General features: G+C 72.5%; 33 protein-coding genes and 1 pseudogene (1 of these 34 only partly in view). 16 read left to right on the plus strand and 18 right to left on the minus strand.

Features of this window, described 5'->3' with window-relative positions; all coding sequences use genetic code 11:
* A protein-coding gene (locus tag AB2U05_RS09070; RefSeq protein WP_369182965.1) for a hypothetical protein crosses the window boundary here: on the plus strand, positions 1-530 show its 3' portion. The gene continues 31 nt to the left of window position 1, outside the view; only the last 530 of its 561 coding nucleotides appear in the window; its start codon lies beyond the left edge, outside the window; its stop codon occupies positions 528-530.
* 754 nt (positions 531-1,284) lie between these two features.
* Here AB2U05_RS09070 and AB2U05_RS09075 read toward each other — a convergent pair.
* The 7 genes from AB2U05_RS09075 to AB2U05_RS09105 all read right to left on the minus strand — a co-directional run bounded on the left by AB2U05_RS09075 (position 1,285) and on the right by AB2U05_RS09105 (position 8,079).
* Positions 1,285-2,451 (minus strand): cytochrome P450, encoded by a 1,167-nt coding sequence (locus AB2U05_RS09075; RefSeq protein WP_045703855.1) that lies wholly within the window; start codon positions 2,449-2,451, stop codon positions 1,285-1,287.
* A 26-nt stretch (positions 2,452-2,477) separates the two neighbouring features.
* Positions 2,478-3,056, minus strand: coding sequence for an ATP/GTP-binding protein (locus AB2U05_RS09080; RefSeq protein ID WP_078860901.1), 579 nt, complete (start codon positions 3,054-3,056; stop codon positions 2,478-2,480).
* 67 nt (positions 3,057-3,123) lie between these two features.
* Positions 3,124-3,477, minus strand: a complete 354-nt coding sequence (locus AB2U05_RS09085) for a DUF742 domain-containing protein (protein ID WP_045703841.1) — start codon at positions 3,475-3,477, stop codon at positions 3,124-3,126.
* Positions 3,474-3,914, minus strand: a complete 441-nt coding sequence (locus AB2U05_RS09090; protein ID WP_045709440.1) for a roadblock/LC7 domain-containing protein — start codon at positions 3,912-3,914, stop codon at positions 3,474-3,476. Before AB2U05_RS09090 ends, AB2U05_RS09085 begins: the two co-directional genes overlap by 4 nt.
* Positions 3,911-5,842 carry an ATP-binding protein gene (locus AB2U05_RS09095; RefSeq protein ID WP_369182966.1) on the minus strand — a complete coding sequence of 644 codons (1,932 nt, stop codon included), beginning with the start codon at positions 5,840-5,842 and terminating at the stop codon, positions 3,911-3,913. Before AB2U05_RS09095 ends, AB2U05_RS09090 begins: the two co-directional genes overlap by 4 nt.
* A 102-nt stretch (positions 5,843-5,944) precedes the next feature.
* Positions 5,945-6,958, minus strand: coding sequence for an MBL fold metallo-hydrolase (locus AB2U05_RS09100; protein WP_369182967.1), 1,014 nt, complete (start codon positions 6,956-6,958; stop codon positions 5,945-5,947).
* Between the two features lie 188 nt (positions 6,959-7,146).
* Positions 7,147-8,079 (minus strand): GNAT family N-acetyltransferase, encoded by a 933-nt coding sequence (locus AB2U05_RS09105; RefSeq protein ID WP_045703835.1) that lies wholly within the window; start codon positions 8,077-8,079, stop codon positions 7,147-7,149.
* A gap of 271 nt (positions 8,080-8,350) precedes the next feature.
* On the opposite strand from AB2U05_RS09105, the gene AB2U05_RS09110 reads away from it, so the two are divergent.
* The 3 genes from AB2U05_RS09110 to AB2U05_RS09120 all read left to right on the plus strand — a co-directional run bounded on the left by AB2U05_RS09110 (position 8,351) and on the right by AB2U05_RS09120 (position 11,716).
* On the plus strand, positions 8,351-9,673 hold the full coding sequence (locus AB2U05_RS09110) for a DUF692 domain-containing protein (RefSeq protein ID WP_369182968.1): 1,323 nt from the start codon (positions 8,351-8,353) through the stop codon (positions 9,671-9,673).
* Positions 9,674-9,716: 43 nt separating this feature from the next.
* The gene (locus AB2U05_RS09115) at positions 9,717-10,850 is read left to right on the plus strand and encodes a TIGR04222 domain-containing membrane protein (protein WP_369182969.1); all 1,134 of its coding nucleotides are present in this window, start codon (positions 9,717-9,719) and stop codon (positions 10,848-10,850) included.
* Positions 10,851-10,933: 83 nt separating this feature from the next.
* Complete coding sequence (locus AB2U05_RS09120) at positions 10,934-11,716, plus strand: TIGR04222 domain-containing membrane protein (RefSeq protein ID WP_045703849.1); 783 nt, start codon at positions 10,934-10,936, stop codon at positions 11,714-11,716.
* A gap of 113 nt (positions 11,717-11,829) precedes the next feature.
* Here AB2U05_RS09120 and hemQ read toward each other — a convergent pair whose 3' ends face one another.
* Together hemQ and hemG are read right to left on the minus strand one after the other, a co-directional pair.
* The gene (gene hemQ, locus AB2U05_RS09125) at positions 11,830-12,555 is read right to left on the minus strand and encodes a hydrogen peroxide-dependent heme synthase (protein ID WP_045703829.1); all 726 of its coding nucleotides are present in this window, start codon (positions 12,553-12,555) and stop codon (positions 11,830-11,832) included.
* The gene (gene hemG / locus AB2U05_RS09130) at positions 12,552-13,991 is read right to left on the minus strand and encodes a protoporphyrinogen oxidase (protein WP_369182970.1); all 1,440 of its coding nucleotides are present in this window, start codon (positions 13,989-13,991) and stop codon (positions 12,552-12,554) included. Before hemG ends, hemQ begins: the two co-directional genes overlap by 4 nt.
* A 111-nt stretch (positions 13,992-14,102) precedes the next feature.
* Here hemG and AB2U05_RS09135 point away from each other — a divergent pair, with 111 nt between their 5' ends.
* Positions 14,103-14,435 (plus strand): hypothetical protein, encoded by a 333-nt coding sequence (locus AB2U05_RS09135; RefSeq protein ID WP_369182971.1) that lies wholly within the window; start codon positions 14,103-14,105, stop codon positions 14,433-14,435.
* A 55-nt stretch (positions 14,436-14,490) separates the two neighbouring features.
* On the opposite strand, the gene hemE is transcribed toward AB2U05_RS09135, so the two are convergent.
* Positions 14,491-15,573 (minus strand): uroporphyrinogen decarboxylase, encoded by a 1,083-nt coding sequence (hemE, locus tag AB2U05_RS09140; RefSeq protein WP_369185928.1) that lies wholly within the window; start codon positions 15,571-15,573, stop codon positions 14,491-14,493.
* A gap of 206 nt (positions 15,574-15,779) precedes the next feature.
* On the opposite strand from hemE, the gene AB2U05_RS09145 reads away from it, so the two are divergent.
* The 5 genes from AB2U05_RS09145 to AB2U05_RS09165 all read left to right on the plus strand — a co-directional run bounded on the left by AB2U05_RS09145 (position 15,780) and on the right by AB2U05_RS09165 (position 22,525).
* Complete coding sequence (locus tag AB2U05_RS09145) at positions 15,780-16,442, plus strand: DUF3000 domain-containing protein (protein WP_369182972.1); 663 nt, start codon at positions 15,780-15,782, stop codon at positions 16,440-16,442.
* A gap of 324 nt (positions 16,443-16,766) precedes the next feature.
* A complete protein-coding gene (locus AB2U05_RS09150) occupies positions 16,767-17,480 on the plus strand; it encodes a response regulator transcription factor (RefSeq protein WP_045709433.1) in 714 nt (237 codons plus the stop codon).
* Positions 17,481-17,673: 193 nt separating this feature from the next.
* Entirely contained in the window at positions 17,674-18,927 is a 1,254-nt protein-coding gene (locus AB2U05_RS09155; RefSeq protein WP_045703816.1) for a ribonuclease D, read from the plus strand.
* A 230-nt stretch (positions 18,928-19,157) separates the two neighbouring features.
* Positions 19,158-20,375, plus strand: a complete 1,218-nt coding sequence (locus AB2U05_RS09160) for an acetyl-CoA C-acyltransferase (protein WP_045703814.1) — start codon at positions 19,158-19,160, stop codon at positions 20,373-20,375.
* Between the two features lie 2 nt (positions 20,376-20,377).
* On the plus strand, positions 20,378-22,525 hold the full coding sequence (locus AB2U05_RS09165) for a 3-hydroxyacyl-CoA dehydrogenase NAD-binding domain-containing protein (RefSeq protein WP_045703812.1): 2,148 nt from the start codon (positions 20,378-20,380) through the stop codon (positions 22,523-22,525).
* Positions 22,526-22,591: 66 nt separating this feature from the next.
* Here the strand turns inward: AB2U05_RS09165 and AB2U05_RS09170 are convergent, their stop codons facing one another.
* The 3 genes from AB2U05_RS09170 to AB2U05_RS09180 form a co-directional block, all read right to left on the minus strand.
* The gene (locus AB2U05_RS09170; protein ID WP_244179032.1) at positions 22,592-24,118 is read right to left on the minus strand and encodes a glycosyltransferase family 39 protein; all 1,527 of its coding nucleotides are present in this window, start codon (positions 24,116-24,118) and stop codon (positions 22,592-22,594) included.
* Positions 24,119-24,249: 131 nt separating this feature from the next.
* On the minus strand, positions 24,250-26,154 hold the full coding sequence (gene dxs, locus AB2U05_RS09175; RefSeq protein ID WP_369182973.1) for a 1-deoxy-D-xylulose-5-phosphate synthase: 1,905 nt from the start codon (positions 26,152-26,154) through the stop codon (positions 24,250-24,252).
* Between the two features lie 375 nt (positions 26,155-26,529).
* Entirely contained in the window at positions 26,530-27,708 is a 1,179-nt protein-coding gene (locus AB2U05_RS09180) for an ROK family transcriptional regulator (RefSeq protein ID WP_045705734.1), read from the minus strand.
* Positions 27,709-28,001: 293 nt separating this feature from the next.
* Between AB2U05_RS09180 and AB2U05_RS09185 the strand changes: the two genes are divergently transcribed.
* Both AB2U05_RS09185 and pepN read left to right on the plus strand, forming a co-directional pair.
* Positions 28,002-29,798, plus strand: a complete 1,797-nt coding sequence (locus tag AB2U05_RS09185) for a PQQ-binding-like beta-propeller repeat protein (RefSeq protein ID WP_045711538.1) — start codon at positions 28,002-28,004, stop codon at positions 29,796-29,798.
* 258 nt (positions 29,799-30,056) lie between these two features.
* A complete protein-coding gene (pepN, locus tag AB2U05_RS09190) occupies positions 30,057-32,645 on the plus strand; it encodes an aminopeptidase N (protein ID WP_369182974.1) in 2,589 nt (862 codons plus the stop codon).
* Positions 32,646-32,723: 78 nt separating this feature from the next.
* Here the strand turns inward: pepN and AB2U05_RS09195 are convergent, their stop codons facing one another.
* The gene (locus tag AB2U05_RS09195) at positions 32,724-32,960 is read right to left on the minus strand and encodes a hypothetical protein (RefSeq protein ID WP_045692835.1); all 237 of its coding nucleotides are present in this window, start codon (positions 32,958-32,960) and stop codon (positions 32,724-32,726) included.
* Between the two features lie 124 nt (positions 32,961-33,084).
* The gene (gene malQ / locus AB2U05_RS09200) at positions 33,085-35,175 is read right to left on the minus strand and encodes a 4-alpha-glucanotransferase (protein ID WP_369185929.1); all 2,091 of its coding nucleotides are present in this window, start codon (positions 35,173-35,175) and stop codon (positions 33,085-33,087) included.
* Positions 35,176-36,227: 1,052 nt separating this feature from the next.
* Here malQ and AB2U05_RS09205 point away from each other — a divergent pair.
* Positions 36,228-37,082, plus strand: a pseudogene (locus AB2U05_RS09205) (tyrosine-type recombinase/integrase); the annotation flags it as partial.
* A 672-nt stretch (positions 37,083-37,754) separates the two neighbouring features.
* On the opposite strand, the gene AB2U05_RS09210 reads toward AB2U05_RS09205, so the two are convergent.
* A complete protein-coding gene (locus AB2U05_RS09210) occupies positions 37,755-45,035 on the minus strand; it encodes a polymorphic toxin-type HINT domain-containing protein (protein ID WP_369182975.1) in 7,281 nt (2,426 codons plus the stop codon).
* Between the two features lie 463 nt (positions 45,036-45,498).
* Here AB2U05_RS09210 and AB2U05_RS09215 point away from each other — a divergent pair, with 463 nt between their 5' ends.
* Positions 45,499-49,716: a LamG-like jellyroll fold domain-containing protein gene (locus tag AB2U05_RS09215; protein WP_369182976.1), complete on the plus strand. Its 4,218-nt coding sequence runs from the start codon at positions 45,499-45,501 to the stop codon at positions 49,714-49,716.
* A gap of 201 nt (positions 49,717-49,917) precedes the next feature.
* Entirely contained in the window at positions 49,918-53,868 is a 3,951-nt protein-coding gene (locus AB2U05_RS09220) for a beta-N-acetylglucosaminidase domain-containing protein (protein WP_369182977.1), read from the plus strand.
* 101 nt (positions 53,869-53,969) lie between these two features.
* Here the strand turns inward: AB2U05_RS09220 and AB2U05_RS09225 are convergent, their stop codons facing one another.
* The gene (locus AB2U05_RS09225; protein WP_045692832.1) at positions 53,970-54,617 is read right to left on the minus strand and encodes an HNH endonuclease; all 648 of its coding nucleotides are present in this window, start codon (positions 54,615-54,617) and stop codon (positions 53,970-53,972) included.
* 446 nt (positions 54,618-55,063) lie between these two features.
* Between AB2U05_RS09225 and AB2U05_RS09230 the strand changes: the two genes are divergently transcribed.
* Positions 55,064-56,254 (plus strand): mechanosensitive ion channel family protein, encoded by a 1,191-nt coding sequence (locus tag AB2U05_RS09230; RefSeq protein ID WP_052706410.1) that lies wholly within the window; start codon positions 55,064-55,066, stop codon positions 56,252-56,254.
* Between the two features lie 97 nt (positions 56,255-56,351).
* Here the strand turns inward: AB2U05_RS09230 and AB2U05_RS09235 are convergent, their stop codons facing one another.
* Positions 56,352-56,573 carry a DUF397 domain-containing protein gene (locus AB2U05_RS09235; protein WP_369182978.1) on the minus strand — a complete coding sequence of 74 codons (222 nt, stop codon included), beginning with the start codon at positions 56,571-56,573 and terminating at the stop codon, positions 56,352-56,354.
* Positions 56,574-57,671 lie beyond the last annotated feature (1,098 nt).

Here is a 57,671-nt window from a genome sequence, read left to right on the forward strand (position 1 = left end):
TCGACACCGGCCACACCCCCGCCCAGGCCTACGCCACCCTCGCCCGCCGCACCCGCGAACCCCTGCGCTCCGCCCGCGCCGTCTGCACCGCCCTCGCGATCCCGGCCGCCGAGGTGAACCGCCGCCTCGACGACTGCTACGACGCCCTCCTCGCCAACCCCCGACCCAACTCCGAGGCCGACACCGGCGAACTCCTCGAAGCCCTCGGCGTCTTCGACATCCCCAAGACCCTCACCCCCCACGAACTCGCCGTCGTCGACCTCTTCCTCACCGCCATCGACGCTCTCGGCGGCATCCGCGCCGGCCACCAGCACGGCCTCGCCCGCTGGTTCACCACCGGCAACCTCACCGCCGCCTACCTCTCCCTCACCGCCACCAAGCCCCTCCCCACCACCGGCGACCCCACCCGCTACTGGACCACCCTCATCCAGGCCGGCGAACTCCTCACCACCACCCCCAACCCCGACATCCGCCTCCGCAACGCCCTCACCCGCTGCCGCACCCACGCCACCCGCGCGGCGCAAGCCTAGAAGTGGGCCCCGCGACTCTGCTGAAAGAGTCGTTATACCGCTGCCCGCCGGAATCCTCCGGCGGGCAGCGGTAATTAACTTCATTAATCCAACATCAATCACCAACGCCACAGCCCATCCTCATTCTGCGCAGGAAGTCGACCAGATCGACTTCCTGCGCAGAAGAGTGCAATGGGGAGGTTTCTCCTCGCTCCCGGCGGCCCCGGCCAGCCATGGCCGGGGCCGCCGGAGCTGTGCGTTTCCGATGAGAGTCGGTGGGCGGGGCACGCAGTGCCTTGGCGGGCCCGAGCGCTTGCACCGGGCCGCCGGATTGCTATTTATTCCCACTGTTTCGGGCGGCCCGGCCGAATCGGCCGGGCCGCCCGACGCGTTCTCAAGGTTCATTTTTCCGCTACCCAATCCCACCGAGCTTGCCACCTATGAATGCTCCCCGGGTGGGTGGGTGGGTGGGTGGGTGGGTGGGTGGGTGGGTGGGTGGGTGGGTGGGTGGGTGGGTGGGTGGGTGGGTGGGTGGGTGGGTGGGTGGGTGGGTGGGTGGGTGGGTGGGTGGGTGGGTGGGTGGGTGGGTGGGTGGGTGGGTGGGTGGGTGGGTGGGTGGGTGGGTGGGTGGGTGGGTGGGTGGGTGGGTGGGTGGGTGGGTGGGTGGGTGGGTGGGTGGGTGGGTGGGTGGGTGGGGTACCAAATGTTTTGGGCGGGCCCGGGTGCGAGCACCCGGGCCCGCCCGAAATCCTGGGTGATCCCGTCGGGCGTCCCGTCAGGGGGCCGCCGGGGCGAAGTGGACGGGGAGGTGGACGAGGGCGCGGTGGAAGGGGCCGGGGCGCCAGAGCAGGTGGTCGGCGGGGGTGGCGAGTTCGAGGTCGCTGAGGCGGCTGGTGAGTTGCTCGATGGCGGTGATCGCGATGAGCAGGGCCGGGTCGCGGGCCGGGCAGGCGTGCGGGCCGGCGGCCCAGGCGAGGTGGGCGCTCTCGCCGCTGCGCAGTTCGGGGCCGTCGGTGGGCGGCGCGGCCTGGGAGTTGGCGGCGGCGTAGGAGACCAGCATCAGTGTGCCGGCCTTGATCTCGCGGCCGTGGAAGGTGATGTCGTAGCGCGGGTAGTGGGCCGAGAGGTTGGCCAACGGCGGTTCGTGCCAGAGGACTTCGTCGATCGCCTGGTGGGCGGTCATCGCGCCGCCGAACAGCGAGCCGGCGTAGCGGGCGTCGGTGAGCAGGCGCAGCAGGGCGTTGCCGATGAGGTTGGTGGTCGGCTCGTGCCCGGCGATCAGGGTGAGGGTGATCTGCCGGATCACCTCGTCGTCGTCCAGCCCGATCGGGTGGGTGACGAACCAGGAGGTGAGGTCGTGCCGGGGCCGCTCGCGGCGCTCGGCGACCATGGCCGTGACGATCTCGACGAGCTTGCCGTAGGCGGCGCGGGCCTGTCCGGTGGACTCGATCAGGCCGGTGATCGCGTCGATCATCGGGGCGCTGTCCTCGTCCGGGACGCCGAACCCGGTGGTGAACACGGAGGCGGTCAGCCGGGTGGCGTACTGGGAGATGAGGTCGGCGGTGCCGACCGCCGCGAAGCCGTCGATCAGCTGGTGGGCGACCTGGGCGACGTCGCGCTGCACGCGGTGCGGTTCGATCAGCGCGAGGCCGTCGGTGATCACCGCGCGGTAGCGGGCGTGCGTCTCGCCGTCGCTGAACAAGGCGGTGGGGCGGTAGGCGAGCACCGGCAGCAGCGGGCAGTCCGGGGGGACGGTGGCCTGCCAGGCGCGGGAGTCCTTGGAGAAGGTGTCGGTGTCGCGCAGCAGGTCCAGGGCGGCCTGGTAGTCGGTGACCAGCAGGGCCTCGATGCCGGGTGCGATCTCCACCGGGGCGACGGCGCCGTGCCGGCGCAGCTGCTCGTAGGCCCGCTGCGGGTCGGCGGCGAAGGCCGGGCCGTACATCTGGGTCAGGGCCGGGGTCGGCGCGGTCACGGGCGCTCCTGGGCGGCGGCGGGGCCCGGCTCGGCGGCGGGGCCGGCGGGCAGGGTGTCGAGCACGTGCTCGGCCAGGGCGATCAGCGCGTCCAGGCTGCTCTCGCGGTCGCGGGCGTCGCAGAGCAGCAGCGGGGTGGCGGGGTGCAGGTCCAGGCGGGCGCGCAGCACCTCGACCTGGTGGAGCGGCGACTCCGGGAAGCAGTTGATCGCGACGGCGTACGGCAGGCCCTGCTCCTCGACCATGTCCATGATCTCGAAGGAGTCGGCGAGCCGGCGGGTGTCGGCGAGCACCAGGGCGCCGAGGGCGCCGCGCGCGATGTCCTGCCAGAGCGGGAAGAAGCGGCGCTGGCCGGGGGTGCCGAACATGTAGAGCACGGTGTTTCCGGGCAGGGTGAGCCGGCCGAAGTCCACGGCGACGGTGGTGGTGGACTTCTCGGGCACGCCCGCGAGGTCGTCCACCGGCCGTCCGGTCTCGGTCATCGCCTCCTCGGTGTGCAGGGTGGCGATCTCGGAGAGGGTCCGGATGAGGGTGGTCTTGCCGACGCCGAAGGGACCGGCGACGACCAGTTTCATCAGGGTCTGGTCCCGGTCGGGCAGGTAGCCCACCCGGTGGGGCCGGTCGGGCGCGGGCCCGGTCGGGTTACCGGAGTGCACGGAGTCCAACGAGGAGCCTCTCGACGATGGTGCGGTCGGTCTGCTGGGCGCGCGGGATCGGGGCACGGGCGCGCAGGCAGCCCGCCTCGACCAGATCGGCGGCGAGGAAGACGGTGGCGCTGACCGGCAGGCGCAGGTGCGCGGCGGCCTCCACCACGGTCAGCGCGCCGGGACGCAGCAGCTCCCAGAGCCGGCGGTGTTCGGGTTCGAGCCCGGTGGGGGGTTCGGTGCGGTCGGCGAAGAGGACGGTGAGCCGCTCGAAGCCTTCGGTGCCGGGGCGGCTGCGGCCGCCGGTGGCCAGGTAGGCGGGCACCATCCGCCTGCGGGGGAACGCGGTCATGACCGGGTGGCGGCCGCGTCCTGCTGCCGGCACGGGCTGGCGAGCGCCCGGGCCAGGGCGGCGACCTGGATCTGCATCTGGTAGGACACGTTGCCGAGTTGGGCCTCGGGGCTGGTGAAGACGGCGAGCGAGGTGTTCTCCCCGGCGGGCACGACGATGGCGTAGCCGAGGTCGGACTCGACCACGGTCTGGGCCAGTGCGGGCCGTTCGACGTCGGTGAAGGCCGTGGTGAAGGCCCGGGCGGCGGCGTGCACGGTCGCGGTCATCGCGGCGACCCGCTCGGCGGAGGCCCGTCCCAGGCCGTCCGAGGCGCCCTCCACCAGGCCGTCGCCGGTGGCGATGACGGCGTGCAGCACCCCCGGGAGCTCCAGCAGCGGGTGCAGGACCCAGGAGATCTCCTCGGTGGCGGTCGGGCTGGGCGGCGTGCTGCTGCTCACTGCTCGGCTCCTTCTAAGGTCTGGCCGGGGGTGTGGTCGCCGGTGGTGCGGTCACCGGGGGTGTGGTCGCCGGTGTCGCGCTCGGCGGTGGTGTCGCCGGTGGTGCGGTCACCGGTGTCGCGCTCGGCGGTGGTGTCGCCGGTGGTGCCGGGGTGCTCGGGTGAAGGCGCGGATGCCGTCCCGTCCCGTACGGCTTCGGCCCGCGCGGCCCCGTCCTGCGCCGCGGCCCGCCCGGCGTCGGTGCCCTGCTGCAGGGCCTGCCAGCGGTCGGCGACGCACTCGGCGCTGCGGGCGGGCGGCCCGGCCGGTGCGGGTGCGGGTGCCGGTCCGCCCGGCTGCCCGGCGGCCAGCGGCCGGCGGCGGCGCCGGCTGGGCAGGCCGCTGCCGTCCTCCCCCGTCTCCACCGGCGGCTCCTCGCCGCCCGGATCGCCGTCGGCCGGCACGTCGGGCACCACCCGGATCGCCGGGGCCGGGTGCGGCCCGGCCTGGTCGTGCCGGTCGGCGAGCCCGGGGAAGTCCCGTTCGTCGGCGTCGCGCATCGGCGGGACGGCCTGGACGGTCGGCGCGGGGGCCGGCCCGGCGCCCGCGCGCAGCGGCAGCGGGGTGAGCACCGACAGCGGCTGCGCCTCGTCGACGACGGTCACCAGCGCGGCCGGGATGCGCAGGATGGTCCGCATGCCGCCGTACGGGGAGGGCTCGATGTGGCAGGCGAAGCCGTACTGCCGGGCGAGCTTGCCGATCACCGCGAAGCCGGTCTTGGGCGGGTTGCCGAGTTCGGTGAGCAGCACGTCCGGCGGGCCGGCCAGCAGGCGGCGGGCCCGGCGCAGCTGGTCCTCCTCCATGCCGATGCCGCTGTCGTCGATGATCACCAGCGCGCCACGGCCGCCCTGCTGGACGGTGACCGGGACGTCGGTCTCCGGGTGGGAGTAGGCGGTGGCGTTGGCGAGGAGTTCGGCGAGGGTGACGGCGATCGGCTCGGCGGCCCGGGCGACGACGGCGAGCCGCTGCTCGCGCAGGTGGTTGGCGACCTTGATGCGGGCGTAGCCGGGGACCCGGGAGAGCGCGCCGACGACGACCTCGGCGAGCGGCGAGTCGGTGCGGGCCAGGCCCGGCCAGGCCTCGCAGAGCACGGCGACGGTCTGGATGCGGCGCAGCGCGACCTCGTTGCGGAAGTCGAGCTCCAGCAGCCGGGGGTCGTCGTTGTCGTTCTGGAGCTGCTGGACCAGGCTCTGGATCTGGTAGAGCAGGGTCTGGATGCGGGAGGTGGCGCCGCGCATGGCGGCGCGGGCGGCCGCGTCGACCCGCTCGCGTTCGTCGGCGATGGCGCCGGTGGCGGCGTCCAGGACGGCCTGCAGGGCGCGGACGGCCTCCGGGCCGACGGCCTGCGCGTCGAGCGGGCCGACCGGTGGGGAGTTGGGGTGGGTGAGCCGGACGGCGGTGGCGGCGACGCGCTCCTGGGCGAGGTGGCCGATCTCGGCGAGCAGCGCGGCGGCGTGCCGCTCGGCCTGCTCGCGGGCGGTCCCGGCGGCGGCGAGCCGCTGTTCGGCCCGCTCGGCGCGGGCGGCCGCGGCGGCGCCCTGCCGCTCGGCCTCGTGGGCGCGCTCCTCGGCGGCCCTGGCCCGTTCCTCGGCGGCCGCGGCCCGTTCCTCGCGGGCCCTGGCGCGCTCCTCGGCCTCGCGGTGGCGGTCCTCGGCCCGCCGGGCCTCCTCGGCGGCGCGCCGGGTGTCCTCCTGCGCCTCGCGCAGCTGCTGTTCGGCGCGGGCGAGCCGGCCCTCGGCGGCGCGGGTGCGCTCCTCGGCCTGCTCGCGGGCGGTCCCGGCGGCGGCCGCCCGGCCGGCGGCCCTCGCCCGGGCCCGGGCGAGGAGGCCGACGGCCACGGCGGCGACCACGGCCAGAACGATCGGCGCGATCAGCGCGCTCTGCGTCATCGTTGTCCTCGGGAGTCCTCGCTCGTGGGCTGCTGCGACCGCCTGGCCCGGCGGCCCGCCGCCGCCCCCTCGGGGGCTGACGGGCCGTCCGGACGGCCGGGTTCAGTCGTGGCGGGCGGTGCGGGGGTGCGGGATGCGGGCGCTGTCCCGGGCCAGTTCGCGCGCCACCAGGGCGACCTCGCCCATGGCGTCGAGGATGCCGGGCGCCGGGGTGCCGTCCAGGTGCCGGTACTCGGCGGCGATGGTGAGCACCAGCCGCTCGGGCAGGCCGAGTTCGGGGTGGCGCTGCTCGGCTATCACCCGGCGGGCGGCGTCCAGCGCGGGTATCCCGGCGGCGTGCAGGGCGTGGGCGCGCTCGCGGACGTAGGCGAGGTAGCCGATGTGTCCGTCCACGCCGTCGCGGTCGAGGACCGGGCCGTGGCCGGGGACGAAGATCTCGGCGCCGGTGGAGAGGGCCTGCTCGCAGGCGCCGATGATGTTCTCCAGCGGTCCGGCCCAGTGCGAGGGGTGGTCGCCGGGCTGCTCGGGGGTGGAGGAGAAGATCACGTCGCCGGTGAACACGGCGCGCTGGTGCGGGAGGTGGACCATCAGGTCGCCGCCGGTGTGGGCCGCGGGCAGGCTGGTGACCTGCACCGGGTAGCGGCCGACGGTGAACTCCAGTTCGCCGGTGAAGACGGTGTCCGGGCGCACCGGTTCGGTGGTGGACCAGTCGAAGACCCCGAAGTGCTCCTTGAGGTAGCCGCCGAGCGGCGAGTCCGGGTCGCCGCCGGTGACGAGCGCGTGCTGCTGCTGCGGGGTGGGCTCCCAGTGGATGTGCTCCAGCGCCTCGCGGGTGGCGATCACCTCGGCGTCGGGCACGACCCCGGCGCCCCACAGGTGGTCGCCGTTGGCGTGGGTGACGACAACCCGGTCGATGTCCACCCCGGTGGGGAGCAGTCTGCGGCTCTGGGCGAGGAACTCGCCGGCGAGCGAGGGGTCGTACGGCGTGTCGATCCAGAGCGCGGTCGCCTCGGAGGCCAGCAGACCGCAGTTGGCCAGGCCCCAGCCGCGCTTCGGCGGGAGCCACACGTACAGGTCCTCGGCAATCGCGCTCACGTTCGCACGCTTGATCGTCATGTGCGCGATTATGCCCATGTTGTGTGAAGGGCGGGGCAAAACCTTCGCGGCCGGCCGGGGCTCCTGCCCCGGTCTCTCCCGAGCTGTCCGGTTTCGCCCTGTGTGGTCTCTACCACTCGTCTCAGTGCCCGGACGGGTCGGTGGACACCCGAACCGTTCCCGGCCGGCCGCCGCGTCCCGCTTCGGGGCTACTCCCCGGACGGCGCCAGGGACTTGATGCCCTTGCGCTCGCCGGCGCAGCGCTCGTAGCCGAGCCAGGTGTTGACCGCGAGCATCGGCGCGTTCGTCACGTCGTTGGACGTGTACGCGTGCCGGTAGCCCGCCGCGGCCGTCAGGCGCAGCGACTCCCGCTTGGCCAGCTTGCTCAGGCCGCGGCCGCGGAACTCGCGGCGGCAGGCGGTGAAGGCGGACCAGTAGCTGTCCACGCCGTCGGTCTGCGCCAGGCTGAACGCGGCCGGCACGCCGTCCACCACGGCGACGACGGTCAGCTCGCGGTCGAGGTCGGGCCGTTCCCAGACGCCGACGCGCCATTCCTCGTACCCGAGGTCGTCCAGGGCGACCTCGCCGGGCTCGTCCCGGGCGGCGTCCGCGTCGACCTCGTACAGCGGGTACGGGTCGTCCGCCCAGTCGGCGGCCGGGCGCAGCTCGACGCCGGCCGGCACCGCGGGGGCCGGTGGCAGCGGCAGCGTCAGGTCCCGTACGGCGAACTGGGCCGCGCTGCCGAGCCGGTAGCCCCGGGCGGCGGCGAAGGCGAGCGAGCCGGGCTCGTCGTCCACCCAGCTGTGCAGCTCGGTCACCCCGTGCGCGGTGAGGTGCCGTTCGGCGGCGGCGAGCAGGCCGGTGTAGGCGCCGCGCCGCCGATGCACCGGCAGCACGCTGCCGTTGGCGTGGCCGATGCCCGTCCGGGTCGTGCCGGTCTCCACGCCGCAGCGGATCGCACCGACCACCCGGCCGTCCAGTTCGGCGACGAAGACGCGGAAGTGCTCACCCGGCAGGCTCCGGGCGTTCATCCAGACCAGCGCCTCGGCGGTGAACACCAGGTGCTCGCGCCCGGTCCGGTGGGCGGCGATCACGGCCGCGGCGTCGTCGGGGCGGAAGTCACGAATCGTCAAAGAAGTCATATGTTCCGCAGGCTAACCGCACGCCCCCGCCCGGCGCCTCCGGTTTTCCGCACCGGCGCGGCCGGGCCGCGGGCGGTGCCGTTAGGATCTCCGCAGGCGGAGGCCCCGGCTCCGCCTCCCGGCAAGCTCAAATAATGCTCTGAGAAGACCGGACGGGGCTTGGCAGTCACCGCACCCGGGGACATCCTCAGCAGCACGGCCGCACGGTTCCTGGCGACGACGCCCGCACCGCCGCAGGCCCCCCACCCGGCCCTCCGAAGGGGGCACACCGATGACTTCCCCTGCACTGGACCAGCCCGTACGGGCGGCGGCCGACCTCGGCGCCCCGCCCCGGCTGGGCGTCGGCCTCGGCTGGCGCAGCGAGATCGACACCGTGGTCGAACGTCAGCCCGGCCTGGACTGGGTCGAGGTGGTGGCGGAGAACGTCTGCGCCGGCCACCTGCCGGCCTCGCTGAGCGTGCTGCGCGCCCGCGGCGTCACCGTCGTCCCGCACGGCGTCGGCCTCGGCCTCGGCGGCGCCGGCCTGCCCGACGCCGGGCGGCTCGCCAAGCTGGCCGAGCTGGCGCTCGCGCTCGACTCGCCGCTGGTCACCGAGCACCTGGCGTTCGTCCGGGCCGGCGGGCTGGAGGCGGGCCACCTGCTGCCCGTCCCCCGCACCCGGGACTCGCTGCGGGTGATCGCGGAGAACGTCCGGATCGCCCAGGAGCAGCTGCCCGTCCCGCTCGCCGTGGAGAACATCGCCGCCCAACTCTCCTGGCCGGACGACGAGTTCACCGAGGGCCAGTTCCTCGCCGAGCTGGTCGAGCGGACCGGCGTCCGGCTCCTGATCGACGTCGCCAACTTGCACACCAACCGGGTCAACCTCGGCCTCGACCCGGCCGCCGAACTGGACCGGCTGCCGCTGGAGGCCATCGCCTACGTCCACGTCGCCGGCGGCACCCTGGTCGACGGCGTGTGGCACGACACCCACGCCCACCCCGTCACCGAACCGGTGCTGGAGGTCCTCGCCGAGCTGTGCTCCCGGATCGACCCGCCCGGCGTCCTGCTCGAACGGGACGCCGCCTTCCCGCCGCCCAGTGAACTGGCCGGCGAACTGGACGCCGTCCGCCGGGTGCTGGAGGGGGGCACCCGGCGGACGGCCTCCACCCCGCCCGCGACCGCACCCGCGCACCGGGGCTGCGAGCCGGCCGGCGCCGACGCCCGCGACCGGCTGGCCCGGCGCCAGGAGGAGCTGCTGGCCGCGCTGGTGGCCGGCGGGCCCGTCCCGCCCGGCTTCGACCCGGCGCAGGTCCGCGCCCAGTCGGCCGGCCTGGCCGCCAAACGGCGCGACACCACCGCGAAGGTCGCCCCGGAGCTGCCCCGGCTGCTCGACGGCCGGTACGGCCCGCTGTTCCTCGCGTACGCCCGCACCCACCCGCAGACCGGCGGCTACCGCGCCGACGCCCGGGCCTTCGGCGCGTGGGCGCTGGCCGCGGACGACCTCACGGACGACCTCACGGACGACCAGCGCCGGGCCCTGGAGCAGTGGCTCCACCCGGCGCCCGAGCGGCCGCCCGGCCCGCTCGCCCGGCTGCGCCGCGCCCTGCGCGGCTGACCCGCCGCCACGCACCACTTCTTCATCTCGGGGGAAACCGCCCATGTGGCACAACACCTACTTCCTGATCCCGGCCGCACTGCTGATCGCGGCCGTCGTCCACCTGAGCCGCGCCGCCCGGCGGGCCACCCGGGTCGACAACCCGCTCGGCCTGCCCGGCCGCGGCCTGCCGCTGCTCAGCGCCGCGTTCCTGTCCGGCGGCCCCGGCCGCGTCTTCGACACCGCCCTGGTCCGGATGCACCTGGGCGAGCGCGTGGTGGTCAGCCGCGAGGGCCGGGTCACGCTGACCCACGACGAGCCGCACGACGCCGTCGAGCAGGCCGTGGTGGACGCGATCGGCCCGAACCGCAGCCGCGGCCTGGCCGGGCTGCGCACCGCCGTCATGCGCTCGACCGCCGTCCAGGCGATCGGCGACGACCTCGCCGCCCGCGGCCTGATGCGCCGCCCCGACCGGCTGCGGACCGTCCACCGGGCGCGGCGGCTGCTCTGGCTCGCGCTCGGGGCCGTCGCGCTCTTCACCGTGCTCGCCCTCGCCCTCGACGACGACAAGGCCGGCTACGACCGCCCGGCGTTCTGGATCCCGGGCGTCCTGGCCGTGGTCGGCGTCTGCGCGGTGCTCGCCACCCGGGTGCCCGCGGTCCGGATCACCCCGGCCGGACGCCGCCAGCTCCAGCTGATGGACACCGGCCGGCCGTGGACGCCCAGCCACGGCCTCTACACCGGGATGGCCGGCGGCGCGGTCCTCGGCGCGATCGCGCTCGGCGGGCTGGCCGTCGCCGGGGCGGACCTGGACAACCTGGAGCTGCAGCAGGCGCTGCTCGGCGCGGCCGACGAGGAGGAGGTGATGAACGGCATGCTCGGGGGCGCCGCCGGCTCCCGCTCCGGCTGGTCGTCCTCGTCCTCGTCGTCCTCGTCGTCCTCGTCGTCCTCGTGCAGCTCCGGCTCGTCCTCCTGCGGCGCCACGACCACCTGGTGCGGCTCCTCCGACAGCGGCTCGTCGTCGAGCTGCGGGTCCTCGTCGAGCAGCTGCGGTTCCTCCTCGTCGTCGAGCTGCGGGTCGTCCTCGCACTCCAGCTGTGGGTCGTCCTCGCACTCCAGCTGCGGATCCTCCAGCAGCTGCGGCTCGTCCTCCTCGTCGAGCTGCGGCTCCAGCTGCGGGTCGAGCTGCGGCAGCTGAACCGTGCGCTCCGACGTCACAGTTCGGTATCGCGGTCCGGGAATCCGTTCCCCGCGCCGACCGCCCAGGCATACAACAAGCCCATGTGGTTGCTGTTCCTGATCCCGGCCTGCGTGGCGGCAGTGCTCTCCTGCCTCCGGTTGGTGCGGATGACCGCGGCCGCGGACGCGCTGGCCGAACGGGACGGGCTACGGCCTCCGGAGGCGGTCGGGATCGGCCTGTACGAGACCGCCTACCTGGCCGGCGGCCCGGACCGGGTGGTCGAACTCGCCCTCGTCCTGATGGCCGGCCGCGGCCGGCTGCACCTCGCGCACACCGGCTGGACCACGGTCGTCGACCCCAGGGGCCGCAGCCGCCTGGAGCGCGCGGTCATCGCCGCGGTCGGCCCGGAGGGCCAGTGCCGGACGGACGAGCTGCGCCGCGCCATGGCCGAGCACCCGACCGTGCTGGAGATCGGCGCCCGGCTCTCCCTGGCCGGCCTGGCCACCCCGGCGGCGGTCCAGCGCGACACCGTGGTGGTGGTCCGGCAGGTCCGGCACGCGCTGCTGATGTCGCTGGTCCTGCTGGCCGCCGCCCTGTCCGTCAGCGGCTTCACCGGCGGCGACACCCTCGCCCCGCTCGCCTGGTTCTCGCTGCCGCTGATCCTCACCTCCGGCACCCTGCTGATGGCCCGGGTCGACGTCTACCCGTACACCCGCTGGGCCTCCCCCACCGGCATGGAGGTGCTGCGCGAGGTCCGGCCGGCCCGCCAGCACGGCCTCAGCGACGACGACGAGCGCGAACTGCTCACCGCCGTCGCCATGAACGGCCCCGCCGTCCTCCCCGACGCCCGCCTGCGCGCCGCCCTGCGCCCGCACCGCGGCTGATCCGCACCTCCGGGAACGCCGGGAGGCCGGCTCCCCCTCGTACGGGGGGGAGCCGGCCTCCGGTCGCGGTGCGCCGCGGTGCCTCGCGGTGCCTCGCGGTGCGTCGCCGTGCCTCAGACCAGGCCGTTCAGCAGCTCGCTCACCGGCTTGCGGCGGCCGGTGAAGAACGGCACCTCCTCGCGGACGTGCAGCCGGGCCCGGGACGGGCGCAGGTCGCGCATCAGGTCGACGATCCGGTGCAGCTCGTCCGCCTCGAAGGCGAGCAGCCACTCGTAGTCGCCGAGCGCGAACGAGGCCACCGTGTTGGCCCGCACGTCCGGGTAACCGCGCGCCATCTGGCCGTGCTCGGCCAGCATCGCGCGCCGCTCGGCGTCCGGCAGCAGGTACCACTCGTAGGAGCGGACGAACGGGTAGACGCAGACGTAGTCGCGCGGGCGCTCGTCGGCGAGGAACGCCGGGATGTGCGACTTGTTGAACTCGGCCGGGCGGTGCAGCGCCATGTTCGACCAGACCGGCTCCAGCAGCCGGCCCAGGCCGGTGCGGCGGAAGCGGTTGTACGCCTCCTGCAGGTCGTCCGAGTCGGCGGCGTGCCACCACACCAGGATGTCGGCGTCGGCGCGCAGGCCGGACACGTCGTAGGTGCCGCGCACCGTCACGTCCTTGGCGGCCAGCTGCTCGAACAGCCCGTCCACCTCGGCGGCCAGCGCCGTACGGTCCTCGGGCAGGGCGCCCTTGAGCTTGAACACCGACCACATGGTGTAGCGGATGACCTGGTTCAGGTCGCGCGCCTTCTTCTTCTCGGGCTGCTGCTCCGGCTGCTGCTCAACGGTCTCAGTCATGCGCCCATTGTCCTCTCCGTGGAACCTTCCCCCGTTGCCGGGGTCAACAGTCTGTCGACGGCGGCCGCCGCCGCGGCCGCCGAGGCGATGCACGCCGGAATGCCCACGCCGTCGTACGCGGCTCCGCAGACCGCCAGCGCGCCCACCCGGTCCGTCGCCGCCCGCACCCGGGCCACCCGGTCCAGGTGGCCCACCGGGTACTGCGGCAGGCCGGCCGTGAAGCGCGAGACGAAGGTGTCGTACGGCCGGGCGGTCAGCCCCACCGCCTCCTTCAGGTCCGCCAGCGAGCGGGCCACCAGGTCCTCGTCCGGCAGCTCCAGCGCCTCCTCCTCGCGGTGGCGGCCCAGCGAGGTGCGCAGCAGGAACGCGTCCGGGGCCGAACGCTCCAGCCAGCCCCACTTGTTGGAGGAGAACGTCGACGCCTTGATCCGCCGGCCGTCCACCGGGGGCACCAGGAAACCGCTGCCGCCCTGGAGTTGGGCCAGGCCGGCCAGGTCCGCCCGGCGGAACGCCAGCGTCACCAGCGCCATGCCCGCGTACTCGACGGTGTCCAGCTCCGCGGCCGCCGCCGGGGCGTCCGCCCGCAGCAGCCGGGCCGCCTCCGGGGCCGGCGCGGCCAGCACCACGGCGTCCGCGTGCAGCACCTCGCCGTTCACCACGACGCGCCAGCCCTCGGGGGTGCGGCGCAGCTCGGCCACCGGGGCGTCGGTGCGCAGGTCCACCCCCGCCTTCACGCAGGCCTCGGCGACCGCCTCCGGCAGGGTGCCGAGACCGCCGCGCAGGCCCGCGAACACCGGGGTGCCGACCGTCTGCGGCCGGGAGGCCAGCGCGTGCACCCCCTCGACCAGCGAGCCGCCGCCGCGCGCGATCGGCAGCAGCTGCGGCACGGCGGCCCGCATCGAGATCTCATCGGCGCGCCCGGCGTAGACACCGCCCAGCAGCGGCTCGACCAGCCGGTCCACCACCTCCTGGCCCAGGCGGTCGGCGACGTAGCGGCCGATCGCCACGTCCTCGCCGACCTCCGTCCGCTCCTCGTGCCGGGCCCGCTCCAGCCCCGCCGAGGTCAGCACCCCGGAGGCCGACAGCGCCGCCAGGTCACCGGGGACGCCCATCACCTGCCCGCCCGGCAGCGGCCGCAGCGCGCCCCGGGTCCAGATCGCCGCCTTCGCGGTGGTCGGCGCCTCCAGCTCCTCCGCCAGCCCGACCGCCCGCGCCAGCTCGGTGCCCTCCGGGCGCCGCGCCAGCATCGACTCGGCCCCGAGGTCCACCCGGACCCCGCCGACCTCCCCGCCCCACAGCTTCCCGCCGACCCGCCCCGAGGCCTCCAGCACCGTCACCCGCGCCCGCGCCGGCCCCCCGGCCGCCCCGCTCAGGAAGGCGGCCGCAGCCAGCCCCGCGATCCCACCACCGATGACGACGACCTGTGCTTGCGACATGCCTCGCAGTCTCGCAGGTCTTACGGGGAAACCCTCAATCCCCCACCCGCCCCGGAAAGAAGATGCTCACGGCCGCTGACCCCGGTACGGTCCGGCCGAGGGGAGGGGTCTGTGACGTACCTGTGGGGTGAAGTGGTCCGGTGGGTCGATGACACGCAACCGGGCGTGGTGGAGGTCTGCTTCACGGATGTGGACGGAGAGCGGTGGTCGATCATCGACAAGACCGCGATGTTCGGGACGGATCAAGCTCTCGGCTCGGACGTCTGGATCGGGCCGGACTCGCCGTTCCCGTTTCCGGCCGAGATCGACTGCACGGTCCTGACGGGAGCCGGAACCGGCGAGGAGGAGATCGTCACGGTTTCCATCTGGTTGCCACACCATCTCGAAACCACCTGTGGGCAACGGGAGTTCCGGGTGCGAGCGGATCAGCTCGGCGAGGGCTGACCGCGGGCGGGCCCCGCCGGGGGGCCCGCCACCGCGGGGAGTCGAACGCCCGGGGTCAGCGCGCGCTGGCCTCGTGGACGAAGGCGACGAGGCGGCTGAGCGCGTCCGGGTCCATGTTCGGCAGGACGCCGTGGCCGAGGTTGAAGATGTGGCCGCTGGTGCCGAGCGCCTGGGCGGCGTGCAGCACCTCGCGGGCCTTGGTCTCGACGACCTTGGTGGGGGCGAACAGCACGGCCGGGTCGAGGTTGCCCTGCAGGCCCTTGCCGGGGCCGACCCGCTCGGCGGCGACGTTCAGCGGCACCCGCCAGTCGACGCCGACGATGTCCGCGCCGGCCTGGCCCATCAGGCCGAGCAGTTCGCCGGTGCCGACGCCGAAGTGGATGCGCGGCACGCCGTAGTGGGCGACGGAGTCGAAGACCTTGGCGCTGGCCGGCATCACCGAGCGGCGGTAGTCGTCGGGCGCGAGCGAGCCGACCCAGGAGTCGAAGAGCTGGACGGCCGAGGCGCCGGCCTCGATCTGCACCTTGAGGAAGGCCGAGGTGATGTCCGCGAGCCGGTCGACCAGGGCGGCCCACAGCTCGGGCTGCCCGTACATCATGGCCTTGGTGTTCTCGTGGTTCTTGGACGGCCCGCCCTCGACCAGGTAGCTGGCCAGCGTGTACGGCGCGCCGGCGAAGCCGATCAGCGGGGTCCCGCCGAGCTCGTCGACGAGCAGGCCGATCGCCTCGGTGACGTAGGGGACGTCGTCCGGCTCCAGCGGGCGCAGCCGCTGGAGGTCCTCGAAGGTGCGGATCGGGTCGGCGATGACCGGGCCGACCTTCGGCTGGATCTCGACGTCGATGCCGATCGCCTTGAGCGGCACCACGATGTCGCTGAAGAAGATGGCCGCGTCCACCTGGTGCCGGCGCACCGGCTGGAGGGTGATCTCCTTGACCAGCTCGGGCCGCATGCAGGACTCCAGCATGGGGATGCCCTCGCGGACCTTGTGGTACTCGGGCAGCGAGCGGCCGGCCTGGCGCATGAACCACACCGGGGTGTGCGGCACCGGCTCGTGCCGGCAGGCGCGCAGGAACGCGGAGTCGTGCGCGGCGCCGCGGCGCGCGGGGGTGGGCGGGCCGTCGTGGGTGGCCGCCGGGATGTCTGCCGTAGTCTCGCTCACGGGTTGAATCTTCGCATGCGCGCGGGGGCGGGCCCCGGGCGGTCCGGTCGCCGCCCCGCTCCGGCGGCCCCGGTGGCCCCGCCGGCCCGGCGCCTTGGCAGGTTCCGGACGGGTTTGCCGTTCCGGCACGCCGCAGACTCGGAAGTTGCGGCGTCGACCAAGGTTTTCCACCTAGTCTTCGGGTCATGGCAGCGGTCGGAGGGCACCCCGCGCAGGGTGGCGCAGCAGGTGGCGGAACGGGTCCGGAGGGGGCACCCAGCGAGTTCCGGGCCGCCGTGGCGGCGCTGGACGGGTCGCGGCTGCGGCCCGAGGTGCAGCTCTCCCCCGCCCCGGCGCCGCGCCGGCTGGCTCCGTACGCGTTCGCGGTGACCGCCTCGGTGGAGGTGGACGGCGAGGAGCTGGCGGACGGCCGGCTGGTGCTGCTGTACGACCCGGCCGGGCAGGAGGCCTGGAACGGGGAGTTCCGGGTGGTGACGATGACCCGGGCCGAGCTGGAGCCGGAGATGGCCGGCGACCCGATGCTGTCCGAGGTCGGCTGGGCCTGGCTGATGGACGCGCTGCAGGCGCACGGCGCCGGGCACGCGGAGCCGTCCGGCACGGTGTCCCTCTGCTCCTCGCAGTACTTCGGCGGCCTGGCGGAGCGCCCGGCGTCGACGGAGATCGAGATCCGGGCGTCCTGGACGCCGGCCGACGGCCGGTTCGAGCGACACCTGGCGGCCTGGGCGGACCTGCTCTGCATCAGTGCCGGTCTGCCGCCGGCCGCGCCGGCCGCGCAGGCGCCGTCCGAGGTCACGTCACTCGGCGGAGTGGTCCCGATGCCCGCCCGGCGACGCCCGCGCTCGCACTGACGGGTGGTGCGCCGCCCCGGGCGTCACCCGGGGCCCGGACACCACTCCCAGGGCTGACGAAGGATGGCTCGGGGTCTGGTCTGCGTCAATTCGCTGATGGAGAGCGACCGTTCTGTAAACGGTTTTGATCGATTTTGTGCGATTTCCGGGCATGTCGCATCACTCATATGCGCGATTTGTCCGTATTGTTACTCACTAGATCGTGATCTTTCGCTAAAGCCGGGCGCGCATGCTGCCGAAGCAGACTGTGACCCTTTCCGAACGCGGAACACTCCGAAACCGCCCCCATCGGGGTTCCGTCCGCCACTCCCCGCAGGAGGCCTGGTGTCGGTCCTTCTTGAGCACCCCGCAAACGTGGTCGCCTACCGTCCGACCAAGCCCACCGCCATGGTGGTCATCGCCGATCCCCGCGTCCGAAACACCGTCACCCGCCACCTGTGGGCGCTCGGCGTCCGGGACGTGATCGAGGTGTCCTCGATCGCCGAGGCCCGCCCCCGGGTCTCCACCCCCCGCGACATCTGCGTCGCCGACGTCCACCTGCCGGACGGCTCCGGGCTGACCATCCTCGCCGAGACCCGGGCCGCGGGCTGGCCGAACGGCCTGGCGCTGTCCGCCGCCGACGACATCGGCGCGGTCCGCAGCGCGCTCGCCGGCGGTGTCAAGGGCTACGTGGTCACCGGTACCCGCACCAACGTCGCGATGCCGGGCCGCCCGGGCCTGCCGCTCGGTGCCGGGCTGGCCGGCCGGATGCGCCGCCCCGGGATGCCGGGCATGCCGGGTGCCGCCGGCGCTCCTGGCGCGCCGGGCGCCCCCGGTGCCCCGGGCCCGCAGCAGACCGCCTACCGGGAGCTGTCCGGCCGCGAGGTCGAGGTGCTGCGGCTGGTCGCCGAGGGCCAGTCGAACAAGGCGATCGGCGTGGCGATGGGCCTGTCGGCACTGACCGTCAAGAGCCACCTCGCCCGGATCGCCCGCAAGCTCGGCACCGGCGACCGCGCCGGGATGGTCGCGGTGGCCCTGCGCACCGGCATCATCCACTGATCCGACCGGTCGGTCCCGCTGCGGCGGCTGAGGAGGAACGTTTCCCCCTCGGCCGCCGCGGGCGTTCGCGCACCCCCTTCCGGCCGGCCCGGCCAGCGGACGGTGCCGGACGAGCCGGCGCGGCATATTCCCGAACGCGGTCTGACCAGTCCGACAACACTCCCAGTCCCGGTGACCGTCGTACCCTTGGTGGGTGACCGACGCCGTAGCAGCCATCCCAGAAGAAGCAGCCCCGGTCCCGCTCCTCGAACCCAAGGAGGGGATCCCACCCGTCGTGGTGGACGAGCAGGCGCTGGCCGACACCGTCGCCGCCTTCGCGGCGGGCACCGGGCCGGTCGCCGTCGACGCCGAGCGGGCCTCCGGCTACCGCTACGGACAGCGCGCGTACCTGATCCAGCTCCGCCGCGCGGGCGCCGGCAGCGCCCTGATCGACCCGATCGCCTGCCCCGACCTCAGCGCCCTCGGCGCGGCCCTCGCCGACGCCGAATGGGTGGTGCACGCCGCCACCCAGGACCTCCCCTGCCTGGCCGAGGTCGGCATGCGGCCGCAGCGGCTCTTCGACACCGAGCTGGCCGGCCGGATCGCCGGCTTCGCCCGGGTCGGCCTCGGGGCGATGACCGAGAGCGTGCTGGGCCTGAGCCTGGCCAAGGAGCACTCGGCGGTCGACTGGTCCACCCGCCCGCTGCCCGAGCCGTGGCTGCGCTACGCCGCTCTGGACGTCGAGGTGCTGGTCGAGCTGCGCGACGCACTCGAACAGGAGCTGGACGCCCAGGGCAAGCTCGCGTGGGCGCTCGAGGAGTTCGCGGCGATCGCCGCCGCTCCCCCGCGCCCGGCCCAGCGCACCGACCCGTGGCGGCGCACCTCCCAGCTGCACAAGATCCGCCGACGCCGTCAGCTGGCCGTGGTGCGGGAGCTGTGGCTGGCCCGGGACAAGATGGCGCAGGAGCGCGACGTCTCCCCGGGCCGGGTGCTGTCGGACGCCGCGATCGTCAACGCCGCGCTGGCGATGCCGCTGAACGCCGCCGCCCTGCAGGCCGTCCAGGGCTTCGGGCCGCGGGTGCACCGCCGCCAGCTGGACCAGTGGCTGGCCGCCGTGCAGCGCGGCCGGGAGGTCCCGGAGAACCAGCTGCCGGCCTCCGCCGCGCCGCACGACGGGCCGCCGCCGCCGCGGGCCTGGGCGGAGAAGGATCCAGTGGCCGCCGCCCGGCTGTCCGGCGCCCGCAGCGCCGTCACCGAGCTGGCGGAGCGCCACCACCTGCCGGCCGAGAACCTGATCACCCCGGACCACGTCCGCCGGGTGTCCTGGGAGCCGCCGGCCGACGCCGACGCCGAGGGCATCGCCGCGGCGCTGCGCCGGCTCGGCGCCCGGCAGTGGCAGGTCGACCTGGTGGCGCCGGCGCTGGAGGCCGCCTTCGCCGCCGCCGCGGCCACCGCCGCCCAGGGCTGACCAGTGACGACGGAAAGGGGACGCCGCCCGGAGGGGTGGCGTCCCCTTTCCCGTCCCCCGGCGCAGGGCCGCTGGTCGGACGTGTCGCGGGACACACGGGCCGAACCCTCCGAGGGGCCTGGGCAGGTTGGTTACCGACCGGTAGCATGACGGTGAAGCGGCGCCGCTCGGATCTTCGCCGGCGGCAGCCTGCCCACCTCGAAATGTTGGTCCCTGGGAGGAGAGCCCCCGTGCCTCGTACCGCGAGGGACGTCGTCTTCGTCGATGGCGTCCGCACCCCGTTCGGCAAGGCCGGCCCGAAGGGCATCTACCACGAGACGCGCGCCGACGACCTCGTCGTCAAGTGCATCCGGGAGCTCGTGCGCCGTAACCCGAACCTGCCCGTCGAGCGCATCGACGAGGTCGCCATCGCGGCCACCACGCAGATCGGCGACCAGGGTCTGACCATCGGCCGCACCGCCGCCCTGCTGTCCGGCCTGCCGAAGTCCGTCCCCGGCTACGCCATCGACCGCATGTGCGCCGGCGCGCTGACCGCCGTGACCACCACCGCCGGCGGCATCGCCTTCGGCGCGTACGACGTGGTCGTGGCCGGCGGTGTCGAGCACATGGGCCGCCACCCGATGGGCGAGGGCGTCGACCCGAACCCGCGCTTCGTCTCCGAGAAGCTCGTCGACGAGTCCGCCCTGTTCATGGGCATGACCGCGGAGAACCTGCACGACCGGTTCCCGCACATCACCAAGGAGCGCTGCGACGCCTACGCCGTGCGCTCGCAGGAGAAGGCCGCCAAGGCGTACGCCAACGGCGACATCCAGCCCGACCTGGTGCCGATCTCGATCCGCAACACCAACCCCGAGGTCGGCGAGACCGGCTGGGGCCTGGCCACCGTGGACGAGCCGCTGCGCCCGGGCACCACGATGGAGTCGCTGGCCGGCCTGAAGACCCCGTTCCGCCCGCACGGCAACATCACCGCGGGCAACTCGGCCGGTCTGAACGACGGTGCCACCGCCTCGCTGCTGGCCGCCGAGGACGTCGCCGAGGAGCTCGGCCTCCCGGTCAAGATGCGCCTGGTCTCGTACGCCTTCGCGGGCGTCGAGCCCGAGGTCATGGGCATCGGCCCGGTGCCGGCCACCGAGAAGGCGCTGGCCAAGGCCGGTCTGACCATCGACGACATCCAGGCCTTCGAGGTCAACGAGGCCTTCGCCGTCCAGGTGCTGGCCTTCCTGGACCACTACGGCATCGCGGACGACGACGAGCGGGTCAACCCGTTCGGCGGCGCGATCGCCTTCGGCCACCCGCTGGCCTCCTCGGGCGTGCGCCTGATGAACCAGCTGGCCCGCCGCTTCGAGCAGCGCCCGGACGTCCGCTACGGCCTCACCACGATGTGCATCGGCTTCGGCATGGGCGGCACCATCATCTGGGAGAACCCGCACTTCGAGGGTGGTAAGTGAGCATGAGCAACACCACTGAGCTGCTCCAGCAGGCCGCCGAGCTGTTCCCGGGCGAGGTCGTCACGACCGCGCACGTGCGCCACCTGGACCTGCCGCTGCAGGCCGGCAAGCTGGCCCTGATCACCCTGGACAACGGCTTCGATCACACCAAGCCGACCACCTTCGGCCCGGGCTCGCTGCTCAAGCTGGACGAGGCGCTGGACCAGGTCGAGGCCGAGGCCGCCGAGGGCAGGATCGTCGGCGCCGCGATCACCGGCAAGCCGTTCATCTTCGCGGTCGGCGCCGACCTCAAGGGCGTCGAGCTGCTCAAGCAGCACGCGGACGCGCTGGCCATCGGCAAGGGCGGCCACGAGGTCTTCAAGCGGATCGGCGCGCTGCCCGTCCCGACCTTCGCCTTCTACAACGGCGCGGCCATGGGCGGCGGCGTCGAGGTCGGCCTGCACTGCGACTACCGCACGGTGTCGGCGGGCGTCCCGGCCTTCTCGCTGCCCGAGGTCTTCCTCGGCCTCGTCCCCGGCTGGGGCGGCTGCACCATCCTGCCGAACCTGATCGGCGCCGGTAAGGCCGTCAAGGTCGTCATCGAGAACTCGATGAACCAGAACAAGCAGCTCAAGGGCAAGGACGTGTTCGAGCTGGGGATCGCCGACGCGATCTTCGAGCCGGCCGACTTCCTGGAGCAGTCCCTGCTGTGGGCCGCCAAGGTCCTCAAGGGCGACGTCGTCGTCGAGCGCGAGCCGATCGACCGCGGCAAGGCCTGGGACGACGCGGTGCTGTGGGGCCGCATGGTCGCCGACGCCAAGGTGCACGGCGCCGCCCCGGCCGCCTACAAGGCGCTGGACATCATCGAGGCCGTCAAGGACGCCGACTTCGCCGACAAGGCCAGCCTGCAGGCCGGCTTCGACGCCGAGGACGCGGCCCTGGCCGACCTCATCATGAGCGGTGAGCTGCGCAGCGGCATCTACGCCTTCAACCTGGTGCAGCGTCGGGCCAAGCGCCCGGCCGGCGCGCCGGACAAGTCGCTGGCCCGCCCGGTCTCCAAGGTCGGCGTCGTCGGCGCCGGTCTGATGGCCTCGCAGCTGGCGCTGCTGTTCGCCCGCCGCCTGGAGGTGCCGGTGGTCCTCACCGACATCGACCAGGAGCGCGTCGACAAGGGCGTCGGCTACGTCCACGCCGAGATCGACAAGCTGCTCGGCAAGGGCCGCATCGGCCAGGACAAGGCCAACCGCCTCAAGGGCCTGGTCTCCGGCTCGCTCGACAAGGCCGCCGCCTTCGGCGACGCGGACTTCGTCATCGAGGCCGTGTTCGAGGAGATGGGCGTCAAGCAGACCGTCTTCGCGGACCTGGAGGACGTGGTCTCGCCGACCTGCGTGCTGGCGACCAACACCTCCTCGCTGTCGGTCACCGAGATGGCCTCGAAGCTGAAGCACCCCGAGCGGGTCGTCGGCTTCCACTTCTTCAACCCGGTCGCGATCCTGCCGCTGCTGGAGATCGTCCGCGGCGACAAGACCGACGACGCCTCGCTCGCCACCGCCTTCGCGGTGTCGAAGAAGCTGAAGAAGACCTCGGTCCTGTGCAAGGACCGCCCGGCGTTCGTGGTGAACCGGATCCTGACCCGCTTCATGGGCGAGATCCAGAACATCATCGACGAGGGCACCCCGATCGCCGACGTCGAGAAGGCCGTCGCGCCGCTCGGCCTGCCGATGTCCCCGATCATGCTGCTGGAGCTGGTCGGCCCGGCCATCGCCCTGCACGTCTCGGAGACCCTGGCCGGCGCCTTCCCGGAGCGGTTCACCGTCTCCGAGAACCTCGGCAAGGTGGTCAAGGCCGGCAAGCGCGGCTTCTACACCTGGGTGGACGGCCAGCAGGTCCTCGACCCCGAGGTGCTGGAGCTGCTGAGCTTCGGCGACTCGGTGCTCACCGAGCAGCAGGTCCGCGACCGCGCCCTGGAGGCCGTCGCGCAGGAGATCGGCCTGATGCTGGAGGAGGGTGTCGTCGCCGAGGCGCAGGACATCGACCTCTGCATGATCACCGGTGCCGGCTGGCCCTTCCACCTGGGCGGGATCACCCCGTACCTGGACCGTGAGGGCATCTCGGAGCGGGTGAACGGCAAGAAGTTCCTCGCCCCCGGCGTGGCCTCGGTGCCCGCGTAAGGCGTAGCCCGTACGAAGGAGCCCCCGGCGACCTGGTCGCCGGGGGCTCCTTCGTGTCGGGGGCCGTTACTTCTTGAGGCGGTAGACCACGGTGTCGGCGAACACGCCGACCATCTCGTAGTGGGTGTCCAGCAGGTTCTCGATCCGCGGGACCATCACCGGCTGGTACGGGGCGATGCCGGAGTCGTCGACGAAGACCTCGGGCAGGTTGTTGGCCAGCTCCTTGTCGAAGGTCTGCCAGGCGTTGTTGACGCTGAACTGCTCGCCCACGTTGGGGCTGCCGTCCTTGCCGCCGCTGTAGTTGGTCAGGAAGCCGGCGGTCAGGTAGCGGGTCGCGGGCTTGCGGTCGGCCAGCCAGTACAGCTCGGGGTGCATGCCCCAGACCAGCACGGTGTCCTTGGGGGTGGTCTGCGCGGCGACGGCGGTGGCGACCTCGGTGTTGCGGTTCAGCTGCTCCCCCGGCCAGGCCAGCGCCAGGCCCCAGAACACCGTGGCGGCGGCCGTGGTGTACACCAGGACGGGCTTCCAGCGGATCGCCGAGGTGGCCACCGCACCGGTGCCCAGCAGCACCAGCGCGGGCATCAGCTGCAGGTAGTAGTGGCCGAAGAAGTGGAAGCCCACGCTGACCGCGACGGCCGAGGAGAGCAGCCAGACCCACAGGTCGGTGGTCGAGCCGTGCTCCTCGCCGGCCACCGGCAGCGGGCGGTGGCGGCGCTTGAGCCAGAGCCGGCGCCCGACCGGCAGCAGGAAGCCGAGGCCCGCGGCGGCCAGGATCGCCGAGTTGCCGAGCGCGCGGCCGATCATCTGCAGCCAGGCGCCGCCGAAGGAGGCGTAGTCGCCGCTGCCGGTGACCACCCAGAAGAGGAAGCCCTTGGGCTTGGTCAGGATGACCGCGACCAGCGCTATCGGCAGGATGAAGCCGAAGCCGATCTTGAACAGGGCGGGCGGCCAGCGCACCCCGCGCCGGCGGGCGTCCTGGAACAGCATCCAGAGCACCGGCAGCAGCACGGCGCCGCCGGTCTGCTTGGTGAGCGAGCAGAGCGCCACCGCGATGCCGGCGGCCAGCCAGCGGCGGCGCTCCGCGTAGCGGAAGGCGGCCACCATGGCGGGCAGCATGAAGACCTCGAAGGTCGCCGCCTGGGTGTCCTCCGGGGAGAGCCCGATGGAGACCAGCAGGTAGAGCAGCCCGGCGCCGGCGCCGGCCCGGTTGCCCCAGCGGCCGCGGGCGATCGAGGCCAGCAGGATCGCGGTGACCAGGTGGGCGACCACCGCGAGGGTGCGCAGCGGCCACAGCGAGGCGGAGCCGAAGACCGCGAAGCAGGCCTGGTAGAGCCAGGGCAGCAGCGGCGGCTTGCGGTCCACCACGGTGTCGTAGAGCACCCCGCCGTCCGCGAGCATCCGGGCCTGGGTGGCGAGGAAGCCCTCGTCCGGGCTCCAGACGGGCCGGGCGAAGGAGGGGAGGTGGGTGGCCAGCGCGACCAGCGCGAGCACCGGCACCAGCCTGGTCCAGTACCCCTGGCGTAGGTGGGTACGGGCGCGCGCGGGCAGGCGCTCGGCCAGTCCGGCGAGGCGGGAACGGGTGGGGGTCGGCACGGTTGACAACCTACCCGGCGGGATCGGCGCGGGTGGCGCCGGTCCCGCCTTTCGGTGCGATTGTCAGCTTGTCCCGTGGCGAACTGTGACGAAGTCGGGACGAACGGGCCTGGGCCGTCCGGGGTAGGCCGTCAGGCGTCGACCCGGTCGGCGACCAGGCCGGCGACCAGGGCGGTGACCTTCCGGGCGATGTCCGGGGCGTTCAGACCGGTCTCGGCCATGATCTCGTCGCGGCTGGCGTGGTCCAGGAACTCCTGCGGGATGCCGAAGACGCGCACCGGCAGGTCCACGTCCGCGTCCCGCAGCGCCTGCGCCACGGTGGAGCCGACGCCGCCCACCCGGCCGTTGTCCTCGATCGTGACGACCACCCGGTGCTCGGCCGCCAGGCCGGGCAGGGCCGGGTCCACCGGCTTGACCCAGCGCGGGTCGACCACGGTGGCGGTGATGCCCTGGTCGGCCAGCAGGTCGGCCACCTCCAGGCTCATCGGGGCCATCGCGCCGACCGAGACGACCAGCACGTCGGCGCGGTGCGCGCCGGAGGACTCCTCGGCGGCGCGCAGCACGTCCATGCCGCCGATCCGGCCGACCGCGGGGACGGCCGGGCCGACCGTGCCCTTGGAGTAGCGGACCACGGTCGGGGCGTCGTCGACGGCGACGGCCTCGCGCAGCTGGGCGCGGACCTGGTCGGCGTCGCGCGGGGCGGCGAGCCGCAGGCCGGGGACGACCTGGAGGATCGACATGTCCCACATGCCGTGGTGCGAGGCGCCGTCCGGCCCGGTCACGCCGGAGCGGTCGAGGACGAAGGTGACGCCCAGCTTGTGCAGGGCGACGTCCATCAGGACCTGGTCGAAGGCCCGGTTGAGGAAGGTCGCGTAGACCGCGAACACCGGGTGCAGGCCGCCGGTGGCCAGGCCCGCGGCGCTGGTGACGGCGTGCTGCTCGGCGATGCCGACGTCGAAGATGCGGTCCGGGAAGGCCTTGGCGAACGGGGCCAGGCCGACCGGGTGCAGCATGGCGGCGGTGATGCCGACCACGTCCGGGCGCTCGTGGCCGATCGCGACCATCTCCTCGGCGAAGACCGAGGTCCAGTCCTTGCCGGCGCTCTTGATCGGCAGGCCGGTCTCCGGGTGGATCACGCCGACCGCGTGGAAGCGGTCCTCGTCGTTGCTCTCGGCGGCGTGGTATCCGCGGCCCTTCTCGGTGAGGCAGTGCACGATCACCGGGCCGCCGAAGCCGCGCGCCTTGGTCAGCGCGGACTCCAGGGCGGTCAGGTCGTGGCCGTCGATCGGGCCGATGTACTTGAGGCCGAGGTCCTCGAACATGCCCTGCGGGGCGATGAAGTCCTTGAGGCCCTTCTTGGCGCCGTGCAGGGTCTCGAACAGCTGCTGGCCGACCACCGGGGTGCGCTTGACGGCGTCCTTGCCCCAGGACAGGAAGCGCTCGTAGCCCTGGGTGGTGCGCAGGGTGGCGAGGTGGTTGGCCATGCCGCCGATGGTCGGGGAGTAGGAGCGCTCGTTGTCGTTGACGACGATGACGACCGGGCGGTCCTTGGCGTCGGCGATGTTGTTGATCGCCTCCCAGGCCATGCCGCCGGTGAGCGCGCCGTCGCCGATCACGGCGACGACCGGGTCGTGGCTGCCCCGGAGCTGGTTGGCCTTGGCCAGGCCGTCCGCGTAGGAGAGCACGGTGGAGGCGTGCGAGTTCTCGATCACGTCGTGCTCGGACTCGGCACGGGACGGGTAGCCGGACAGGCCGCCCTTCAGCCGCAGCCGGGAGAAGTCCTGGCGGCCGGTGAGCAGCTTGTGGACGTAGCTCTGGTGGCCGGTGTCGAAGAGGATGCGGTCGCGCGGGGAGTCGAAGACCCGGTGCAGCGCGATGGTGAGCTCCACGACGCCGAGGTTCGGGCCGAGGTGGCCGCCCGTCTTGGAAACCTCGGTCACCAGGAAGGTCCGGATCTCCTGGGCCAGGGCGGCCAGCTGTCCGGGCGTGAGCCGGTCGAGATCGCGCGGTCCCCGAATGCGGGTCAGCAGGGCCACCCGTTCCTCCTCGTTCAAGTCTTCGCGGACCGCGGGGGTCCGACGCTCGTCGCTGCCCGGTCCGGCGGCAGGCCGGCGGTCTCGCCCGGTGCCGACCGGTCGAGTCTAATGTCCGCCTGCCGGACACCGAGCGGCGCGCCCGGTGCCACCGTTCGATTACCGCCATTCCCTGAGGTCGGCCGGGGGGTGCCGGTCAATCGTCCTTGACGAACGTGCGGGCGAGCGCGGGAGCGGTGGTCGGTACGCCCGGAATGCGTGGTACGTGCCGGTCGGGTGGCCGACCGGGCCGCCGGGCGCCGGTCCTCGGGCCCTCAGGCGCTCGGGCACTCGGGGCCTCAGGCGCTCGGGGCCTCAGGCCCTCAGGCGCTCGGGCCCTCAGGTGCGGCCGAGGGCGCCGGACTCGCCCATCTCGCTCATCACCATGGCGAGGGCGCCCAGCACCTCGGCCCGGCCGCCCAGGGTGCCGGGGACCACCGAGAGCTGGCGGGCCGCGCTGGGGATGGCGTAGCGGGCCACCGAGTCGCGGATCGGGGCGAGCAGCAGCTCGCCGGCCTCGGCCAGGTCGCCGCCGAGGATCACCCGCCGCGGGTTGAGCAGGTTGCACAGGGTGGCCACGCCGGTGCCGATCTGGCGGCCCGCGTCGGCGATCACCCGGCGGCAGCCGAGGTCGCCCTGGTGGGCCAGCTCGACCACCCGGGCCAGGGTGAGGTCCGCGCCGAGGGTCGGGGTGAGCAGCGAGAGCAGGTAGCGGGAGCCGACGAAGGTCTCCAGGCAGCCGCGGTTGCCGCAGCGGCAGACCTGCCCGGCCTCGTCCAGGGTGATGTGCCCGATCTCACCCGCGGTGCCGCCCGGGCCCCGGTAGATCTGCCCGTTGACCACCAGCCCGGCGCCGACGCCGCTGGCGACCTTGATGTACGCCAGGTCGCCCAGCCCCCGGCCGGCGCCCCAGACCAGCTCGCCGAGCGCGCCCAGGTTGGCGTCGTTGTCCACGTGCACCGGCATGCCGAGCCGCTCGGACAGCTCCCGGCCCGGGGCGATGCCCGTCCAGCCGGGCAGGATCGCGGTGGAGCCGAGCGCGCCGGTCTCCACGTCGATCGGGCCGGGCACGCCGAGGCCGACGCCGATGACCTTCTCCGGGCGGAACCCGGCCTGTGCCAGCAGCCGGTCGACCATGGCCTCGGCCCGGTCGAAGCCCTGCGCGGCGGAGACGTCCACGTCGATCGGGGCGCTCTCCTCGGCCAGCACCCGGTGCGCGAGGTTGCCGACCGCGACCCGCAGGTGGGTGTGGCCGAAGTCGATGCCGACCACGATGCCCGCGTCCCCGCTCAGCGAGACGCTGCGGGCCCGGCGGCCGCCGGAGGAGGTGTCGGCGACCACGACGGTGCCGCTCTCCTTCAGCTCCCGCACGATGTTGGACACGGTGGCCGCGGAGAGGCCGGTGCTGCGCGCGATCTCGGCCTGGGTCAGCGAACCGGCCATCCGCACCGCGCGCAGCACGCGTTCCAGGTTCGCCCGGTGCAGGGACGACTGCGAGCCCGGTGTGTCCGTGGACATGATCAACCCTCCCAGGCGGGGACCCCTCCGCCGGGCGTCCCCTTCGACTCCTGAAGGGTAGGCCCTCGGCGGCCCGCCCGGGGCGGCGGTGCGGGGACGCTGCGGCAGCGGAGTGACGGACCGGTGGGGGTGCTGTGGTCTTCTGTCGCACGGGCCGGGCGGGGGCCGGGATTCCGGACGCCCGGCGGTGGCCGAAAACCACTCACCACTAGCATGGTGCCCAATCTCACCCGTCCCACCGGAACCCGGACGGTACCGGCAGGGGGGCGGATCCAGACATGACGGGGAATCAGATGGCAGGGGATCACCCTACGGCCGGGTCCGGCGACACGCCCGGCAGCGGCCCGCAGGACAACCGCGGCGTCCAACTCGGACGCCAGCCCGGCGGCGTGGACCCGGCCGCCGTCGCGGACCAGATGACGCAGCTCGACGGCTCGGCCGTCCCGGGCCCGGCCGCGCCGCCCGCGCCCGCCGGACCGCCGCCCGCCCAGCCCCCGGCCGCGCCCGCGCAGCCGCCGGTCGGCGCCGACTACGCGGCCTACGCGCCGACCGCGGCCGGCTTCCCCACCCAGGCCCCGCCGCCGCCCCCCGGCGCCGCGCCGGTCGGCCCGTACGACCCGGTGCCCGGCGGCTACCCGGCCCCGGACGCCGGCCAGCCCTACGGCGGCTACAACTACCAGCAGCAGCCCGGGTACTACCCGGGTGCGCCGATGCCCGAGGCGCCCAAGCAGCGCAACCCCGTGATGCTGTGGGGCGGGATCATCGGCGGCGTGCTGGTGATCGCCATCATCATCGGGCTGGTCGTCCTGCTGCAGCCGAAGCCCGCGCCGAAGCCGAGCGACAACACCTCGGGCGGCACGACCTCCAGCTCCGGCAGCACCACGGACGGCCCCTCCCCCGGCCCGGACAACAACAAGAACACCGGCGCCTCGTACAACGTCGCCTGGAGCGCCCCCAAGCCGGCCAACACGGACACCAGCGCGCAGATGCTCGCGATCTGGGGCACCGACAAGGTCGCCGTGCGCGTGGACGCCAGCGGCATCCGCGCGTACAACCTCTCGGACGGCAAGGAGGCGTGGACCCTGCCGGTGCCCTCCGGCAGCAAGGAGATCTGCGCCGCCTCGTACGGGACCAACTCCAAGAACATCGGTGCCGTCTCCTTCAACACCGGTGACTACGACTGCTCCACCATCGGCGTCGTCGACCTCACCACCGGCAAGCTGACCTGGAGCGTGAAGGCCGGCACGGACAAGATGTCCTCGCCGACCCTCAGCATCACCGACAAGGTCGTCGCCTTCGCGGGCAGTTCGGTCGGCGGGCTGAACGTCGACAACGGCGCCTCGGTCTGGAACTACTCGCCGCACGGCAAGATCTGCACCGTCAACGGCCGCGCGGCCGGCGCCCAGATCGCGGTCGGCGAGAAGTGCTTCGACACCGGCGACGACAAGGGGGCGCTGCAGATCCTCAACTCCGAGACCGGCGCCGCCACCAGCGGCCAGATCCCGCTGACCGGCTCGATCGAGCGGGTCGACAAGGTCATCTCGGACCAGCCGCTGGTGCTGTCGATGTCCAGCGGCGCGAACGGCGACTACATCCTGCCGTTCAGCAAGGACAACAAGCCGGGCAACCAGATGCCCGCCAAGGAGCCCGGCTCGGACAGCCTGCGGCTCTCCGGCCAGAACGACGCGTTCACCCAGAACGTGGTCAGCGGCACCACCCTGTACGTGCAGGTCAGCGGCACCAAGGCGGCCATCAACGCCTACGACCTGACCACCGGCAAGCGGATCTGGTCCAGCACCCCGCCGAGCTCCGGCAGCTCGATCGGCGGCGACGTCCGCCTGGTCGCCGGCACCGACAAGCAGGGCAAGGTCCGGGCCATCGTCAGCCAGGGCTACAACAAGCCGGCCCGGCTGGTGACGCTGGCGCCGAACGACGGCTCGATGACCGACCTCGGCACCCTGGCGATGCCGAACGGCCTGGACATCGGGATGAGCCTGTCCGAGTACCTGATCGGTGACGAGGGCAACTCGGTGTACGCCTTCCGCCGCACCTACAGCTCGGACGCGTGGATCACCAAGTGGAAGAAGTGACGGCGGAGCTGATGCTCCGACCCGATCCGAACCGGACGGGTCCGCATCGGACGGGTCCGCATCGGACGGGTCCGCATCGGACGGGTCCGCATCGGTCGGAAACGGCCTGAAGCGGTCCGGAACGGTCCGAAACGGTGAGCGGGCGGGGCGGGTTGCGGGCGAACAGCCCGGGCCCGCCCCGCCCGTCCGTTATGCGGGAGGCCGGGGCGTCGGGCATGCGAGGATGCGGAGCATCAGCCTGACGAAGGAGTGCAGCCAGTGCCCGGCACCAACCTGACCCGCGAGGAGGCCCGCACCCGGGCCGACCTCCTGCGGGTGGACGCGTACGACATCGAACTCGACCTGGGTTCGGCCCGCGAGGGCGGCACCTTCCGGTCCACCACCGTGGTCCGGTTCACCGCCACCACGCCCGGCGCGGACACCTTCATCGACCTCGTCGCGCCCGCCGTCGAGGAGATCACCCTCAACGGCACGCCGCTCGACCCCGCGAGCTTCGCCGACAGCCGCATCCCGCTGCCGAACCTGGCCGCCGACAACGAGCTGCGGGTCGTCGCGAACTGCGCCTACACCAACACCGGTGAGGGCCTGCACCGCTTCGTCGACCCCGTCGACGGCGAGACCTACCTGTACACCCAGTTCGAGGTGCCGGACGCCCGCCGGGTCTTCGCCAGCTTCGAGCAGCCCGACCTCAAGGCCTCCTTCGCCTTCACCGTCACCGCGCCCACCGGATGGGTCGTCGTCTCCAACTCGCCGACGCCCGAGCCCACCCCCTCCGGTGACGAGGCCACGCAGGTCTGGAAGTTCGAGCCCACCGGCCGGATCTCCGGCTACATCACCGCGCTCGTCGCCGGGCCGTACGTCGGCGTCTTCGACACCTACGAGAACGGCGACCAGCGGGTGCCGCTCGGCGTCTACTGCCGGCCCTCGCTGCGCGAGTTCCTGGACGCCGAGGCGGTGTTCGCGGTCACCAAGCAGGGCTTCGACTACTTCCAGGAGAAGTTCGACTACCCCTACCCGTTCCCGAAGTACGACCAGCTGTTCGTCCCGGAGTTCAACGCCGGCGCGATGGAGAACGCGGGCGCCGTCACCCTGCGCGACCAGTACGTGTTCCGGTCCAAGGTGACCGACGCCTCGTACGAGCTGCGCGCCGCGACCATCCTGCACGAGCTCGCCCACATGTGGTTCGGCGACCTCGTCACCATGGAGTGGTGGAACGACCTCTGGCTGAACGAGTCCTTCGCGACCTTCGCCGAGGCCGTCTGCCAGGCCGAGGCCCCCGGCTCCCAGTGGCCGCACTCCTGGACCACCTTCGCCAACCAGATGAAGACCTGGGCCTACCGGCAGGACCAACTGCCCTCCACCCACCCGATCATGGCGGAGATCAACGACCTGGAGGACGTCCAGGTCAACTTCGACGGCATCACCTACGCCAAGGGCGCCTCGGTGCTCAAGCAGCTCGTCGCCTACGTCGGCCAGGACGCCTTCTTCCAGGGCGTGCAGGCCTACTTCAAGCGCCACGCCTGGGGCAACACCCGGCTCGGCGACCTGCTCGGCGCCCTCGAGGAGGCCAGCGGCCGCGACCTGAGGACCTGGTCCACCGCCTGGCTGGAGACCGCCGGCATCAACGTGCTGCGGCCGTCGATCGTGCTCAACACGGACGGCGAGATCGAGTCCTTCACCGTGCTGCAGGAGGCCCCGGCCCTGCCCGCCGGTGCCAAGGGCGAGGCCGTGCTGCGCCCGCACCGGATCGCGATCGGCCTGTACGAGCTGGTGGACGACTCGCTGGTGCGGGTCGAGCGGATCGAGCTGGACGTCGACGGGGCGCGCACCGAGGTGCCGCAGCTCGTCGGACGGCACCGGCCGGCCGTCGTCCTGCTGAACGACGACGACCTGTCGTACGCCAAGATCCGGCTCGACGAGGACTCGCTGGCCGTCGTCACCGAACACCTCGGCGCCTTCACCGACTCGCTGCCGCGCGCCCTGTGCTGGGCCTCCGCCTGGGACATGACCCGCGACGGCGAGCTCGCCGCCCGCGACTACCTGTCGCTCGCCCTGTCCGGCCTCGGGCGGGAGACCGACATCGGCGTCGTGCAGTCCGTGCAGCGGCAGGTCAGGACCGCCCTCGACGCGTACGCCGACCCCGAGTGGCGCGAGCAGGGCCTCCAGCGGTGGGCCGCGGCCGCCGAGGAGCACCTGCGGGCCGCCGACCCCGGCAGCGACCACCAGCTCGCCTGGGCCCGTACGCTCGCCTCCGTCGCCCGCACCGAGGGGCAGCTCGGGCTGCTCGCCGGGCTGCTGGACGGCTCGGTGGAGATCAAGGGCCTGGCCGTCGACACCGAGCTGCGGTGGGCCCTGCTCGCCCGGCTCGCCGCCACCGGGCGGGCCGACGAGGCCGAGATCGCGGCGGAGCTGGAGCGGGACAACACGGCCGCCGGCCAGCAGTACGCGGCCAGCTGCCGGGCCGCCCGGCCGACCGCCGAGGCCAAGGCGGAGGCCTGGGCGTCGGTGGTGGAGTCGGACGAGCTGACCAACTACGTCCAGGAGGCCGTCATCGCCGGCTTCCAGCAGTCCGACCAGCGGGAGCTGCTGGCGCCGTACGCGGACCGGTACTTCGCCGTGGTCAAGGGCATCTGGGAGAGCCGCAGCCACGAGATCTCGCAGCAGATCATCGGCGGGCTGTACCCGGCGCTGCAGCTGACCCAGGAGACGCTGGACGCGACGGACGCGTGGCTGGCGGCGGCCGAGCCGGCGCCGGCGCTGCGGCGCCAGGTCGTCGAGTCGCGGGCCGGCGTCGAGCGGGCGCTCAAGGCGCAGGCGGCCGACCGGGCGGCGGGCGCTCAGGCCTGATGCCCGAAGGGGCGCCGGACCGTGGTGGTCCGGCGCCCCTTCGAGGTCGTGCGGGTCCTGGGTGGACGCGGCGGGCGACTACTTCTTCTGGCCCTTGGCGGACTTGCCGTACGGCATGCCCGCGAGCACCGCGATGACGGCGAAGGCCGCGAGCGGGATCAGCACGTACAGGCCGATGGTCTGGCCGACGCTCAGGCCGTCGCCCGGTTGGTCGCCGTCATCCCGGGTGAGGGCCATGGCGGGCGACGACAGCAGCATCATCAGCGTGACCGTTGCGGAGACCGCGCCGGCTCGCAAAGCGTTCCTCTTGTCCACGTTTCCAACTTACCCGCCGCTTATGGGACGGCGCGCGTCGGGGTGGGCCTGCCGGGGAGCGGGGGTGGGCCTGCCGGGGAGTCGGGGTGGGCCTGCCGGTGAGCCGCCTCGGGGCTGCCGGGGCTCAGGCGGGCCTCCGGGCGTGCAGGCCGGCCAGCAGACGGGACAGCAGGCGGGGGGCCGGGGTGGCCGCGAGGCGGTCCAGGGTCACCGGGCCGCCGGTGCCGTCCGCCACCGGGAGGCGCCAGTTCGGGTACTGGTCCCAGGTGCCCGGCAGGTTCTGCGGGCGCGGGTCCCCGACCAGGTCCGGCAGCCAGACCCCGACCAGCTCCGCCGGCGTCGCCCGCAGGAAGCGGTACAGCGCGGGCATGGAGAGGTCCTCACCGGGGGCCAGGAAGCCGAGCCGGGTCAGCTCCGCGTGCCACTCCGCCAGCTCCGCGGCCGCCTCCGCCTGCTCCTCCCCCAGCGGCCGGGCCAGCAGCCCCAGGCGGTGGCGCAGCTCCACGTGCTCGCCGGACAGGCGGGCGGCGGTGCTCGGCAGGTCGTGGGTGGTGAGGGTGGCCAGGCAGCCCGTGCGCCAGCCGCCCGGTGGGAGAATCCGGCCGTCCTGCTGCCAGTCCCGCTCGAACCAGAGCACCGAGGTGCCGAGGATGCCGCGCGCCCTCAGCTCCTCGCGCACGCCGGGCTCCACCGTCCCCAGGTCCTCGCCGATCACGGCCGTCCCGGCGCGGTGCGCCTCCAGGGCGAGGACGCCCAGCATCGCCTCCGCGTCGTAGCGGACGTAGGCGCCCTCGGTCGGCGCGTGGTTCTCCGGCACCCACCAGAGGCGGAACAGACCCATCACGTGGTCGATGCGGAGGGCTCCGGCGTGGCGGGCCGCCGCGCGCAGCAGCTCCGCGTACGGGGCGTAGCCGGCGGCGGCGAGGGCGTCCGGGCGCCAGGGCGGCAGGCCCCAGTCCTGGCCGTGGGCGTTGAAGGCGTCCGGCGGGGCGCCGACCGACATGCCGCCCGCCAGGACGTCCTGCAGCGCCCAGGCGTCCGCGCCGTCCGGGTGCGCGCCCACGGCGAGGTCGTGGATCAGGCCGACCGACATGCCTGCTTGTTCGGCGGCTCGTTGGGCGTGCGCGAGCTGCTCGTCGACCTGCCAGGCCAGCCAGCGGTGGAACTCCACCTGGTCGGCGAGCTCCTTGGCCGCCTGCTCGACCTGCGGCCCGTGCGGGTGGCGCAGGCCCTTCGGCCAGTGGTGCCAGTCGGCGCCGTGCACCTCGGCCAGCGCGTTCCACAGGGCGTGGCGGCGCAGCCACTCGCCCTCCCGGCGCTGGTACGCGTCGTACGCGGCCTGGCGACCGGGGGCGCGGGGGACGTCGTGGAGGAGCTGGAGCGCTTCGCGCTTGAGGGCCCAGACGGCGTCGCGGTCGATCAGGCCGTCGTGGGCGAGGACCTCCTCGCGCAGCCTGGCGGCCTTCTGAGTGAGCTCGTCCGCCTGCGCGCGCTGCTGCTTCGTCAGGTACGCGAACTCGGGGACGGCCTCGATCCGCAGGTGCACCGGGTCGGCGAAGCGGCGGGAGGAGGGGCGGTACGGGGACGGGTCGGCGGGGGCGGTCGGTAGCGCCTGGTGCAGCGGGTTGATCTGCACGAAGCCGGCGCCGAGGTCGGCCCCCGCCCACTGGGCCAGCTCGGCGAGGTCGCCGAGGTCACCCATGCCCCAGGAGCGTTCGGACAGCACGGAGTAGAGCTGGGCGAGGAACCCCCAGCTGCGGCCCGGCAGTTGGGGCAGCCGCTCGGGCGCGACGATCAGCGGCGCCGCCGCTTCCCTTTCCGGGGTACGGGCCTTGAGGGTGTGCCGCCCGAGCGGCAGGTCCGCCGGCAGCCAGTGCGCGTGCCCCCGCGGCAGCTCCCAGACCCCGCCCTCCTCCAACTCGATGTGCAGCCGCGCGTCCGCCGGCACGTCCAGCGCCGTCCGCCACCCCTGCCGCACCACCACGCACGGCGGCAGCAACCTGCCGCGCTGCTCGGCCCGGTGACGCTCCAACGCCGCCTCGGCCTCCTCCGGCGTCCCGGCCGCCACCCCCAGCGCCCCGAGCACCGCCACCAGCGTCCGCGCCCCCACGCTCCGCCCGTCCACCCCCGGGTACCGGGTGTCCACCCCGTACGCCCGCGCCAACGCCACCAACTCCGGCGGAGGCGGCGGCGAATCCTGCGCCGGCACCGCCAGCCCCTCTGCTCCGTCACGGTCCAGGTAAGCGGCCACTCGCGGCTCCTGCGCTCTCTCGGCAACGCCCGATTCAGGACCCCCCAGTCCTACCCGCGTAACGACCCGACCACGCTGCGCGACACGAGGACGCCGGGAACCGAGGGTCGGCGCACACCTGGATCTGCCCCCGAGCTTGATCGAGCCCGTTGGCGAGTTCGTCCGGTCCGTCTCCTCTCCGCGCAGCCCGACAGACGTGAACCAGGTCATCAGCATCACCGGATCCACAGTTGTGAACCAAGACCGAAGTCGCACCCGCAGGCACATAGGTACGCGCGCACCCCTCGCGACGCCACCCAGCATGCGCGGAGCGCCAATCCTCAGGCAGACCACGAAAGCCTGCGGCGGACCGCCGAATAAACCGGCGGATCGCCACAGGAGCCACAGTTCTTCAGTAGGTGATTTCTTCCCCCTTCGAGTTCCAGACCCTAGGCAATCCCGACCCACAACTGGGCTCGCCGATCGTCAACCGATCTGGGCGGTGGAAGAACGAAGCGATGGCCCGGCCATCCCAGTCCGGCCACTCGATGACAATCCGATCTCCAGGCGCTAGCACCAACTCGTGCGCGGTGGGTTCGAATTGAACCACCAGAGGAATTTCACCCTCAGCAACTACTTCAAATTTGATCACCCTAGCTCATATCCTCAAGATAGAATCCAAGGAGGCGGCTCGATGTTTCGCACTTATATTCCCCCGTCGCCGCAATTCATCGAATTAGCATGAAGTGCCAAAATAATCATGGAACACTTTTATATCGCTTTTGCCGAAGGTGGATTCATTTACTTTTCAAAGCCGGCTCGGGGTGACAAAGTGGCATGCTGTCTTCGCCGCCGCCCCAGAGCCTGAATCCGCCATGACTGCCGTCCGCGCCGCCCCGTCCCCTACCCAACTGCGGAAGGGTGTAGCCATGTTCAGCTGTCGTATCCACAGCCGCCTGCAGCTCGACCTTGTTCACCTGGCTGGCCGGGACCTCACGGCGCGAGCGAGAACCCTGTGGACAGTTGTGAACAAGGACCGGCTCACCGCCCGCGACATGCGCGCCTTCCTCGGCGGGCTCCGCACCGCCTGCCAGTGCTGCAACCAGGAACTGGACACGAACCGGCGGCGCTGCTGCGCCATCGGCCAGTGCTGCGAGAAGCGGTTGTCACCACTGACCGTGACCTACGTCCACGCGGTCCTCAAGTCCGCCCCTGGAACAGGCCGTACGCGAGGACGAACTGCCCGCGCAACCTCGCCCAGAACGTCAAGACCACTGCGCCCCGGCCGAGACGCTTCCAGCCCCCACCGCCCCCGAAACCCGGCAACTCCTCATGCGGCCAGCGGCAACCGCCTTCACGCCCTGCACGAACTCACCCTGCACACCGGACTCCGCATGGGTGAACTCCTCGGCCTGCACTGGGAAGACCTCGACCTGGCCGGCGGAACCGCCAGCTTCCGCCGCACCCTCCAGCGCACCCGCACCGGTGGCCTGACCAACCTCCCCACCAAGATAGTCAGCTCCGAACGCCGCATCGCCCACCCTGCCCCCTGCCTGCTCTCGCTCCGCGCCCACCGCAAGCAGCAGGCCCACGAGAAGAAGGAAGCCGGCGCGAGTTGAGTGGACAGCGGCCACGTCTTCACTCGCCCCGACTGCCACCCCATCGGACCCGCCGCTCTCACCCGCCACTTCAACGCACTTCTCCGCCGGGCCCGCCTCCGCCAGATCCGCTTCCACGACCTCAGGCACTCGACCACGACCCTGCTCCTGGAACAGGGCGTCGAACTCGTCGCCATCAAGGAGCTGCTGGGCCACGCCCATATCGGCATCACGGCCACGGTGTACGCCCACGTCCGCCTCCGCCTCCAGCGCGACGCCATCGACCTCCTCGGCCGCACTCTAGGCAAGCCTTCCAGGGCCACTATCACCCCGACAGCCGCAACGGCCCACCGCTTGGTTCAGCCCTGCCTGCTGACGTTACCGTCAAGACCCCAAAGAGACCCCGGAAGGATCTCTCTGGCGAGAGCCTATGGCGCATCTCCATTGACTATTTGCAACACCACCGCCAATGCGCCTTCCACGCACTGCACTTGGCCCACGCCAGCCCACGACTGAGATCCAATGAATCTACTGCATCGACACCGGAGGGGACCATGAAATTCCCTCGCGCTTCAGTCGATCAATGATCCATTCTCGCCCCATCGAATCGGCCGCCTCCCACGCATGTAGAAATGGCCGCACCCGATAGCCGCGAAGCCTAGCAACCCCGCAAAGGCTGGCGCTCCGAAGAGAAGTATCCGGCATGCCGTGACAAAGATCTGCAAGCCATGCAATACAGGCCACATAATCATCATCAGGCCAAAATTCTACAGGTTTTGCCCGCCGCGCCATCGCCCTAATCTCAAGCATGGCAGCGTTCTTCAAGAACGAGCCTACATCCCAGTCATCCAAGCGCCTCACCAACTGCCCCAAACTTTCCAGTGGATAGAACCCTTAGCGGATGACCGAGGGGGTGCAGTGGCCAGTAGCACCCCCTCGGTCAATTCACTGCAGCCAGCCCAGCAATCACCCAACCCCTGGCCAGAGGTGAATGTAGATTGGTGTATCAAAAGTAATCCCAGGGTGATTTGGACTTGCTGCGCGACGGAGCAGCTCAGCCATTCTATGATTCCCCTCGATCATATAGTTGTCTTCAGCATGATACCGCAGGAGAGAGAATTCCCCACCAGTTGGCTGCGTTGTGCTCTTCAGAAGTTGCTCGTCTGACATCGAGCGCGCCATTCCAGCTTTTTGAGGATCCGATCGCCAGCTCCCGTGAGAATCGACATTATCGTGCCCGATTCCGCGCAGATCGCCGACTGTCGCATTCGGCTCATGGACGATATCGGCCGCCTTTGAGCCGCGTCCGAAAATTCGCGACAAGAACCCACCGCCGCCGGGGCAGTTATGCACCAGGACCGGCGTGGCCCCTGCGAGCACAAAGTACGTGTGGAGCTGCGCAACCGTGAGGTTGTGGGTGGTGACGGAATAGGGGTAGTTGCGGACGGAGTTGACGGTGCGGGTAGTGCCGTCCGGCTGGCGGAGGTGTTCGCCGGGGGTGAGTTCGCCGGCGTCGACCCACTGCTGGCGGGTGTCGCTCCAGTAGGGGTGGTGGTAGGTGGAGGTGATCTTCGCCTGGTCGGCGGCGGGCGGGCCGCGGGGGTTGGCGTCGTCGGTGAGGGTGAGGTCGGTGAAGTCCTTGTCGTCGGGGGTGGTGATGGTGGCGGTCACCGTCTCGGGGCGGGTTTCACCGGTCTGAGGATCGGTCGCCATCACGACGTCGCCGTCGTGCACCTCGCCGATGGCCTTGCTGGTGCCGTCCGCCATCAGGACCAGGGTCGTGGCCGGGAAGCTGTTGCATCCGACCGGAGTCTCAGGCTCACTGGCCGCCGCTCGGGCCCCGTCATCCGCCTTGGCGGCCTTGGGCTCCGTGCCTGCCGCGTCGGCTGCTGATTCCTTTGCCGCTTTTTGTTCTGCAGCCCTGGCCGCCGCCCTTTCGGCTTCGCGGGCCTCCCTTGCGGCCGTCTTTGCCGAGACCCAGGCGGCGGTGGCTTCGCGGGCGGCGCGTTCGCCGGCCCGGATGGCGTCGTAGGCCTTGTTGATCTTCTCGTAGATCTTGAGGGCTTCGACGCCCACCTTGATGGCCTTGAAGAGCTTGGTCCACGGGACCACGTTGAGGGCGGTGTTGATGCAGGCCATCACGTCGCCCTTGGTGAAGCAGTCGCGGGCGTCGTTGAAGCCGATCAGGTCGCCGACGAGGTCGACCGCCTCGTGCACGAGTTCGTCGCGCTTGTGCTTGTTCTCGTTGAGGGCCTTGTTCGCTGCGTCGACCTTGGCTTCCGCAGCCTGCTCATCCGCCGAGGGCGGCGGCATCGAGGCCAGGGTGCCGGGCGACCAGCTGGCTGGGCTGATGTAGGAGTAGCCGTGACCGTTGTCCCTCTCGGCCGCGAGGCCGTCACATTCTGCCGGGGTGTCACAGGTGGCCCTCAGGCCGTTGGCATCCGACTTGTTGATCGGGCTGTTGTTGGCGTACGCATACGCGTTCCACTGCTGAGGGTCAGCGGGATCGGTGATGGGGTCGGGGCTGATGAAGCGGCCCGTCTTGGGGTCGTACTCGCGGGCGCCGAGGAGGGTGAAGCCGGTGGTCTTCTCCTTGGTGCCGCCGACGAAGCCCTTGTCGCCGGCCCAGACGCCTACCGCGGGCTGGGCGCCGCGTTCGTTGCCGAACGGGTCGCTGGGGCGGCGGACGTGGTTCAGGTTGGTGGCGTCGAACTGGACGCCGTTGGTGCCGTGCGGGTCCGCTCCCTGGTAGGCGAGGCTCGACGTGCCGTTGATGGTGGTGCGGGTGATGGACAGCCCATCGGGGGCCCCGTAGCTGCGGACGTTGGTGACCGTGCCGGTCGCGGTGTCCAGGGTGAGCTGGTCGGCGCCGAGGTTGAGGGTGGTCTTGCCGGGGTCGCGGCGGATCAGCTGGTTGCCGGCGACGTCGTACAAATAGCTGGTCGCGCCGCTCTGTCCGGTGCCGGTGATCTTGTCGAGCTTGCCCTGGGCGTTCCAGGTCAGCGTCCTGGTGCCCGGAGTGTCGGTGATGGAGGTGGTGTTGCCCGTCGCGTCGTAGGTGTACGAGGTCACCGCGGTGCCGGCCGGGCCGGTCTGGGTGGACTTCGTCAGCGCGTGCGGGCCACCGGTGCCGCCGCCCGTCTTCGGGTCGGTGGACGGGGTGTTCGGGCCGGTGCCGAAGGACTGGGTGGTGGTGACGTCCTTGGTGGTGTCACCGTTGACGTCCTTCTGGACCAGCTTGGTGCGGTTGCCGATCAGGTCGTACTCGTACTGCTGCCAGTACGGGGCCGGTCCTCCGACACTCGGCTTGCCGTTCGTCACGGCCGGGCCGCCCGCGTTGGTGCAGGCACCGACTGCCGGGACGCCGGGCTGCGGCTTGGTGGTCTGGGTGCCGGTGTCGGTCCAGGCCTGGGTGAGCCGCCCGAGGTAGTCGTGGGTGAAGCACTGCAGGTCGGCGACCAGGCCGTCCTGCGCGTCGCGGGCCGAGGTGACCTGGCCCATCGGGTTGTAGGTGTAGTCGATCGAATCGACGTGGGCGAGGGGCGCGTTCTGCTTGTCGAGGATCGAGCGGGTGACGCGACCGGTCGCGTCGTCGATGGTCATCGTGGCGACGACCTGGGCGCCGGCACCGCCCACGGTGGTGCGGTAGGGCCGACCGTACGGGTCGTAGCGCACGTCGGCCACGAAGGTCGTCGCCGGCGCGAACCCGAAAGCGCTGGACAGGGCCCCGAACTGGCCCATGACGTCCGTGGCGAAGGTCAGTTTCTCCCGCCCCATGCCGGCCACGGCGGGCATGGTGGTGGTGACCAGGCGGCCACCGTCGTCGTAGGTGTTGTCGGTCTGGTAGACCCCGGCGAGCTTGCCCTCGACCGCCGGGATGGTGGTCTTGGCACCGGTCTCGCGGTAGCCGATGTCGTAGCCGGTGATCTCCGAGGTGTACGCCGCGCCGCTCGCGCCGCCGACGTAGCGGGTCGACGAGGTCGGCTTGCCGAGGACGAGCGAGTCGAAGGTCCAGGAAGCGATCTGCTTCGTGGGGTCGACGGCCGTTCCTTCGTACGCGGCCACCGTCCGACCGAACAGGTCGGTGACGCTGGTGGCGCTCTGTCCACGCGAGTCGGTGGCAGTGACGAGGTTCTTGCTGTCGTCGTAGCTGGTGGTGCCGGTGCCCGAGTCCGGGTCGGTGGACTTCACCGGGCGGCCCAGCAGGTCGTACTCGTAGGTCCAGGTGTTGCCCGCCGCGTCCTTGCGCCAGAGTTCCTTGCCCTCCGGCGAGTAGCCGTACGTCGTCTCGTCGTAGGCGCCGGTCGGGGTGTTGGTCTTGTACTGGCGCAGCGCGAGCGTCTTGCCGCGGGCGTCGGTGACGGTCGCGGAGGCGTAGCCGCCCGCAGGCGGGGTGACGCGGGTTTCGTCGGCGCCGACGTAGTCGGTGTGCGTCCGCCACTGCTCGACGCCGAAGGACTGGAAGATCGAGTCGGTGACCCGGCCTGCGCCGTCGAACTTCTGGACGGTCTGGGAGGGGATCTTGCTGTCCGGGTTCACTCCTCCGTTGGGCAGGAAGAGCTGGCCACTGGGCTGCGCCTGGTCGTTGTAGTAGGCGCTGCTGGTCTTGGTCTGCCAGCCGTGAGAGTCGAACAGCGCGTCGGTGATCATGCGGCCGGTGGCGCCCGAGGGGGTGCTGGCCTGGGTCTGGCGGATGCGGCCGAGGCCGTCGTAGATGGTGAAGCTGGAGGTGTAGGTGTTGCGGTCCGCGGTACCGCCCATCAGCGCCTGGGTCAGCACCTGGGACGGCGCGTTGCTGCCGTTGACCGCGTAGGAGAACTTGCGGTTCGGGCGGTCAGGGTGCGCGGCGCGGTCGTTGCCGGGGCTCCAGCCGGCGACGGCGCGGCCGAGGCCGTCGAAGTCCTGCTCGCTGATCCGGCCGTTCTCGTCCTTGATCTTGAGCGGCGAGCCGCGGCCCACGTCGAGCGTGCTGACCGTTTTCCAACCCATCGGATTGGTGTGGGTGACCTCGGTCGGCAGCTGGCCGGTGGCCGGTGAGTACGCGGTCTTCGTCTCGGCGCCGGCCGGGTGGGTGGCGTCGGTGCGGGTCGGGTCGACGGTGCTGGTGACGCGGCCGTAGGCGTCGAAAGTGGCCCGGGCGGTGGTGCGGTAGACCGGCTGTCCGGAGGCGTCGTAGCGCTCCAGGACGTCGGTGGAGGTCTGCTCGGCCGTATTGCCGGTCTGGCCGAGGGGCAGGCCGTCGAAGTACGCCCGGGTGTCGGCGACGGTGTTGTCCTTGGTCGCCGTCTGGCCGCAGGCGCCCTTGAGGACCAGGGTGCGCGAGGCCAGCTGTGTCGGGGTGCCGCCGGGGCCGGTGGCGTACTCGAAGGCCGTGCAGAGCAGTTGCTCGGGGTGGGCCAGGTCGCCGTTGTCGTAGACGGTGAGCGGGCGGGCGAACGGCGTGGCGTCGTAGCTGGTGGAGCGCTCGCGGGTCCGCCAGCCGTTGGCCAGCTTGTCGCGGTTGGTGACCTTGACGACGTTGACGGCCCGGGCGGTGATCGGCGGCATGCCGCCGGACTGGTTGCGGGTGGCGGTGACCGGGCCGAGCCACGGGTCGGAGACGGTGGTGGAGAGGACCTCGCCGTTCTCGCCGTTGTAGTTGGCGGAGTCGCGGATGAAGCCGGTCAGGACGGCCTCGTCCTTGATGGTGCCGCCGTGCACGTCGGCGACGGACACCTGGCGGGTGCTGCCATCGGCGAGGACGTCGCCGTCCATGCCGCGCAGGAAGGTGGCGACCGACTTGGTGCGCGGCGCCTCGACCTCGCTGCCGCTACCGGTGAGGGTGGTGACGGTCGCGTACCCGCGGAACTGGTCCCAGGTGCGGGCCTTGGGGTCGACCATCTCGGAGTCGTTGCGGTGCCAGGCGGCGCCGCCGCCGTAGACGTAGTTGGTGACGACGGCGGGCTGGCCGCCCGCGACCGAGTCCTGCTGGGTCACGGACTGGACGATGATCTTGTTGAACCAGTCATTGACCGGGTCCGGCGCGCTCTGCCCGGGGAAATACCACTTCACCGGCATGCAGGCCATCGTGTTGCCGTCCTCCGAGGACGGCATCGTCCCGCCGGCCTCGCGCGAGCACTCGGCGGGCCGGTAGACGACGTTGATCAGGCCACCGGTCTCGGTGGTGATCCGCTGGATGCGCGGGCGGTTGTACGGCTCGACCGAGGCCGTGCTGCCGTCCGGGCGGACGACCGGGCCCTTGACGCGGTTGGCGATCTGCAGCGGCTGGAACGAGACCGCCGGCAAGGTGATCGGGGTCTTGCCGTTGCTGCCGGTGCGCTGGACCGAGTCGAGCCACAGGGCCGGCGAGGTGCCGTCGCCCGGGTCCTGGAAGGACTGGTTGAGGGCGAAGGAGTCGACGCCGCGGTAGCCGCTGCCGGTCCAGACCTCGGTGTCGATCTTCGTGAGGCGCTTGGTGGTCCAGAACGTGGGCGAGTTGACGGCGCAGTCGCCGGTCGCGTCGCAGTTCTGGTCGATCGGGGTGTCCGGCCACGACTTGGCGTTGGCTTTGGTCCGCTGGGACGGGTCGCAGGTGATCGTGCCGTTCGGCAGGCAGCGCTCGGCGGTGCGGAACCACACCTGGGCGGCCGGGTTGGCCTTGCCCTTCGCGGCGATCTGGTCGGGCAGGCGCTGGCCGTAGCCCACCCAGACCGGGTAGGAGGCACGCTGGTACTGCGTCCGGGGGCCGGTGCCGTTGTTCTGGCCGCCGCCCTGGACGTAGTAGTTCTGCTCCTGCTCGTACCGGTAGCTGATCAGGTTCTGGTGCGGGTCGACGACGTAGTCGAGCGACCACTGCCAGCCCATCTGGGACCAGGAGTTGGTGGCCGGCGAGCCGTCCTTGAGGCACGGGTCCTGGCCGCCCGGCCAGTAGATCGGCACGGTGGAGACGGAGTTGCTGGCCTGGTCACTGCCGTCGCCGCCGGGCAGGTGGTTGGCGCCGAAGTAGTACTGGATGCCCTCGGCGGTGGTGATCCGCCAGGCCTCGCCGTTCCAGGCCCCGTTGTTCTGGCCGGTCAGCCGCTCGACCTTGGTGCCGTCCTCGCCCTGGAGGTGCCACTCGCAGGACTTGTCGTCCTTGACCAGCTGACCGGCGTGGCCGGCGAGCGAGAGCTGGAGCAGGTCGCCGCCCCAGCACTGGTCGCCCGAGCCCTGCACACCGGCGTCCTTGCAGCTCTTGTAGCCGCGCACGATGGAGCCCGGGTGCCACTCCCAGCCCTCGCCGATCCAGGACGGCTGGGCGTTGGTGGAGGCGGTCTTGCCGTCCACGGCGGAGGAGTCGTAGCCGAGCGAGACGCTGGGGGCCGGGCCGGCCAGCGCGGACGGCAGCTCGACGGTGTAGCCGTAGGTGAAGTTGCCCGCGTTGGCCCCGGCCTGCCAGGAGGCGGAGGGGGTGATCGGCGAGGCGGTGAAGTCACCGCCGCTGCCCTTGGCGCCCGCCTCGACCGCGAGTGCGACGGTGGAGGCCGCCGCCGGATTGGCGAGCGCCCCGGCCGCGAAGGACTTGGCCGTCCGCGACTGCGCGGCGGCCTGCGGTATCTCCACGTCGGCCACCAGTCGGCCGGTGGCGTCGTCGCGGCGGGTCGGCACGGGGGTGCGGGTGGTGCAGCCCGGTGCGCCCGGGTTGGTCACGGCGCAGCCGGGGAGTTGGACGATCCGGGCCCGGGAGGCCCAGTCGGCTCCGGCGTTCTTCGCCCAGGCCTGGATGTCGATCCCGACCTGGACCCGCCCGGCGGCTGCGCCCTCGCCGATGTCGGTGAGGGAGACCAGTGCGCCGTTCACGCCGGCGGCCTGCGCCCGGCCCTGGTCGGCGAGTTCGACCTGGAGGCTCGCCGGGCCGCCCTCGGCGGGGGCCGAAGTCGCCGTCCGGGCAGCCGACTTGCCGGCGGGCAGCGGCGCGACCCACACCGGCATCGTGCCGGCTTGGACGGGCTTCGCGGAGCCGCCGGCCGGCGCCGCGTCGCCGTTCGCGGGGGCGGCGTCCTGGCGGGCGGCGGCGCCCGCGCCGCCGAGAACGGCGGTCGCTCTGCCGGACGGTGGGCTGGAGTCGGCGGGTGGCGACCACTTCTTGCCGGGGTCGGGCGTGTGTCCTGCGGGCTTGCCGTCGGCGCCCTTGACCGGGTGCGGGTCAGGCACCGGCGTGTTCGGCGGCACCCAGACCTCGGGCGGATCCGTAGCCTTGGCGACCGCCTCGACCGAGGGGAGCGTCACCACGGACATGCAAACGGCCAGTACGGACGCCGCGGCCAGCCGAGAGCAGCGCGAAGGCGTGAAAAGGCGGAAGCGACGCGACAACGGATCCCCCCACGGATTGCCAGGTCTTCAGCCGGGCCGACCCCACGGCCCAACAACCCGGCACTTTATGAGCACACGACCTTCCCAAAGTATGAATTCATTAAAATCACCGTACGTGTTCAGCATCACACCGGGAGCAATGCATCACCACCCGTGACAACTCGGACACGCGTTCGCATTAATGCGTTGACGGTGTCGGATCCGTGAAGGCAGCGTGCGGCTGACCTCTGCTCACCTCTCGATCGATGACGGGTACTTCATGACGAGGCCGACACCTCCACTCCATCCACATCACGCTCGAACCAGGCGAGTTCGCCCCCTCGGGTCGGCTCTGCTGCCACTCGCCTGCACGGCCGTCCTCGCCCTGGGCGCCGGCCTGGTGACCGCTCCCGGCATCGCCGCGGCAGCCACCGGCGACGGCAACCACGGCCCCGCTGACACCTCCTGGCCCACGCCCCCGCCACCACCGGCCAAGAACCGGACCGACCCCCGGTCGGTCCAGGTCGACGCGATCCGCGCGGCGCAGGCGAAGGCGAAGAGCACGGGCAAGCCCGTCGTCGTCGACGCGCTCGCCACCGGCAGCAGCCAGACCACCGCCAACCCGAACGGCACGGTCAGCACCGACTCGACCCCCGTGGTGGAGCGGATCAAGAACGCGGACGGCAGCTGGCGCGCCGTGGACGCTACGCTCCGGGCCAACCCGGACGGCACGCTCGCGCCGACCGCCGTGCCGTCCGCGCTGACCTTCTCCGGCGGCGGCACCGGCCCGTTGGCCACCATGGCGACGGCGGACGGGAAGAAGCTGTCGCTCAAGGCCCCGTTCGCACTGCCCAAGCCCGAACTCAACGGCGACAGCGCGCTCTACCGGTCCGTCCTGCCCGACGTCGACCTGGAGCTGCGCGCCACCACCGCCGGCGGCTGGCGCCAGGTCCTGATCGTCCGCACGGCGCAGGCCGCGGCCGACCCGAGGATCAAGCAGCTGCACCTGGACACCGTCACGGACGGGCTGACCGTCAAGGCGGACGCCAACGGCAACCTGACGGCCGAGGACGCGGGCGGCAAGGCCCGCTTCAGTGCCCCGGCACCGGTCATGTGGGACTCCGCCATCGCGGTTCCCAAGGTTCAGAGCAAGGCCGCGGCGGCGCCCTCGGCGGACGACGGGCCGGCCCCGGACGGCTCCAGCAGCAAGGGACCCGGCACCGGCGCCCGCACCGCAGCGGTCGCCACCACCGTCAGCGGCACCGGCATCGACCTGGTGCCGGACACCTCCGCCCTCGGGCAGGGCACCGGCCCCTGGTACCTCGACCCGGGCTGGAACCCGAGCGTGGACAACGGCGCCCAGGCCTGGGCGCAGGTGCAGTCGGCCTACCCCAAAACCCCGGAGTACAACGGCACCCAGTACGGCCAGGACAAGCCGGCCGCGGGCTACTGCGGCTTCACCAGTGGTCCCAACCGCTGCGAGAAGCTGGGGAACGAACGGGCCTACTTCCAGATCGGCCTGAACTCCGCCTTCTGGGGCTCGGCGGTGCAGGGCGCCACGCTGTACGCCACCGTCGCGGCGTCGTCGAGCCCGACGACCAACACACCGGTGGGTCTGTACTCGACGAGTCCCATCGACACCTCGACGACGTGGAACAACCAGCCCTGCGGGAACGGGTCCTGCTCCAAGGTCACCACGACCTGGATGACGGGTACGGGCGGCATCGAGTTCAACGTCAAGGACCAGATGGCGCAGGCGGCCCGTGAACACTGGGGCGGGTGGACGATCATGTTCACGCCCGACGACGAGACCAACATGTACTACCACCAGCGGTTCGCCAACAATCCGCACGTCGTGGTCACCTACGACTTCGCGCCCTCCATCGGCTCCCCAGGCACCAGCCCGACTCCGGGGTTCGCCCGTGACGCGGCCTACAACCAGTGCCAGACGCCCGGGACCGCCAACCCCTGGGACAACCCGGGCTGGGTCGGACGCAACACCGACGTCAGCCTGGCCGTGGACACCTGGTCGCCCACCGGCGAGCAGCTGTGGACCACCTTCAAGATGTGGGACGACGACGACCACCAGTCCACGAAGTTCTTCGACACCGGCTGGGGCGCGAGCACGAGTCGCGCGACCATGAGCGCCGGTCAGCTGATCGACGGCCACCAGTACGGCTGGTTCGCCGTCACCTCCGACGGCACACTGGCCAGCCCGTACAGCCCGATGTGCTTCCTGCGCGTCGACCGCACCCCGCCGACCGCCCGGATCACCTCGACGGACTTCCCCGAGTCCGGCACGCTCGGCGGGCACCCGAAGCTGGTCGGCCAGGAGGGCGTCTTCACCCTGAGCGGCACCGATCCGGCCCCGGCCGGCGGCGGCCGTTCCTCCGGCCTGGCCTGCGCCCGCTGGACCACCGACCCCGTCCGGGCCGCATCCACGGGTTGGGGCTGCAACGACGGCGGCAACATCGTCAAGATGGACGGCAACGGCAGCTTCCAGCTGAAGTACACCCCCTGGCACTGGGGGACCAACTTCCTCTACCTGCAGACGCAGGACAACGCCGGCAACATGTCGCAGCCGGTCGTCTACACCTACTTCGTGCCCGGCAATCCGGCCATCGTCGACCCGGTCATGGGTGATGTCGACGGCGACCGGAAGGCCGACGTTCTCCTTCCGGACGGATCCGGCGCGCTGCGCCTGGTCGGAGCCGGTGCCGACCCGTACGCCGCGCCGAACGCCAAGCCGGCCTCGGCCCCGGGAACGACCGACTGGAGCACCGTTCAGACCACCCACCGGGGTTCGTTCAGCGACCGGAACGTGGACGACCTGATCGCGCACGTCCCCGGTGCCGCCGAGCTGTACCTGTACGCGAACGACGACATCGCCGCCCACCTGGACGGCCAGAGTGCGATGTCCCTGGGCAAGACCCGGGACTGCTACCTGCCGAACGGCACCCCGATCGTCTGCAAGGACTACGGAAACAACGACACATGGTCCGGGGTCACCCAGATCGCCGCCTTCGGATCACCCTCGGGCGACACTCCTGCCAGGAACGGCACTCTCGTCGGGCTGCCCCGTTCGTCTCTCCTCTTCGTCGAGGGCGGCCGGTTGTGGCTCGGCATGTCCTACAGTGCGAAGACCCTCGACGGTCCGGCCGTCCTGCTGTCGCAGAACCAGGCCTGGGCGTCCTACGACCTGATCACCCCCGGCCCGGCCAAGGGTGCCAACGTCCCGACCGTCTGGGCCCGTTCTCGGGCGGACGGGAGCATCCACGCCTACCAGCTGGCCGCGGGCAGCGCCGCGGGCACCTACGACGCCACCGGCTTCGCCGACCCCGCCACGGGCGCGCTGCGCACCAGCGTGGACCCCAAGCTGTACCCGAAGGTCGGCTCCAACGGTGACCTCACCGGTGACGGCGTCCCGGACCTGTGGGCCGTCGACACCGGCAACCAGCTGGTCGCCTGGGCCGGTGTCGGCACCAAGGCTCCCAACGTCAACGGCGGCCCGACCGTGACCGGCTTCGAGCAGTCCCCGGTCGTGCTGGGCAATCTCAACCGCCCGATCGGCAACTGGTTGGCCTCGCCGAACGGCGGCAACACCGTCCTGGACGGCCAGGGGAAGGCCAACGGCACGGCCACCGGCGTGAGCTGGGTGAGCGACACCGTGGACGGCCGGAGCACCACGGTCGCCGCGTTCAGCCCGGGCAGCGGCTCGAACATCACCACCCAGGGCCCGGTGGTCGACACCCGGAAGAGCTTCACGGTCTCGGCCTGGGCGAAGTCCGGCCAGGGCGGCGGGATCGTCGCCGGCCAGACCGCCAACCACGCGAGCGACTTCATGCTGTACAACGACGGCGCCGGCAACGCCTGGCGGTTCGCGATGAGTTACGGCGACACCGGTGGCTGGCCGTTCCAGTTCACGAACACGATCAGCGCGAGCGCGGGTGTCCGGGCCGGCGTCTGGACCCAGGTCACGGCCTCGTACAACAGCGACACCGGCCTGATGTCGCTGTACGTGGACGGGGTGCTCGCCGGCACGGGCTACCACCCGGCGAGCCAGGGTTCCCCGCCGTCCGGCCCGTTCGTGCTGGGTCGGTACAAGTCGGCCGACCAGCCCAGCCAGTCCTTCGACGGAAGCATCAGCACCGTCGCCGTCTACCCGTTCGCCATCGCGCCGGCCGCGCCGGGCAGTTCCTCGCCCGTCCGGTCCGCGCTCGACGCGAACGTCTGCTTCGACGACAACGGCGGCGGCACGGCGAACGGGACCGCCATCCAGGTCTGGGCCTGCAACGGCACCGATGCGCAGGCCGTCTCGCCGGTCGGCGACGGCAGCCTGCGCGTCAAGGGCGGGTGCATCTCCCCGGTGAACGCCGGCACGGTCAACGGCACGCAGTTGGAGTACCGCACCTGTGACGGCACCGCGGCGCAGCGGTGGCTTCCGTTGGCGAACGGCGCGCTGTACCACCCGGCCTCCGGGAGGTGCGTGGACCTGCCGTTCGCGCAGACGGCGAACGGGACCCGGCCGGCGCTGTGGGACTGCGCCTACGAGGCGAACCAGCGGTGGGACACGGCATCGCTGCGGACGGCCGTGGTGCCCGGGCCGCCGCGGGGGTGAGTGCGGCCGAGGGGCCCGCTCCGCCGGTTTCGGCGGGGCGGGCCCCTCGGGGTTTCCGGCGGTGGGCGGGGCGGGGCTGCGACCTGGGTGAACGGGGCGTCAATTCCGGCAAAGCGGGCATAGCCGTCGACGGCGTTGACACCGGGTCGGGTAGCTGGTGGGGTGGCGGCGATGTGGTCCAGGCCTGTCGAGGAGGCTCCTGTGCAAGCCCGAGTGTCCGTCGCGGCAGGGCGACGACTGCGGCAGCTGGAGCAGAGTGCCGCCCTGTGGGAGGTGCTGCACCATCCGGCCGCGCTGGCGGCCCGGCGGGCGACGGCGCGGACCTGCCGTCAGCTGGCGCCGAAGACCGCGGACCGGCTGATCGCCGACCTCAAGGGGACGGAACCGCTGCTGGCCTCCGTACGGGCCGAGCGGGCCGCGCGGGCGGGTGGGCGGCCGGCGCCCCGGGCGGTGCGGATCGCCGCGGGTGTCGCGGCGGCCGCCGTGGTCGGCGGGCTGCTGGCCGGGCCGGTGCCGGGTGCCGCGTACGCGGCCGCCCCCGCGCCGGACGCCGTGAGCACCGCGCCGCAGACCCCGCTCGGCAGCATGACCGACCCCCAGGTGTTCCCCCGGCCGCAGGAGCGGACCGTGGCGGGCAAGGCCGTCACCGTGCCCGCCGCCGTCACGCTGGTGATCGCCGACAAGGCCGACCGCGGCGCCGTGGACGCCGTGCGCGAGGTGCTGACCGTCGCCGGGGCCACCGACGTCGCCCCGCAGCCGGACGGCGGCACCCCGGCGGCCGGTTCGCTGGTGGTGTACGTCGGCGGGCCCGCCGAGGGCGCCGAGGGCGAGACCGACCGGACGCTGCGCGCGCTCGCCACCGCGGCCGGGGCCAAGGACGGCACCGCGCCGTCGACCATCGGGATGCCCGCCGGCGGCTACGTGCTGTCCGCCGGTCAGCTGCCCGCCCAGGGCGGCGGGACGTACGGCGCCGTCGTGCTCTCCGGCGTCGACGCCGCCGGCACCTTCTACGCCGCGCAGAGTTTGCGCCAGCTGCTCGCCGCCGTCCCCGCCGGACAGGGCCAGGGCCCCGGCGCGGCCGGGCTCGGCCTGCCCGGCATCACCCTGCGGGACTGGCCGACCGGCGCCTCCGTGCGCGGCACCGCCGAGGCCTTCTACGGCACCCCGTGGACCGCCCAGCAGCGGCTCGACCAGGTCGACTTCCTCGGCCGCAGCAAGCAGAACTTCTACCTCTACGCCCCCGGTGACGACCCGTACCGGCTCTCCCGCTGGCGCGACGCCTACCCCGCCGCCCAGCAGGACGAGCTGCGCGCGTTCGCCTCCCGGGCCCGGCGCAACCACGTCACCCTCGGCTACTCGATCGACCCCGGGCAGTCCTTCTGCTTCACCTCCGGCGAGGACGTGGACGCGCTGGTCGCCAAGCTGGACGGGCTGCGCAAGCTCGGCTTCACCGCCTTCCAGCTGCAGTTCCTCGACGTCAGCTACGACGAGTGGCACTGCGGCGACGACCGCGACGAGTACGGCACCGGGCCGGCCGCGGCCGCCAAGGCGCAGGCGCAGCTGGTCAAGAAGGTGCAGGACCGGCTGATCGCCAAGAACCCGGACCTGGCGCCGCTGTCCGTCGTGCCCACCGAGTACCACCAGCAGGGCGCCACCCCGTACCGCAAGGCGCTCGCCGACGCGCTGCCGGGCGGCGTGCAGGTGGCCTGGAGCGGCGTCGGGGTGATCCCGGAGAAGATCACCGGCGCGCAGGCCGCCGACACCGGCGCGCTGTACGGGCACCCGCTGGTCACCATGGACAACTACCCGGTCAACGACGCCAGTCCGGACCGGCTCTTCCTCGGCGCCTACACCGGCCGCGACCCCGAGCTGGCCACCCGCTCGGCGGTGCTGCTCACCGGCGCGATGCGCCAGCCGGTCGCCTCCCGGATAGCGCTCGCCACGGCCGGCGACTTCGCCTGGAACCCGACCGGCTACAAGCCCGCCGAGTCCTGGCAGGCCGCGGTGCGCTCGCTCGCCGGGCCGACCGCGGACGGCACCACCCCGGCCGGCTCGGCGCTGGACGCCGTCTCCGCGCTGGCCGGCAACAGCTCCTCCTCCCCGCTGGCCAAGCAGGAGTCCGGCTACCTGACGCCGCTGATGGACCAGTTCTGGGCCGCCGCCGAGCCCACCTCCGGCGCCTCCCCCGACCTCGCCAAGCTGATGGCCGCCGCCACGCCGCTGCGCACCGCCTTCGTCTCGATGGCCACCGCCCAGCAGACCCTGGCCGGCACCCAGGCCACGACCCAGCTGGCCGCCGAGGCCGGGCCGTGGCTCGTCCCGCTGCGCGACTACGGGCTGGCCGGGCAGGCCGCGCTGGACATGGTGGTCGCCCAGCACGGCGGCGACGGCGCGGCCGCCTGGAAGGCCCGGGTCCAGCTCAACCAGCTGCGCGAGAAGCTCGCCGCCAGCCCGGCGACCATCGGCGCGGGCGTGCTCGGCCCCTTCCTGGACCGGGCCGTGCGGGCCGCCGACAACTGGTCCGGCGTGGTGAGCGGCGGGGTCACCCCGACCTCCACCATGGGCACCGCGCAGGACCACCTGCCCGCGCTGATGACCGACGGCCGGGCCGACACCTTCTACTGGAGCTCCGCTCCCCCGCAGCCCGGCGACGCGGTCGGCGTCGACCTCGGCGCCGGCCGGCCGGTCAGCTCCGTCACCGTGCTGATGGGCGCCTGGGGCGACGGGCCGGACGCGCAGAACGCCGTCGACGACTACATCCGCGACGGCGTGCTGGAGTACAGCACCGGCGAGGGCGGCTGGAAGCAGCTCGCCGTGGTGAAGAACCAGAAGTCGGTCTCCGCCCAGCTGCCGGCCGGCACCGTCGTACGGGCGGTGCGGCTGCGCGCCACCGCCGCGCAGAAGACCGCCGTGGCGGTGCGCGAGTTCACCGTCACCGGGCCCGACGAGTCCCCCGCCAGCGTCACCGGCGGGCCCGCCGCGCTGCCCGGCTCCTCGGCCGCCGCCGTCCTCGACGGCAACCCGGACACCGCCTACCGCGCCGCCACGGCGCCCACCGCGCAGGACGAGCCGCTCACCGTCGAGCTCGGCTCCGCCCGTCCGCTGGACCGGCTCACCGTGCTCACCGACCCCGGCGTGCACGCCACCGCCACCGTCGCGGTGCGCCACCCGGACGGCAGCTGGACGGACATCGGCACCGTGCAGCCCGGCTACAACGAGCTGCCGGCCGGCGGCCAGCTCGCCGACGCGTTCCGGATGACCTGGAAGCCCGGCGGGGACCCGCCGGTGGTCAACCAGGTGATCCCCTGGTACGCGGACGCCCCGGCCGCCCGGCTCACCCTCGCCGACCCCGCCCTCGACGTGGTCACCGGCGCCGCCGCGCCCGCCCAGACCCGGGCCACCGTCGAGGCCGGCCGCCCCGAGGGCACCACCGGCGCGCTGAGCGCCGACGTGCCGGCCGCCGCCAAGGGCCTCACCGTGGCCCCGGCCGGCGGGGTCACCGTGCCGCGCGGCGGCCGAGTCGGCGTGCCGCTGCTGGTCAGTGCCGCCCCGGGCACGCCGTCCGGGACGTACCAGGTGCCGGTGACGTACACCGCCGGCTCGACCGTCCTGCGGCAGGTGCTGCAGGTGCACGTGGTGCCGCCGACCGGCGGCTCGGACCTCGCGCTCGGCGCCACGGCCACCTCCTCGGGCGACGAGACGCCGAACTTCCCGGCCTCGGCCGTCGCCGACGGGGACCCGAAGAGCCGCTGGTCCTCCCCGGCCAAGGACGACGCCTGGGTGCAGCTGGAGCTGCCGCAGGCGACCCGGCTCGGCGCGGCGGTGCTGCACTGGCAGGCCGCGTACGCCGCCTCGTACCGGATCCAGGTGTCCGCGGACGGCAGCACCTGGACGGACGCGGCGACGGTCGACAACGGCAAGGGCGGGGACGAGACGGTGCGCTTCGACGCGCCGGGCGTCCGGTTCGTGCGGATGCAGGGCGTGGCGCGGGCCACCAAGTACGGGTACTCGCTGTGGGGCATCGAGCTGTACGCCGTCCCGGCGCCGGGCCAGCCGCCGGCCACCCCGCCGGCGCAGCCCGGCCAGTCGGGCGGCGCGGTGGCGGTGCCGGGTGCGGGGGTCGTGCCTCCGGCGGGGGCGGGGAAGCAGTAGCCCGAAACAGCGGCGGGCCGCCGGCTCCCCGGTGCGGGGGGCGCGGCGGCCCATGAGGCGCGTACCGACGATGTGACGGGCGGGCCCTTGTGGTGCGGGGGTCAGGCGGAGAGCGGTTCGGGCTGCTCGCCGCGGCGGACGGGGGCGGGGTGGGCGCCGTGCGCCCGGCCGAGCGGGACGGTGTGGCCCGGCTGCTCGGTATGGTCGTGGTGCTCGTACTCGCCCCACTGCGGGGCGCGCAGCTGGTCGCCGCCGCCGTACGGTTCCAGGTAGGGGCGCCAGCGCGGGTCCTTGATGCCGGTGCCGATGATCCGCCAGGCGAGGCCGGACGGCGGTGCGGGTGGTCGTTTCATCCGCCAGCCGAGTTCGGTGAGGTGCCGGTCGGCCTTGGTGTGGTTGCAGCGGCGGCAGGCCGCCACCACGTTGTCCCACCGGTGCTGGCCGCCCCGGCTGCGCGGGATGACGTGGTCGACGCTGGTGGCGGCGGCCCCGCAGTAGACGCAGCGGCCGTGGTCGCGGGCGAACAGCGCCCGGCGGGTGAGCGGGACGGGCCCGCAGAACGGGACCCGGACGAAGCGGGTCAGTCGGACGACGGACGGCGCCGGAAGGGCGCTGGTGGCGCTGTGCAGAGTGACTTCCGAGTCCTCCAGGCTGACCGCCTTGTGGTTGAGGACCAGGATGAGTGCGCGGCGCATCGATACGACGCCGAGTGGCTCGTAGGACGCGTTGAGGACCAGGACATGCGGCACGGATGCCTCCTTGGACGCCTGCGGCGCGTGGCTCGCGCCGGGACGAGCGGTTGGATCGCGCAACGAGTGCGTGATCTCCCCCAGTGTCGCCTTACGCCTTCGTACGGCGCCACCACTCCTGTGTAACGGACCTGGGGTGAACTGCGAGTGTGGTCTCGGTCATATCCGGTATGCCCGGGGGAGGGTCGGGTTGCACCCGGGTGCCGGCGGGTGGGGCCCGGTGGCCCTCCCGGGGGACGGATCGGCCGGTCGGAGCAGTGCGGGCCGCCGGCGGCGCGGGGAGCGCACCGGGGCGTTGACGGGGCGTCCGGGGTGTCGCGCGCGCCTCGGGGCGTTCCCCGGCCGGTCCGGACCGGTGTTCGGCGCCGGATAGGCTAAGCGGCACGGTCCGCGGGCCGCTTGCGGCGGTGCGGGCCCGTCACGCCCCCTGCAAGGAAGGTCCGCACGTGTTCCGCTCCGGCGCCCTCGGCCCAGTCGACGCGTCCTCGACGCTCTCCACCCCGACGCCGGCTCCCAGCCCCACCGCACCTCAGGCGCCGAGCCTGGACCTGCGGATCCCGACCAGCGCGCAGGAGGTGTCGGACACCACCAAGCAGGCCGCCAGCTGGTTCGACTCGCACTGGCAGTCCTGGCTGGAGAGCGGTCTGCGGATCGTCTTCATCGTGGTGCTGGCGCTGGTGCTGCGGACCGTAGTGAGCAAGCTGATCACCCAGCTGATAGCGCGGATGGCGCGCAGTCACGAGAGCCACGAGGAGAGCCGGCTGGGCGGGCTGCTGGCCAACCACGGGGTGGTGAACCCGGAGCGGCGCCAGCAGCGCTCGGAGGCGATCGGCTCGGTGCTGCGCAGCGTGGCGTCCTTCTCCATCCTGGGCACGGCGGCGCTGATGGTCCTCTCCGCGCTGGGGGTGAACCTGGCGCCGCTGCTGGCGAGCGCCGGTGTGGCCGGTGTGGCGATCGGTTTCGGCGCCCGCAACCTGGTCACCGACTTCCTCTCCGGGGTCTTCATGATCATGGAGGACCAGTACGGCGTCGGCGACGAGATCGACACCGGGGTGGCCACCGGCACGGTGCTGGAGGTCGGGCTGCGGGTGACCAAGCTGCGCGGGACGAACGGCGAGATCTGGTACATCCGCAACGGCGAGGTGAAGCGGATCGCCAACATGAGCCAGGGCTGGTCGACCGCCTCGGTGGACGTCCAGGTCGGGTACAAGGAGGACCTGGTCAAGGTCGAGGCGCTGATCGAGTCGACCGCGGAGGACCTGGCCAAGGAGGCACCGTTCGACGAGCTGGTCTGGGCGCCGGTGTCGATCCTGGGCGTGGAGTCGGTCGCGGCGGACTCGGTGGTGGTGCGGGTGGAGGCCCGGACGGCGCCGGGCAAGGCGTCGCTGGTCTCCCGGGCGCTGCGGCAGCGGCTGAAGACGGCCTTCGACCGGTCCGGCATCAAGGTCAAGGAGGACACCGTGGCGGCCGCCGCGGCGGCGGGGGCGGCGGCCACCGGCGTGGTGATCGCCCCGGCGGCGGGCCCGGTGGGCGACGCGGCGCCGCCGTCCGCGCTGTCCGACCCGAACTCGCCGCGCTACCGGGCGGCCGAGCCGATCCCGGTGCCGAAGCCCGCGGACGACCTGGCGAAGCCGTAGCCCTCCGGCTCCAGCGATCCGCAAGGACGGGACAGAACAGCAACTGCGGTCCGGCGCACTTCATCTGCGCCGGACCGCTGCCGTTCTGGACGCACCGTCAGACGAGCCCGAAGTCAAACTCACCGTGCGCCACCGCTGTGATGAAGGCGGCATGCGCCTCGAAGGTCAGGGAGAGCGCAGGCCCCTCGGTGTCCTTCGAGTCCCGAACGAACGTCCCACGGCCAGCCGGGAAGGCGAACTCGACGCAGTTGTCCTGCTCGTTGCTTCGGCTGGACTTCCTCCAGGTCACGTTCAGGGTGGATGCGTTCGCGATGGTCATGTGAGTTCGTCCCTCTTCCGGGTGATGAAATCAAGACCCTTCTGCGTATCAGTGGATCAGTGTGCCCGTCCTACGCGCCTGTACGCCACCGCGCGGTGGGCCCTGCACGGTCGAAGTCACGTTCGAAGTGAATGTTTTCATTTCGCTCGCGAGCTCGTACTCGACACCGCACCCCGACTGTTCGCGGTCGTCCAGGTGTCCGGCAACAACCCCGCAGATGCAGACGGGTGGGTGGTGGCCTGGGGGCTCGCCAACAATGACGGGCTCGTACACGTGATCGGCATCGACGGGCGGGCGCGGTTGACCCTCACATCTCCGGAAAGAGCCTTGCGCCACTTCGCCGGACGGCCAGGGCTCACCACGCGGCTGGTCTGGCTCGCGCAACCAGGTGCGGGCCAAGGCCGCCTGACCTCCGGCCCGCCGGCGCCTCCGCCGACCGAGGAGCGGCGCGAGTGGACCACAAGGGATGCGGAGGTCTCGGGTTTTGTGACTTTGGGGCGGCCCGGCCGACAACGGCCGGGCCGCCCGGCAATCGCTGCGGCTTACCGGTCTCGCCAATGACGCGGACCGGCCTTTCCCATCCGCTCCATGCCCCACCCGCAGTAAATTCCGCCCTGCCGCGATCGCGGCAGGGCGGCGGAAGAAATCTTGATTGCCCCACAGCCTTCCCGTTTCCTGCATAGGAAGTCGGTCAGGCCGACTTCCCGTGCAGGAAACGGGAAGTGTTGTCGCCGCTTCGGCCATGCCGAAGCGGCGGCAGCTACCACGGAGCTGGTGGGTGGGTGGGTGGGTGGGTGGGTGGGTGGGTGGGTGGGTGGGTCTCCTTTTTATTGCCCGCCTCGCCATCTGGGCGAGGCGGGCAATAAAAGTGGATTCTTCCTCGTTTTGACCCATGAGGCGAATATTTCTCTGGCTGCCCCCTCGGTACGCCGAGGGGGCAGCCAGAGAAATGTTCCTCTTTCATGTTTGATTCTCCGATGCCACCCCTCCTCACTCATGGAGGGGTGGCACAGCTTTTCCTCTTCATTGGGCACGCCCCGTTCCCACTCCGGTGGGGGCGGGGGCGGGGTCTCATGCTGTCCGGTAACGCTTCGGCAT

This window comes from Streptomyces sp. Y1 (genome assembly GCF_041053115.1).
Taxonomy (GTDB): domain Bacteria; phylum Actinomycetota; class Actinomycetes; order Streptomycetales; family Streptomycetaceae; genus Kitasatospora; species Kitasatospora rubellomurina.

Bases quoted from the DNA above. Each gene is read 5' to 3' on its own strand.
- AB2U05_RS09235 (WP_369182978.1), bottom strand. From the start codon at position 56,573: ATGACCATCGCGAACGCATCCACCCTGAACGTGACCTGGAGGAAGTCC.
- AB2U05_RS09115 (WP_369182969.1), top strand. From the start codon at position 9,717: ATGTGGCACAACACCTACTTCCTGATCCCGGCCGCACTGCTGATCGCG.
- AB2U05_RS09120 (WP_045703849.1), top strand. From the start codon at position 10,934: ATGTGGTTGCTGTTCCTGATCCCGGCCTGCGTGGCGGCAGTGCTCTCC.
- AB2U05_RS09165 (WP_045703812.1), top strand. From the start codon at position 20,378: ATGAGCAACACCACTGAGCTGCTCCAGCAGGCCGCCGAGCTGTTCCCG.
- hemG (WP_369182970.1), bottom strand. From the start codon at position 13,991: ATGTCGCAAGCACAGGTCGTCGTCATCGGTGGTGGGATCGCGGGGCTG.
- AB2U05_RS09095 (WP_369182966.1), bottom strand. From the start codon at position 5,842: ATGACGCAGAGCGCGCTGATCGCGCCGATCGTTCTGGCCGTGGTCGCC.
- hemQ (WP_045703829.1), bottom strand. From the start codon at position 12,555: ATGACTGAGACCGTTGAGCAGCAGCCGGAGCAGCAGCCCGAGAAGAAG.
- AB2U05_RS09075 (WP_045703855.1), bottom strand. From the start codon at position 2,451: ATGTACGGCCCGGCCTTCGCCGCCGACCCGCAGCGGGCCTACGAGCAG.
- AB2U05_RS09100 (WP_369182967.1), bottom strand. From the start codon at position 6,958: ATGACGATCAAGCGTGCGAACGTGAGCGCGATTGCCGAGGACCTGTAC.
- AB2U05_RS09080 (WP_078860901.1), bottom strand. From the start codon at position 3,056: ATGAAACTGGTCGTCGCCGGTCCCTTCGGCGTCGGCAAGACCACCCTC.
- AB2U05_RS09110 (WP_369182968.1), top strand. From the start codon at position 8,351: ATGACTTCCCCTGCACTGGACCAGCCCGTACGGGCGGCGGCCGACCTC.
- AB2U05_RS09185 (WP_045711538.1), top strand. From the start codon at position 28,002: ATGGCAGGGGATCACCCTACGGCCGGGTCCGGCGACACGCCCGGCAGC.
- AB2U05_RS09085 (WP_045703841.1), bottom strand. From the start codon at position 3,477: ATGACCGCGTTCCCCCGCAGGCGGATGGTGCCCGCCTACCTGGCCACC.
- AB2U05_RS09145 (WP_369182972.1), top strand. From the start codon at position 15,780: ATGGCAGCGGTCGGAGGGCACCCCGCGCAGGGTGGCGCAGCAGGTGGC.
- AB2U05_RS09105 (WP_045703835.1), bottom strand. From the start codon at position 8,079: ATGACTTCTTTGACGATTCGTGACTTCCGCCCCGACGACGCCGCGGCC.
- AB2U05_RS09180 (WP_045705734.1), bottom strand. From the start codon at position 27,708: ATGTCCACGGACACACCGGGCTCGCAGTCGTCCCTGCACCGGGCGAAC.